Source organism: Ottowia sp. (genome assembly GCF_047975795.1).
Taxonomy (GTDB): Bacteria; Pseudomonadota; Gammaproteobacteria; order Burkholderiales; family Burkholderiaceae_C; genus Ottowia.
The window spans coordinates 1-56,905 of the sequence record NZ_JBKEEE010000036.1; the positions used below are offsets into that span (position 1 = coordinate 1).

At 60.9% G+C, this 56,905-nt stretch carries 53 protein-coding genes and 1 pseudogene (1 of these 54 cut by a window edge); 37 read left to right on the top strand and 17 right to left on the bottom strand.

Features of this window, described 5'->3' with window-relative positions:
* Positions 1-3,964, top strand: a 3,964-nt coding sequence (locus tag ACK5NW_RS04955; RefSeq protein ID WP_416925661.1) for a DUF3418 domain-containing protein, incomplete at its 5' end; no start/stop codon positions are given.
* A 276-nt stretch (positions 3,965-4,240) separates the two neighbouring features.
* Here ACK5NW_RS04955 and modC read toward each other — a convergent pair.
* From modC to ACK5NW_RS05000, 9 genes are all read right to left on the bottom strand, one after another.
* Positions 4,241-5,389, bottom strand: coding sequence for a molybdenum ABC transporter ATP-binding protein (modC, locus tag ACK5NW_RS04960; protein ID WP_416925663.1), 1,149 nt, complete (start codon positions 5,387-5,389; stop codon positions 4,241-4,243).
* Positions 5,386-6,072: a molybdate ABC transporter permease subunit gene (modB, locus tag ACK5NW_RS04965; protein WP_416925665.1), complete on the bottom strand. Its 687-nt coding sequence runs from the start codon at positions 6,070-6,072 to the stop codon at positions 5,386-5,388. The genes modC and modB overlap by 4 nt, the downstream gene beginning before the upstream one ends.
* Before the next feature lie 128 nt (positions 6,073-6,200).
* Complete coding sequence (gene modA, locus ACK5NW_RS04970; protein ID WP_416925667.1) at positions 6,201-6,959, bottom strand: molybdate ABC transporter substrate-binding protein; 759 nt, start codon at positions 6,957-6,959, stop codon at positions 6,201-6,203.
* A gap of 220 nt (positions 6,960-7,179) precedes the next feature.
* The gene (gene ahpF / locus ACK5NW_RS04975; protein ID WP_416925669.1) at positions 7,180-8,781 is read right to left on the bottom strand and encodes an alkyl hydroperoxide reductase subunit F; all 1,602 of its coding nucleotides are present in this window, start codon (positions 8,779-8,781) and stop codon (positions 7,180-7,182) included.
* Positions 8,782-8,946: 165 nt separating this feature from the next.
* Positions 8,947-9,516 (bottom strand): alkyl hydroperoxide reductase subunit C, encoded by a 570-nt coding sequence (gene ahpC / locus ACK5NW_RS04980; protein WP_416925671.1) that lies wholly within the window; start codon positions 9,514-9,516, stop codon positions 8,947-8,949.
* Between the two features lie 265 nt (positions 9,517-9,781).
* Positions 9,782-10,243 (bottom strand): bactofilin family protein, encoded by a 462-nt coding sequence (locus tag ACK5NW_RS04985; RefSeq protein ID WP_416925673.1) that lies wholly within the window; start codon positions 10,241-10,243, stop codon positions 9,782-9,784.
* Positions 10,244-10,255: 12 nt separating this feature from the next.
* The gene (locus ACK5NW_RS04990) at positions 10,256-11,158 is read right to left on the bottom strand and encodes a M23 family metallopeptidase (protein ID WP_416925675.1); all 903 of its coding nucleotides are present in this window, start codon (positions 11,156-11,158) and stop codon (positions 10,256-10,258) included.
* 249 nt (positions 11,159-11,407) lie between these two features.
* Entirely contained in the window at positions 11,408-14,362 is a 2,955-nt protein-coding gene (locus ACK5NW_RS04995; protein WP_416925677.1) for an Rne/Rng family ribonuclease, read from the bottom strand.
* 171 nt (positions 14,363-14,533) lie between these two features.
* A complete protein-coding gene (locus tag ACK5NW_RS05000; protein ID WP_416925679.1) occupies positions 14,534-14,701 on the bottom strand; it encodes a hypothetical protein in 168 nt (55 codons plus the stop codon).
* Positions 14,702-14,983: 282 nt separating this feature from the next.
* Here ACK5NW_RS05000 and ACK5NW_RS05005 point away from each other — a divergent pair, with 282 nt between their 5' ends.
* The 4 genes from ACK5NW_RS05005 to ACK5NW_RS05020 all read left to right on the top strand — a co-directional run bounded on the left by ACK5NW_RS05005 (position 14,984) and on the right by ACK5NW_RS05020 (position 18,144).
* Positions 14,984-16,009, top strand: coding sequence for an RluA family pseudouridine synthase (locus ACK5NW_RS05005; RefSeq protein WP_416925681.1), 1,026 nt, complete (start codon positions 14,984-14,986; stop codon positions 16,007-16,009).
* Positions 16,006-16,668, top strand: a complete 663-nt coding sequence (locus ACK5NW_RS05010; protein WP_416925683.1) for an HAD family hydrolase — start codon at positions 16,006-16,008, stop codon at positions 16,666-16,668. Before ACK5NW_RS05005 ends, ACK5NW_RS05010 begins: the two co-directional genes overlap by 4 nt.
* Before the next feature lie 28 nt (positions 16,669-16,696).
* On the top strand, positions 16,697-17,074 hold the full coding sequence (locus ACK5NW_RS05015) for a Rieske (2Fe-2S) protein (RefSeq protein WP_416925685.1): 378 nt from the start codon (positions 16,697-16,699) through the stop codon (positions 17,072-17,074).
* 74 nt (positions 17,075-17,148) lie between these two features.
* Positions 17,149-18,144, top strand: coding sequence for a S49 family peptidase (locus ACK5NW_RS05020; protein ID WP_416925687.1), 996 nt, complete (start codon positions 17,149-17,151; stop codon positions 18,142-18,144).
* A 139-nt stretch (positions 18,145-18,283) separates the two neighbouring features.
* Here ACK5NW_RS05020 and ACK5NW_RS05025 read toward each other — a convergent pair whose 3' ends face one another.
* Positions 18,284-20,350, bottom strand: a complete 2,067-nt coding sequence (locus ACK5NW_RS05025; RefSeq protein WP_416925689.1) for a tetratricopeptide repeat protein — start codon at positions 20,348-20,350, stop codon at positions 18,284-18,286.
* On the opposite strand from ACK5NW_RS05025, the gene ACK5NW_RS05030 reads away from it, so the two are divergent.
* Complete coding sequence (locus ACK5NW_RS05030; RefSeq protein WP_416925691.1) at positions 20,349-20,624, top strand: hypothetical protein; 276 nt, start codon at positions 20,349-20,351, stop codon at positions 20,622-20,624. The genes ACK5NW_RS05025 and ACK5NW_RS05030 overlap by 2 nt on opposite strands.
* Positions 20,625-20,648: 24 nt before the next feature.
* On the opposite strand, the gene ACK5NW_RS05035 is transcribed toward ACK5NW_RS05030, so the two are convergent.
* Both ACK5NW_RS05035 and ACK5NW_RS05040 read right to left on the bottom strand, forming a co-directional pair.
* Positions 20,649-21,446, bottom strand: a complete 798-nt coding sequence (locus ACK5NW_RS05035; RefSeq protein WP_416925693.1) for an SAM-dependent methyltransferase — start codon at positions 21,444-21,446, stop codon at positions 20,649-20,651.
* A complete protein-coding gene (locus tag ACK5NW_RS05040) occupies positions 21,443-22,051 on the bottom strand; it encodes a Maf family protein (protein ID WP_416925695.1) in 609 nt (202 codons plus the stop codon). The genes ACK5NW_RS05035 and ACK5NW_RS05040 overlap by 4 nt, the downstream gene beginning before the upstream one ends.
* Positions 22,052-22,209: 158 nt before the next feature.
* On the opposite strand from ACK5NW_RS05040, the gene ACK5NW_RS05045 reads away from it, so the two are divergent.
* The 13 genes from ACK5NW_RS05045 to ACK5NW_RS05105 all read left to right on the top strand — a co-directional run bounded on the left by ACK5NW_RS05045 (position 22,210) and on the right by ACK5NW_RS05105 (position 33,275).
* Complete coding sequence (locus ACK5NW_RS05045; protein ID WP_416925697.1) at positions 22,210-22,638, top strand: YceD family protein; 429 nt, start codon at positions 22,210-22,212, stop codon at positions 22,636-22,638.
* A 198-nt stretch (positions 22,639-22,836) separates the two neighbouring features.
* Positions 22,837-23,019, top strand: a complete 183-nt coding sequence (gene rpmF, locus ACK5NW_RS05050) for a 50S ribosomal protein L32 (protein WP_416925699.1) — start codon at positions 22,837-22,839, stop codon at positions 23,017-23,019.
* Between the two features lie 204 nt (positions 23,020-23,223).
* Complete coding sequence (gene plsX / locus ACK5NW_RS05055; RefSeq protein WP_416925967.1) at positions 23,224-24,261, top strand: phosphate acyltransferase PlsX; 1,038 nt, start codon at positions 23,224-23,226, stop codon at positions 24,259-24,261.
* 45 nt (positions 24,262-24,306) lie between these two features.
* A complete protein-coding gene (locus tag ACK5NW_RS05060; protein ID WP_416925701.1) occupies positions 24,307-25,317 on the top strand; it encodes a beta-ketoacyl-ACP synthase III in 1,011 nt (336 codons plus the stop codon).
* A gap of 62 nt (positions 25,318-25,379) precedes the next feature.
* Positions 25,380-26,330: an ACP S-malonyltransferase gene (fabD, locus tag ACK5NW_RS05065; RefSeq protein ID WP_416925703.1), complete on the top strand. Its 951-nt coding sequence runs from the start codon at positions 25,380-25,382 to the stop codon at positions 26,328-26,330.
* Positions 26,331-26,364: 34 nt separating this feature from the next.
* Positions 26,365-27,108: a 3-oxoacyl-ACP reductase FabG gene (fabG, locus tag ACK5NW_RS05070; protein WP_416925969.1), complete on the top strand. Its 744-nt coding sequence runs from the start codon at positions 26,365-26,367 to the stop codon at positions 27,106-27,108.
* Between the two features lie 93 nt (positions 27,109-27,201).
* Positions 27,202-27,438 carry an acyl carrier protein gene (gene acpP, locus ACK5NW_RS05075; RefSeq protein ID WP_416925705.1) on the top strand — a complete coding sequence of 79 codons (237 nt, stop codon included), beginning with the start codon at positions 27,202-27,204 and terminating at the stop codon, positions 27,436-27,438.
* A gap of 6 nt (positions 27,439-27,444) precedes the next feature.
* Complete coding sequence (gene fabF, locus ACK5NW_RS05080; RefSeq protein WP_416925707.1) at positions 27,445-28,689, top strand: beta-ketoacyl-ACP synthase II; 1,245 nt, start codon at positions 27,445-27,447, stop codon at positions 28,687-28,689.
* Positions 28,690-28,767: 78 nt separating this feature from the next.
* A complete protein-coding gene (locus ACK5NW_RS05085; RefSeq protein ID WP_416925709.1) occupies positions 28,768-29,211 on the top strand; it encodes a hypothetical protein in 444 nt (147 codons plus the stop codon).
* 90 nt (positions 29,212-29,301) lie between these two features.
* Complete coding sequence (gene rpoE / locus ACK5NW_RS05090) at positions 29,302-29,931, top strand: RNA polymerase sigma factor RpoE (protein WP_416925711.1); 630 nt, start codon at positions 29,302-29,304, stop codon at positions 29,929-29,931.
* Positions 29,932-29,967: 36 nt separating this feature from the next.
* Complete coding sequence (locus tag ACK5NW_RS05095) at positions 29,968-30,609, top strand: sigma-E factor negative regulatory protein (protein ID WP_416925713.1); 642 nt, start codon at positions 29,968-29,970, stop codon at positions 30,607-30,609.
* A gap of 116 nt (positions 30,610-30,725) precedes the next feature.
* The gene (locus ACK5NW_RS05100) at positions 30,726-31,727 is read left to right on the top strand and encodes a MucB/RseB C-terminal domain-containing protein (RefSeq protein ID WP_416925715.1); all 1,002 of its coding nucleotides are present in this window, start codon (positions 30,726-30,728) and stop codon (positions 31,725-31,727) included.
* A gap of 42 nt (positions 31,728-31,769) precedes the next feature.
* Positions 31,770-33,275, top strand: a complete 1,506-nt coding sequence (locus ACK5NW_RS05105; RefSeq protein WP_416925717.1) for a DegQ family serine endoprotease — start codon at positions 31,770-31,772, stop codon at positions 33,273-33,275.
* 206 nt (positions 33,276-33,481) lie between these two features.
* Here ACK5NW_RS05105 and ACK5NW_RS05110 read toward each other — a convergent pair whose 3' ends face one another.
* Positions 33,482-33,709 (bottom strand): hypothetical protein, encoded by a 228-nt coding sequence (locus tag ACK5NW_RS05110; protein WP_416925719.1) that lies wholly within the window; start codon positions 33,707-33,709, stop codon positions 33,482-33,484.
* Between the two features lie 41 nt (positions 33,710-33,750).
* On the opposite strand from ACK5NW_RS05110, the gene lepA reads away from it, so the two are divergent.
* Genes lepA through era form a run of 5 tightly spaced genes read left to right on the top strand, consistent with a single transcriptional unit; the run spans position 33,751 to position 38,661 of the window.
* Complete coding sequence (gene lepA / locus ACK5NW_RS05115; protein ID WP_416925721.1) at positions 33,751-35,559, top strand: translation elongation factor 4; 1,809 nt, start codon at positions 33,751-33,753, stop codon at positions 35,557-35,559.
* Complete coding sequence (gene lepB, locus ACK5NW_RS05120) at positions 35,559-36,536, top strand: signal peptidase I (RefSeq protein WP_416925723.1); 978 nt, start codon at positions 35,559-35,561, stop codon at positions 36,534-36,536. Before lepA ends, lepB begins: the two co-directional genes overlap by 1 nt.
* A gap of 31 nt (positions 36,537-36,567) precedes the next feature.
* The gene (locus ACK5NW_RS05125) at positions 36,568-36,939 is read left to right on the top strand and encodes a DUF4845 domain-containing protein (protein WP_416925725.1); all 372 of its coding nucleotides are present in this window, start codon (positions 36,568-36,570) and stop codon (positions 36,937-36,939) included.
* Positions 36,940-36,973: 34 nt separating this feature from the next.
* On the top strand, positions 36,974-37,666 hold the full coding sequence (rnc, locus tag ACK5NW_RS05130) for a ribonuclease III (protein WP_416925727.1): 693 nt from the start codon (positions 36,974-36,976) through the stop codon (positions 37,664-37,666).
* The gene (era, locus tag ACK5NW_RS05135; protein ID WP_416925729.1) at positions 37,663-38,661 is read left to right on the top strand and encodes a GTPase Era; all 999 of its coding nucleotides are present in this window, start codon (positions 37,663-37,665) and stop codon (positions 38,659-38,661) included. Before rnc ends, era begins: the two co-directional genes overlap by 4 nt.
* 57 nt (positions 38,662-38,718) lie before the next feature.
* Here era and galU read toward each other — a convergent pair whose 3' ends face one another.
* On the bottom strand, positions 38,719-39,606 hold the full coding sequence (gene galU / locus ACK5NW_RS05140; RefSeq protein ID WP_416925731.1) for a UTP--glucose-1-phosphate uridylyltransferase GalU: 888 nt from the start codon (positions 39,604-39,606) through the stop codon (positions 38,719-38,721).
* Positions 39,607-39,741: 135 nt separating this feature from the next.
* On the opposite strand from galU, the gene ACK5NW_RS05145 reads away from it, so the two are divergent.
* Positions 39,742-40,713 (top strand): NAD(P)-dependent oxidoreductase, encoded by a 972-nt coding sequence (locus ACK5NW_RS05145; protein ID WP_416925733.1) that lies wholly within the window; start codon positions 39,742-39,744, stop codon positions 40,711-40,713.
* Here the strand turns inward: ACK5NW_RS05145 and ACK5NW_RS05150 are convergent.
* On the bottom strand, positions 40,710-43,559 hold the full coding sequence (locus tag ACK5NW_RS05150) for a valine--tRNA ligase (protein WP_416925735.1): 2,850 nt from the start codon (positions 43,557-43,559) through the stop codon (positions 40,710-40,712). The two genes, ACK5NW_RS05145 and ACK5NW_RS05150, sit on opposite strands and share 4 nt — an antisense overlap.
* A gap of 274 nt (positions 43,560-43,833) precedes the next feature.
* Between ACK5NW_RS05150 and ACK5NW_RS05155 the strand changes: the two genes are divergently transcribed.
* Complete coding sequence (locus ACK5NW_RS05155; protein ID WP_416925737.1) at positions 43,834-44,637, top strand: ankyrin repeat domain-containing protein; 804 nt, start codon at positions 43,834-43,836, stop codon at positions 44,635-44,637.
* Here ACK5NW_RS05155 and ACK5NW_RS05160 read toward each other — a convergent pair.
* Positions 44,580-44,969 carry a DUF4870 domain-containing protein gene (locus tag ACK5NW_RS05160; RefSeq protein ID WP_416925739.1) on the bottom strand — a complete coding sequence of 130 codons (390 nt, stop codon included), beginning with the start codon at positions 44,967-44,969 and terminating at the stop codon, positions 44,580-44,582. The two genes, ACK5NW_RS05155 and ACK5NW_RS05160, sit on opposite strands and share 58 nt — an antisense overlap.
* A 258-nt stretch (positions 44,970-45,227) precedes the next feature.
* On the opposite strand from ACK5NW_RS05160, the gene lgt reads away from it, so the two are divergent.
* From lgt to ACK5NW_RS05185, 5 genes are all read left to right on the top strand, one after another.
* Complete coding sequence (lgt, locus tag ACK5NW_RS05165) at positions 45,228-46,052, top strand: prolipoprotein diacylglyceryl transferase (RefSeq protein ID WP_416925741.1); 825 nt, start codon at positions 45,228-45,230, stop codon at positions 46,050-46,052.
* 45 nt (positions 46,053-46,097) lie between these two features.
* Entirely contained in the window at positions 46,098-47,498 is a 1,401-nt protein-coding gene (locus ACK5NW_RS05170; protein ID WP_416925743.1) for a malonyl-CoA decarboxylase, read from the top strand.
* Between the two features lie 86 nt (positions 47,499-47,584).
* Positions 47,585-48,460, top strand: a complete 876-nt coding sequence (locus ACK5NW_RS05175) for an enoyl-CoA hydratase/isomerase family protein (RefSeq protein WP_416925745.1) — start codon at positions 47,585-47,587, stop codon at positions 48,458-48,460.
* 5 nt (positions 48,461-48,465) lie between these two features.
* Positions 48,466-50,043: a malonate--CoA ligase gene (locus ACK5NW_RS05180; RefSeq protein WP_416925747.1), complete on the top strand. Its 1,578-nt coding sequence runs from the start codon at positions 48,466-48,468 to the stop codon at positions 50,041-50,043.
* Positions 50,044-50,172: 129 nt separating this feature from the next.
* A complete protein-coding gene (locus ACK5NW_RS05185) occupies positions 50,173-50,793 on the top strand; it encodes a LapA family protein (RefSeq protein ID WP_416925749.1) in 621 nt (206 codons plus the stop codon).
* Positions 50,794-50,852: 59 nt separating this feature from the next.
* Here ACK5NW_RS05185 and ACK5NW_RS05190 read toward each other — a convergent pair whose 3' ends face one another.
* Positions 50,853-51,296 (bottom strand): universal stress protein, encoded by a 444-nt coding sequence (locus ACK5NW_RS05190; protein ID WP_416925751.1) that lies wholly within the window; start codon positions 51,294-51,296, stop codon positions 50,853-50,855.
* 223 nt (positions 51,297-51,519) lie between these two features.
* On the opposite strand from ACK5NW_RS05190, the gene ACK5NW_RS05195 reads away from it, so the two are divergent.
* The 6 genes and pseudogenes from ACK5NW_RS05195 to ccoP all read left to right on the top strand — a co-directional run.
* Entirely contained in the window at positions 51,520-53,784 is a 2,265-nt protein-coding gene (locus ACK5NW_RS05195; RefSeq protein ID WP_416925753.1) for a heavy metal translocating P-type ATPase, read from the top strand.
* A 7-nt stretch (positions 53,785-53,791) separates the two neighbouring features.
* Entirely contained in the window at positions 53,792-53,929 is a 138-nt protein-coding gene (ccoS, locus tag ACK5NW_RS05200) for a cbb3-type cytochrome oxidase assembly protein CcoS (RefSeq protein ID WP_416925755.1), read from the top strand.
* 67 nt (positions 53,930-53,996) lie between these two features.
* On the top strand, positions 53,997-55,436 hold the full coding sequence (gene ccoN, locus ACK5NW_RS05205; protein ID WP_416925757.1) for a cytochrome-c oxidase, cbb3-type subunit I: 1,440 nt from the start codon (positions 53,997-53,999) through the stop codon (positions 55,434-55,436).
* 21 nt (positions 55,437-55,457) lie between these two features.
* Complete coding sequence (ccoO, locus tag ACK5NW_RS05210) at positions 55,458-56,075, top strand: cytochrome-c oxidase, cbb3-type subunit II (protein ID WP_416925759.1); 618 nt, start codon at positions 55,458-55,460, stop codon at positions 56,073-56,075.
* Positions 56,076-56,092: 17 nt separating this feature from the next.
* Positions 56,093-56,230, top strand: a complete 138-nt coding sequence (locus ACK5NW_RS05215; RefSeq protein ID WP_416925761.1) for a cbb3-type cytochrome oxidase subunit 3 — start codon at positions 56,093-56,095, stop codon at positions 56,228-56,230.
* A gap of 45 nt (positions 56,231-56,275) precedes the next feature.
* Positions 56,276-56,905: pseudogene (gene ccoP / locus ACK5NW_RS05220) on the top strand (cytochrome-c oxidase, cbb3-type subunit III); its annotated part runs 258 nt beyond the window's last position; the annotation flags it as partial.

A 56,905-nucleotide genomic window follows, 5' to 3' on the forward strand; every position in this document is an offset into this window, starting at 1 on the left:
GCGCATTGCCGAGGAGCTGAAAACGCCGCTGGGCGAGGTGGTGGGCTACAAGGTGCGCTTCAATGACCGGCTGTCCAAAAACGCCTCCGTCAAGCTCATGACCGACGGCATCCTGCTGGCCGAAACGCAGACCGACCCGCTGCTCAAAGCCTACGACACGCTCATCATCGACGAGGCGCACGAGCGCAGCCTGAACATCGACTTTCTGCTCGGCTACCTCAGGCAGATCCTGCCCCGGCGGCCTGATCTGAAGGTGATCGTCACCTCGGCCACCATCGACGCCGATCGCTTTGCGCAGCACTTTGCGGAGGTCAAAGGCAGCCCGGTGCCGGGCCGTCCCAAGCCGGGCACGGCCCCCTCTGGGGGCAGCGCACCACACGAAGTGGGGGAGCGTGGGGGCACTACCGTTCCCGCTCCGGTGCTGATGGTTTCGGGCCGCACCTTTCCGGTGGAAGTGCGCTACCGGCCGTTTGAAGAATCGCGCGAGTTCGATCTGAACGCCGCCATTGCCCAGGCGGTGGACGAGCTGTGGGTTGGCAGGCCGGGCGGAGATGTCCTCGTCTTCCTGCCCGGCGAGCGCGAGATCCGCGAGGCCGCCGACCACCTGCGCAAGCACCTGGCACACGGCACGCTGACCCGCAGCGCTGAGGTGCTGCCGCTGTTTGCGCGCCTGAGCCAGGCCGAGCAAGAGCGCGTGTTCGCCCCGCACGGCGCGCCGCGCATCGTGCTGGCCACCAACGTGGCCGAGACCTCGCTCACCGTGCCCGGCATCAAATACGTGGTGGACGCAGGCACGGCGCGCGTCAAGCGCTACAGTTACCGAAGCAAGGTGGAGCAGTTGCTGGTGGAGCCGGTGAGCCAGGCTGCGGCCAACCAGCGCTTGGGGCGCTGCGGGCGGGTGTCTGACGGCATCGCCATCCGGCTGTACGACGAGCAGGACTTCACCGGTCGCCCGCGCTTTACCGACCCCGAAATCCTGCGCTCCTCGCTCGCCTCCGTCATTCTGCGCATGAAAAACCTGCACTTGGGCGGCGAGGGCGGCCGGGTGGAGGACTTCCCGTTTCTCGATGCCCCTTCAGGCCGCGCCGTGGCCGACGGCTACCAGTTGCTGGGCGAGCTGGGTGCGGTGGACGAGGCGCAGCAGCTCACCCGCTTGGGGGCCGAGCTGGCGCGCCTGCCGCTCGACCCGCGCGTGGGCCGCATGATTGTGGAGGCGCGCGAGCGCGGTGCTCTGCGCGAGGTGCTGGTCATCGCCGCCGCCCTGAGCGTGCAGGACGTGCGCGACCGCCCGCTGGAGCGACAGGCGCAGGCCGATCAGGCGCACGCCAAGTTCGACGACGAAAAAAGCGAGTTCAGCGGCTACCTGCGGCTGTGGAAGTGGCTGCACGACGCGCGTGGTGGCCAAGTCGTGGCGACCACGCGGGCGCAGATGCGCGGCGCCGAACAACCCGCAGGGCAGGGCGCCCGCCCGCGCAGCCTGGCCGCGCTGCCGCCCGCGCAGCGCGCCGCGCTGGCCTTGGCGCAGGCGCGCCAGAAGCTATCAAACAAAGAGCATACTACGCAGACTGGAAAAGCGTCAGAAGCTAATTTGACTGCCAATTTCCACCCTGCCAGCAGCCACAAACTCAGCAACCGCCAGTGGGAAAACCTGCTGCGCCAGAACTTCATCAACATCCGCCGCGTGCGCGAGTGGCGCGACATCCATACCCAGCTGCACACCGTGGTGGCCGAGCACCAGTGGAAAGACAATGCACAGCCAGCGGGGTACGAGGCGGTGCATAAAAGCCTGCTGGCGGGCCTGCTGGGCAACGTCGGCTGCAAGCTGGAAACCGACGACGCGCAAAGCGGCGAATACCTGGGCGCGCGCGGCATCAAGTTCTTCCGCCATCCCGGCGCGCACCTGAGCAAGCGGCCCGGCAAGTGGATCGTCTGCGCCGAGCTGGTGGAAACCGCGCGCCTGTTTGGCCGCGGCATTGCCGCCATCGAGCCGCAGTGGCTGGAAGAGCTGGGCGGCCACCTGCTCAAGAAACAACTGCTGGAGCCGCACTGGGAGAAAAAAGCCGCCGACGTGGTGGCGCAAGAGCGCGCCACGCTCTACGGCTTGGTGGTCTACAACGGCCGCCGCAAAAGTTTCGGCAAGGTGGACGCGCCCGCCGCGCGCGAAATTTTCATCCGCGAAGCGCTGGTGGCGCAAAACTGGCCCGACGACTGGCCGCGCCGCCTGCCGTTTCTGGCCGCCAACGCCAAGACCATTGCCCAGGTGGAGGCGCTGGAGCACAAAAGCCGCCGCCAGGACGTGCTGGTGGACGAAGAGCTGATCGTCGCCTTCTACGACCAGCACCTGCCCGCAGACATCAGCAGCGGGCGCGACTTTGAGCGCTGGTGGCAGGGCGCCAGCGCCGCTAACCCGAACCTGCTGCGCCTCAAGCGCGAGGAGCTGATGCGGCACGAAGCCGCTGGCATCACCACCAGCGCCTTTCCCAAGATGCTGCGCCTGGGCGGCGTGGACTGCGTTGCCACTTACCTGCACCAGCCCGGCGACGCGCGCGACGGCCTCACGGTGACGGTGCCGCTGTTCGTGCTCAACCAGGTCAGCGAAGCGCGCTGCGAATGGCTGGTGCCCGGCATGCTGAAGGACAAGGTGCAGGCCCTGCTCAAAAGCCTGCCGCAAAAGCCGCGCAGCCGCTTCGTGCCGCTGCCCGCCAGTGCTGCGCGCCTGACCGAGGTGCTGGCCGCGTCCGATGTATTCGGTTTGGGCAGCCTGACCGATGTTCTGCTGAAAACTGTGCGCGACGAAACCAGCCTGGATGTCAAGCACACCGATTTCAAGCTCGACATGCTGCCCACGCATCTGTTCATGAACTTCCGCGTGGTCGATGAACACGGCCGCCAGCGCGGTCAGGGCCGCAGCCTGCCGGCGCTGAAGGCCGAGTTGGGCGGCGAGGCGCGCGGCGCCTTCCAGGCGCTGGCCGGCCTCAAGACCGCCAAGGCCGACATCGCCGCGCCTGCCGCTGAAACTTCAGAGAAAGATCAAGGTGCGGCGCAAGCACCACAAGTGCAACAAGCTGCAAAAATAGAAGCAAACGCCGCCCAAACCGAAGACCGCCGCCACACCGGCTGGGACTTTGGTGAGCTGCCCGAGCTGCTGGAAGTGCGGCGCAAGGGCCAGGTGCTGATCGGCTTTCCGGCTCTGGTTCAGGATGGCGACGCCGTGCGAATCGAAGTGTTTGACGAGCCGGAGGTGGCCGCCGCTCGCCACCGCACCGGCCTGCGCCGCCTGGTGGCGCTGCAAATCAAGGACGCGCTTAAGTACCTTGAAAAGAACATTCCCGATTTGCAGAAAATGGCCGTGGCGTTCATGCCCCTGGGAACGTCCGACGAACTGCGCGGCCAGATCATCGATCTGTCCATCGACCGCGCCTTTCTGCAAGAACCGCTGCCGCAAGATGCTGCCGCCTTCGACACCCGCGTGGCCGAAGGCCGGGGTCGCCTGACCCTGATCGCCAACGAAATCGCGCGGCAGGCGGGCGTGATCCTGACCGAGTACGCCGCTGCCGCCCGGAAGATCAAAGACACCAAGGCCGCGCAGGGAAGCACCAAAGACGCCACCCAAGACGCCGCCGAACAACTACAACGCCTGATCGGCAAGCGCTTTTTGCACGACGTACCCTGGGTCTCATTGCAACACCTGCCCAGGTACCTGAAAGCCATCCAGCTGCGCCTGGACAAACTGCGCACCGACCCCACCCGCGACGCCCAGCGCATGGCCGAGGCGAGAGCGCAGGAGCAGCGCTTTAAGCGCCTAGTGGCCGAGCGCAAAGGCCAGCAAGATGCCCGCCTGCAAGAGCTGCGCTGGCTGCTGGAAGAGCTGCGCGTGAGCTTCTTCGCCCAAGAGCTGCGCACCCCGCAACCCGTCAGCGTCAAGCGGCTGGAGAAGGTTTGGCAGCAGGTGGGGAGGCCGTAAAAAGAAGGTCTACTGCGATCTGATCGAGCCCGAGGTTGTCAATTGAAAAGTGCAGGTCAATGCCAGGCTGCACCAACTGACGGTTGATCTGCAAACGCTCTGGTTATGAAAATTAAGAAGGAGCGGAATCAAATCTGAAGTGCAACACCTGCTCACCGATAAGGTCAACAGATGCCAAGCACTTCGGAAGCATGCCGCCAAGTCCAGTCCGAAGGCCGCTTGGGATCGGCCTTCGGACGGCTGGGGGTGTGAGGGAAAACCGTGAGAAGACGGCTGTCAGTCCAGCACTGCCACGCCCTTGATTTGCGCATACACCGGTTGCCCTGGTGCCAGCGCCAGGGCATTGACGGATTTGCGGGTGATGCGCGCGAGCAGGGGGGTGCCGTTGAGGTTGAGTGCGACCAGCGCCAATGCGTGGCCGTCGCTTGTCACTGATTGCACGGTGGCGGGCAGCACGTTCAGGATGCTGCTGTGCGGCGGGGCGCTCAGCGCCAGGCTGACATCGCGCGCCAGCACACGCAGGCGCACGTGCTGGCCGGGTGCTATGCCGGGTGTGGCGTCAGGTGCTGCGCGGTGGGTGGGGAGCATGCATTCGATGGTGCCGCCGCCAAAACGCACTTGCATCAGGCCGTAGTGGGCATCCACGGTGGCCACGGTGCCCTCGATCAACGCGCTGGCGGCGTCGCCGTGTTGTTGGGCCATGTCCAGGCGGGTGAGCAGGTCGGCGGTGCGGCCCTGGGCCTGGACGCGGCCTTGCGCCAGCAGCAGGACGTGGTTAGCCAGGCGGGCCACTTCGTCCAGTGCGTGGGTGACGTACAGCACGGGCAGGGCCAATTCGCGCGAGAGGCGGTCAAAGTAGGGCAGCAACTCGGCCTTGCGCGCGCCGTCCAGCGAGGCCAGGGGTTCGTCCATCAGCAGCAGGTGCGGGCTGGTGGCCAGGGCGCGGGCGATGGCCACGCGCTGGCGTTCGCCACCTGAAAGCTGTGCGGGTCTGCGTGCCAGCAAAGGCCCAATGCCCAGCAGTTCGACCGCTTGCGGCAGGCTGATGCGGCGCTGGCTGGCGGGCACGCGGCGCAGACCGAAGTCCAGGTTGCCCTGCACGCTCAGATGATCGAACAGGCTGGCTTCTTGAAACACCACGCCCAGCGGCCGCTGGTGGGTGGGCCGCCAGATGCGGGCGTGATCGTCTTGCCAGACATCACCGTTGACGACGATGTGGCCAGAGGTGGGGCGCGTTAACCCCGCCACGGCGCGCAGCAAGGTGGTTTTGCCGCAGCCTGAGGGGCCAAACACGGCGGTGATGCCGCGGCCGGGCAGGTGGGTGTCGACATCCAGCATGAAGTTGTCGCCCAGCCGCACCTGCGCGCGCAGGGCAATGTCCTGATCGGTGTCGTCTTGACGGCTGTTGCTGGTGCCCTGCGTCATGCCGCTGCCTTGCGCGCCTGGGCCAAGTGCAGCGCCAGCAGCACACCAAAGCTGAACAGCAGCATGCCGCCCGCCAGCCAGTGTGCCTGGGTGTATTCCAGCGCTTCGACGTGGTCGTAGATTTGCACCGAGATGACGCGGGTTTGGCCCGGAATGTTGCCGCCAATCATCAGCACCACGCCAAATTCGCCCAGTGTGTGGGCAAAGCCCATGACCGCGCCAGTCAGGTAGCCGGGCCGCGCCAGCGGTAGGGCCACGTGCCAGAAGGCATCCAGCGGGCCAGCGCGCAGTGTGGCGGCCGCTTCCAGCGGGCGCTGGCCCAGCGATTCAAAGGCGTTGATCAGCGGTTGCACCACAAATGGCAATGAATACACCACTGAGCCAAGCAGCAACCCCCAGAAAGTGAAGGCCAGTGTGCCCCAACCCAGTGCCTGCGTCAGCCGCCCCAGCGGGCCGTTTGGCCCCAGGGCCACCAGCAAATAAAACCCCAGCACCGACGGCGGCAGCACCAGCGGCAGCGCCACCAGTGACCGCACCGGCGTGCGCAGCCAAGCCAGTCGACCCGCTCTGCCACGCGCCAGCCACCAGGCCAGTGGTGTGCCCAGCAGCAGCAAAATGAAGGTGGTGGCCAGCGCCAGCTCAATCGACAGGCGAACGGCGGCTAGGCTGTTGGCGTCAAGCATTCAGTGAACCAGGGCCAAGCATGTGACCGCAGTTATCAGCGCATTTTTGATGGCTTTCAAGGCTTGTGAATCAAGCGCTATATCCGGATTTTGTACGCAAACATGCAGCAGGCCTGCTGCATGGCGCATTACTTCACACTGTAGCCGTAGCCGCGAATCAACTCTTTGGCTTTGGGCGATTGCAAAAGATCCACCCAGGCTTTGGCCGCCGGGTTGTGGGCAGCGCGCTTGAGGATCACCGCCTCTTGCACGATAGGGGCGTGTAAATCATCAGGCACCACCCAGGCCGAGCCGTTTTGAATGCGGCCCGCTTCCTGGATTTGCGCCAGCGCCACAAAGCCGATGTCGGCATTGCCGCTGCGCACAAAGTTGAACGTCTGGCCAATGCTTTGGCCCTGTACCAGTTTGGGCTCCAGCGCCTGGTACAGGCCCAGTTTGGTCATGGTTTGCACGGCGGCTTCGCCGTAAGGGGCCAGCTTGGGGTTGGCAATGGCCAGCTTGTTGAACTGACCAGACTTCAACACTGCGCCTTGCGCATCCACCACGCCCGGCTTGGGCGACCACAGCGCCAACTGGCCCACGGCGTAGACAAAGCGCGTGCCCGGCACGGTGTCGCCTTCTTGCTCCAGCTTGGTGGGGCGCGGGGCATCGGCGGCGATGAACACATCAAATGGCGCGCCGTTTTTGATCTGGGTGTAAAACGCGCCCGTTGCGCCGTACGACAGCTTGGCCGTGTGTCCTGTGGTCTTGTTGAAAATCGCCTCCAGCACCTTGGCCGGGGCGGTGAAGTTGGCCGCTACGGCCACCTGCACCTCGTCGGCATGTGCGGCCACAGAAAATGCCAGTGCAAACGCAGTCGACAGCAAAGAGCGAATAAATGGTCGCATGGTGGGGTTCTCCTTTTCACGGTGGACTTGAACAGCGTCAGCCCCATGTGGCTGACAAAGGCCGCAGCGAAAGCAGCGACACGCTATTCAAATAAAGAATAACGATTGTAACCATGACGAAGAACGCTGTGATGCGGGCGGGATGCGCAGAATTTTCTGTCGCGATAAGCCACAAAGCCCGCTGGGATTGAGCGGGCTTCGTTTTTTGGAAGGCAGAGGTTCAGATTGCGGCGGTTTTTTTGGCCGCTGCCTCGGTGCTGGCAGGCGCTGGCGTGCGGATCAGGTAATCAAACGCACTGAGCGCTGCCGTGCTGCCCGCACCGGCGGCCACCACGATTTGCTTGTAGGGCGCGGTGGTGCAGTCGCCCGCAGCAAACACGCCGGGCACGTTGGTGCTGCCTTTGGCGTCGATCACGATTTCACCGAACTTGGTGCGCTCCACGGTGGTGCCCAGCCATTCGGTGTTGGGCACCAGGCCGATTTGCACGAACACGCCTTCCAGCGGCACCTGGGTCAGATCGCCTTTGTCGCGGCACTTGAAGTCCAGGCCGCTGACTTTGCCGCCTTCGCCGCGGATTTCGGTGGTTTGCTGGTTGGTGTGTACCGTCACGTTGGGCAGGCTGTGCAGCTTGCTGACGAGCACGGCATCGGCCTTCAACTCGGGCATGAACTCGACCACGTGCACGTGTTTGACCACGCCCGCCAGGTCAATGGCGGCTTCGATGCCGGAGTTGCCGCCGCCGATGACGGCCACGTCTTTGCCCTTGAACAGCGGGCCGTCGCAGTGCGGGCAGTAAGCCACACCTTTGGTTTTGTATTCGTCTTCGCCGGGCACGTTCACATTGCGCCAGCGCGCGCCGGTTGACAGGATGACGGTGCGGCTTTGCAGCGTGCCGCCGTTATCGAGCTTGACGGTTACCAACCCCCCTTTTTCGGCCGCGGGCATCAGCTCGGTCACGCGCTGGGCGGTGATGATGTCGACCTCGTAGCCCCGCACGTGCTGCTCCAGCGCAGCGGCATATTGCGGCCCGGTGGTTTCGGGCACGCCGGGGTAGTTGGCGATGTCCATGGTGTCGTTGACCTGGCCGCCAAAGCGCTCGGCCACCACGCCGGTGCGGATGCCTTTGCGGGCGGCGTAAATCGCTGCTGCGGCCCCAGCGGGGCCACCGCCGACGATGAGCACTTCAAACGGGGCTTTGGCACTGAGCTTGGCGGCGTCGCGTTGGGCGGCACCCGTGTCCACTTTTTTGAGAATGTCTTCCAGCGAAGTGCGACCGCTGTGGAACAGTTGGCCGCCTTCGTACAGCGCGGGCACGCCCATGATGTCGCGCGCTTGCACCTCTTGCTGGAACATGCCGCCGTCGATGATGGTGGCTTTGACGCCGGGGTTGAAGATGGCCATGAGGCTGGCCGCCTGCACCACGTCGGGGCAGTTGTGGCACGACAGGCTCATGTAGACCTCGAAGTCCAGCGTGACGTCTAGCGCCTTGATTTGCGCCAGTACGTCGCCTTCCACCTTGGGCGGGTGGCCGCCCATCCACAGCAGCGCGAGCACGAGCGAGGTGAACTCGTGGCCGAGCGGAATGGCAGCGAAGCGCAGGCGTGGTGTTTGGCCGGGTTGTTGCAGTGCGAAAGAGGGCACGCGGGCGTCTTGCCCGTCGGTGCGCAGGGTGATCTTGTCGCTCATGCCAGCGATCAGCTCCAGCAGCTCGTGCATCTCTTTGGATTTGTCGTCTTGGCCCAGAGTGGCCACCAGCTCGAACGGCTCTTTCACGCGCTCAAGGTAAGCGGCCAGTTGTTGCTTAAGGTCGTCGTCGAGCATGGTGTTAACTCCTGATTTGATAGTTTCAAACGCTTTATTTATAAGCGTTATAAGCGAATTTTGTTCATAAAAAAGCCGGACGGCAGGGGCGGTGCGCCCTGTCGCTGTCCGGCTGGGGATGCAAAGCCGTGCGCAGTGCGTGCGGCTTGCATGTGTGGCGGCGGCTTAAATCTTGCCGACCAGATCCAGCGAGGGCTTGAGGGTTTTTTCGCCTTCTTTCCATTTGGCGGGGCACACTTCATCAGGGTGCTCGGCGGTGTAGCGGGCGGCCTTGAGTTTGCGCACGGTTTCGGTCACGTCGCGGGCGATTTCGTTGGAATGCACTTCCATGGTTTTGATCACGCCTTGCGGGTTGATGACGAACGTGCCGCGCAACGCCAGACCTTCTTCAGCAATGTGCACGTCAAATGCGTTGGTCAACTGGTGCGTAGGGTCGCCCACCAAGAAGAACTTGGCCTTGCCCACGGCGGCCGATGTTTCGTGCCATACCTTGTGGCTGAAGTGCGTGTCGGTGGTGACGATGTAGACCTCAGCACCTTGCTTTTGCAGCTCGGCATAGTTGTCGGCAGCGTCTTCGATCTCGGTCGGGCAATTGAAGGTGAAGGCGGCGGGCATGAAAATCACGACCGACCAGTTTTTGCCGTTGGACAGGTTTTTCTCGGTGACTTCCTCAAACTTGCCGTTGTGAAAAGCCTGGGCCTTGAAGGGTTGAACTTGCGTGTTGATCAATGACATGGGTAATGGCTCCTTGGGGGCTGATGAAAACTAGGTATGGGTTGAAGTATAGGTGTCAACTATGAATATGCGTATTCATTTTGACAAAACTATCAATAGATGCTGACTATCAAACGTCCGCGCGGCAGGCATCGCCAAGCCTGCGCCATAAAAGCTTACCGCAGATCGGCGGCGCAAGCATGGGTGAAGCAGGCGCAATGGCTCCACCGCAACTGAGAGTCTTCAGGTGATGGTGCTGGGCGTGGCTGCCCAGAAGCCGCAACCATCAAGCCGCTGAAGCGGCTGAGGATGAACGCGGGCGCTGTGCGGGTGTGCCGCCGTGGCCTTCTGGTTGAGCCGCAGATGGTGCGGCGGAAGCCTGCTCGCGCATGGTGACGGTGCCGCTGTAGCGCGCGCCCGGATCGACTTGGAGTGAGCGGGTTTCGATGTTGCCGATGATTTGGGCGCTGGCGTGCAGGTGCAGGTTTTCGGCATGCACATTGCCTTCCAGTCTGCCAATGACCAGCAGATCAGCGCTGTGCACGTCGCCTTTGATCAAGCCCGATTCGCCCACGATGGCCCGCCCTTGGCAGCGCAGGCTGCCGTTGATGGTGCCATCGACCTTGATGGAGTTTTGCGTGGACAAGTCGCCATCCAGCGTGCAATGCTGGGCAATCACCGTGTCGATCTGGCGATTGGCCGTGGCCGAGAGAGATTTGTCTTTGCTGTTGCTGCTGTTGCCAAACATGGGTGTAAGCGATCAGTGTTTGGGTGCCTCGGCAGGCGTCAGGTTGAGAAACGTGGCGGGGTCGAGCCGTTCGCCATGGCGGGTGACTTCATAGTGCAGGTGGGGGCCGGTGGAGCGTCCGGTAGACCCCAGCGTGCCCACCGCATCGCCGGCTTTGAGCCGCTGGCCTGGCTTGACCAGAATGCGCGACAGATGCGCGTAAGCCGTGGCATAGCCGTTGGCGTGCTGCACCTGCACCAGATTGCCATAGCCGCCTTGTCGTTTGGCTGAAATGACGCGACCCTGTGCGGTGACGGTAACGGTTTCGCCCGTGTCGCCTTTGAAGTCCAGGCCCGCATGTGTTTCAGAACCCCGGCCTGTGAACGGGTTGGCGCGTTGGCCAAAGTCTGAGGAGAGCGGGCCGGGGTGCGGCGCGCCCAGTGGGGTGGCTTGCAGGGTTTGCAGCAGGGTTTTGGTGTCAGAGGCAAAGCGTCCAGACAAGTGTGCAGCGGGTTTGGCGGACTTTGGCGGCACGCCACCGGCTGCCGGGTTGGGCTGTCCATTGCGCGGCTCGACCGATACCGGCTTGACATCCACACCCCGCGATTGCAGGTACTGCACCACATCGGCGACGGTTTTCTCGGATTGGCGCAGCGCGGCCAGACGGGTGTTGACTTCTTCCAGCTTGGCGTTGAGTTCTTGCGAGGTGGTGTTGCCCAGATCAGAGAGTTGCTGTTGCAGCGCGCTGACTTGCTGGGTATGTTGCGTGCGTTCGGTGTGCCAGTGAAAAGCCAGCGCGGCCAACCCGGCGGTCAGGCCCAGTGTGCTGAGCGTCAGACCCGTCAGCGTGGGCTTGAGCCAGCGCAGCCACGCGGTGCTGACTTCGACAGAGCGGGTTTGCTCAGGGGTGATGATGAGGACGGTGGACCGTGTCATGACAATGGGCCAGATTGAATCGGTTTACATAGCGTGTGAACGGGATGAAAGAAGCGCCGCACGGGACATACAGCAGACGTTGAAACTTGTTGATACTAACTGAAGTAGGGTGAAACGCCTGTTGCGCTGCGTCAACGGCGCGACAGGCGGTTTTGCCTGATTGCCCAAGGTGGCCTGGAGCGGGCTGGCAAGTGTTTGCCTCAGTAAATGCCTGCTCCAGACAGCGCGCAGCGTTAGTGGGTGGCTAATTCAAACGCTGGTTTCAAACGCCAGTGGCACCTGGCTCAGGTCTTTGCGCGTTTCCACCAGCACCAGCGGGCCTTCGTCCAGCACCACGGCGGGCGGCCGCTCGCGTGGTACGTGGATGGGGGCTGGCTCGGCAGCGATGGCGGCCTGCACGGTGGCCACCTTGTCGGCGTCGGAGTTGACCCATTGCAAGCCCGCAGCATCCGCAATGTGTTGCAGCTCGCCCAGCGGCAGGGCGAAGGCGGTGACTTTGGGCATGCCGATACGCGGCGCTGTGGGCGCAGACGTGGCGGCAGGAGCTGGTGCAGCGGCAGCGGCAGGTGGTGCAGCTTCTTTGGCCTCCCTGCTGATAACTGTTTTCGCTGATGCAGATGGCGTCGCAGCTTCATTGGATGCTGAATCAGCACGGTTTTCTGGCGCGGCCACAGGTTCATCCGTTGGGGCGGCGCTGCGTGCGAAGTACGAGCGGGGCGCTGCACCGTCGTCGGATGCGTTGACCACCGTGGGTTGGGCATCGGGTTGGGCATCGGCGCGGGTGGCAGCATCGTCTGCGGGCCATGTGTTGGCGTCGCTTTGCTGGTCGTCGTCTTCAAGGCGTTCAGCGCGCTCGCGGCGGTTGCGTCCAGCATGTCGTTCACCCCGCTCGCCTCGTTCACGGGGGCGACGCTCGCGGCGCTCGTCGTTGCTGTGGGAGGCGGCGCTGCCGCTCGCGTCCGCAGCAACGTTCATGGCAGTGCTGGCCTCGTCGGCGATGTTGTCTGTGGTGCGTTCGCGGCGGCCATCACCACGGTTGCGGCGGCCGTCGTTGTGTTCACTCCGCTCGTTCCGCTCCCCGCGTGGCGAGCGGGTTTGCTGGCCGTTGTCGGCACTGTTTTGGTCGGTTGGTGTGTTTTCGCGGTTGTCGCGACGGGCATTGCCCCGGTCGTTACCCCGGCGGTTGCCATCGCGTTGACCGTCGTGTTGGCCTTCGCTACCACGGCGGGTGTCGCTGCGGCCATCGCTGCGGTTTTCTCCGCGCGTGTCGGTGTCGCTGTTATTGCGATCACTGTTTCGACCGCTTTGGCGATTGCCGCGGCCACCACGGCTGCCGCGGCCATTGCGACGTTCACTATCACGGCGCTCGCCATCACGGCGTTCACCATCGCGGGGCGTGCGGCCTTCTTTTTTGGCCTCAACTGGCGTGATGATGGGTGCCGGTGCGGGCGACTGGGGTGCGCCGAACAGCCCTTTCAGCCAACCCATCAAGCCGCCCGATGCCGCATGCAGACCGGCAGGGCTGAGGGCGGCTGTGGGTTGTTGGGTGGCTTGCGGGGCAGGTGCTGCGGGGGCCGGGCGTGCCTCGACCTGTGGCGCGGGGGTGTCGCGCAGCACGCCTTTGATGACTGGCTGCTGGCGATTGGTTGGCTCCTGGCTGCGGCGGGTGACGGTGGTGGGGTCTTCAAACTCCTCGGCCAGTTTGTAGCTGGTGTCGATGTCGTCCAGGCGCGGATCGTCGTGTTTCAGGCGTTCCAGCTTGTAGTGCGGTGTTTCCAGCGTTTTGTTGGGCACCATGGTGACGTTGACGCGCTGCTTGAGTTCGATCTTGGCGATCTCGGGGCGCTTTTCGTTCAGCAAAAAGCTGGCCACTTCCACCGGTACCTGTACGTGCACGGCGGCGGTGTTGTCCTTCATGGACTCTTCCTGGATGATGCGCAGAATTTGCAGCGCGCTGCTTTCCGTGTCGCGCACGTGGCCAGAACCACCGCAGCGCGGACAGGGGATGGAAGCGCCCTCAGACAGCGCGGGCTTCAGGCGCTGGCGGCTCATCTCCAGCAGGCCGAACTTGCTGATCGAGCCGAACTGCACGCGCGCGCGGTCCTGGCGCAGCGCTTCGCGCAGGCGGTTTTCCACCTCGCGGCGGTTACGGGCCTCTTCCATGTCGATGAAGTCGATCACGATCAGACCGCCCAGATCGCGCAGGCGCATCTGGCGCGCCACTTCGTCGGCGGCTTCCAGGTTGGTGCGGGTGGCGGTTTCTTCGATGTCGCCGCCCTTGATGGCGCGCGCTGAGTTGACGTCGATGGCCACCAGTGCTTCGGCGTGATCGATCACGATGGCACCGCCCGAGGGCAGGGTGACGGTGCGGCTGTAGGCGCTTTCGATCTGCTGCTCGATCTGAAAGCGCGAGAACAGCGGCGCGTTGTCGCGGTAGCGTTTGACGCGATGCGCCTGCTCGGGCATCACGTGGCTCATGAACTGGTGGGCCTGATCGTAAATATCGTCGGTGTCGATCAGGATGTCGCCAATGTCGCTGTTGAAGTAGTCGCGGATGGCGCGGATCACCAGATTGCTTTCCTGATAGATCAGGAACGCGCCTTTGGCCCCCTTGGCCGCGCCATCGATGGCATCCCATAGCTTGAGCAGGTAGTTCAAGTCCCACTGCAACTCGGGCGCACTGCGGCCAATGCCTGCGGTGCGCGCGATGATGGACATGCCCTTGGGGTAGTCGAGCTGGTCCATCGCCTCTTTCAGCTCGGCGCGGTCTTCGCCTTCGATGCGGCGGCTGACGCCACCGCCGCGCGGGTTGTTGGGCATCAGCACGACATAGCGGCCGGCCAGGCTGACAAAGGTGGTCAGCGCCGCGCCTTTGTTGCCGCGCTCTTCTTTTTCCACCTGAACCAGCAGCTCCTGGCCCTCCTTGATCACGTCGTTGATCTTGGCCTGGCTGAGCGAAACACCTTCGGGAAAATATTGGCGCGAGATTTCTTTGAACGGCAAAAAGCCGTGGCGGTCTTCACCGTAATCGACAAAGCAGGCTTCCAGCGACGGCTCGACCCGTGTGACCACCGCCTTGTAGATGTTGCCCTTGCGCTGTTCGCGCCCTTCGATCTCGATTTCGTAATCGAGCAGTTTTTGTCCGTCCACGATCGCCAGGCGGCGTTCTTCGGCCTGTGTGGCGTTGATCAGCATCCGTTTCATGATGCAATTCCTTCTTTAGTCAAAAGCAGTCACGGCACCCACAAAGGGGCGCCCCAGATGCCTGGGACGGCGCGTTGAAACGTCAGGGAATTGCCAGAAATCGCTTGATGAGAAGACGCAGCGCGCCCACATCAAGGGCTGCCGCGTTGTGATGCTGCACCCAAGGTGGGTTCAGCGTCTTTCGTCAGGCGGGGGCGCGTGGATGGGCGCGAGCCAGGGCACGGGCAGGGCAGGCACGATCAGGTGTCTGCGTGGCGCTGGCCGAGGGCGGCAGATGGTTTGCACAGGCCGCACCACCGCCAGCCGCAGCCAGCGTTGAAAAGCCAGGTTCAAAATCATCAGTACCACTTGCTGTAACTCGCTTCGATCCAACTCGCAGGCCATGCATCAAAGGCATCGCCTGCCAGTCAAAGGTATTCCGTATGCAGTGTTTCATTGCGTCGGCCATGTCTGGGCTGTGGAGCGCGGCGGCCACTGTGGCAGGCAGCGCATCTTGAACAGCCCGGACGCGGGCATCGACTTGGTTTACTGGCGGCGACTTTGCAGGGGCCTAGACTACACTCGCCGTGTGTACGGAGAGCCACTTTTATTTCAAATTCAAGCACTTACGGTCGTAAGCCAGTGAACCGGATTATAGGGCGCAACGCTAGCCCGCCTGCGGCAGGGGGTCAACCCGACAGATGCCCCGACATGCGCCCCGAGGCGCGCTTTCTGGGGGTGGATGAGGACAGCGCAGGCCAGCGTCTCGATAACTTTTTGTTGCGCCATCTGAAAGGCGTACCAAAAACGCACGTGTACCGCATCATCCGCAGCGGCGAAGTGCGGGTGAACAAAGGACGCGCCGCCGCCGATACGCGGGTGCAGGCAGGTGACCAGGTGCGCCTGCCGCCAGTGCGCCTTCCCAAGCGGCTGACAACCCCGGCAACGCCCGTGTCCGCGCGCCAGTTTCCGGTGCTGCTGGAAGACGACCATGTTCTGGCGCTGGACAAACCCGCTGGCGTGGCAGTCCACGGCGGCTCGGGCGTGAGTTTTGGGGTGATTGAGCAGTTGCGCCAGGCCCGGCCCGAAGCACGTTTTCTGGAGCTGGTGCACCGGCTCGACCGTGAAACCAGCGGCATTTTGCTGGTGGCCAAGCGGCGCAGCGCGCTGAACCACTTGCAAGACCAGTTCCGGGCGCGTGACACCGGCAAAACCTATTTGGCACTGGTGCTGGGCGAATGGCCAGACAAGCTGAAGGTGCTGGATGCGCCGCTGCGCAAATATTTGTTGCCGGGCGGTGAGCGGCGCGTCAAGGTCACGCACAAAGACGACCCGCAAGGCATGCGCGCAATCACGCTGGTCAAGGTGCAGCAGCGTCTGCCGGGCCTGACGCTGCTGGCGGTGACCATCAAGACCGGGCGCACGCACCAGATCCGGGTGCACCTGGCGGCACAAGGCCACCCGATTGCAGGCGATGACAAATACGGCGACTTCAAGCGCAACAAAGCCTTGCACAAGCAAGGATTGAAGCGCATGTTTTTGCACGCCTGGCGCTTGCAGTTCAATCACCCTGCCACTGGTGAGCGTGTGCAATTGCAGGCCCCTTTGCCGCCGGATTTGCAGCTTGGCACGCCATGGCCGGATTTGCGGCACGATACGCTCTTATGACCCGACCACGCCGCTTTGACTTGATTTGCTTTGACTGGGATGGCACCTTGTTCGATTCCACCGCCGTCATCACACGCTGCATTCAGCAGGCTGTGGTGGACGTGGGTGGAGCGCGGCCCAGTGATGCGGTGGCGGCCTATGTGATTGGCATGGCCTTGTCGCCCGCGCTGGCCAAGGCCGCGCCCGATGTGCCGCCTGAACGCTACCCCGAACTGGCCGCCGCCTACCGTCGCTACTACCTGGCGCACCAGCACGACATCTGCCTGTTTGACGGTACGTTGCCCATGCTGGCCGACTTGCGCCAGCGCCACCACTGGCTGGCCGTGGCCACCGGCAAAAGCCGCCGGGGGCTGGATGAAGTGCTGGCCTCGCGCCAGTTGTACGGCGTGTTTGATGGTTCCCGCACCGCCGACGAAACCGCAGGCAAGCCCGATCCGCTGATGCTGCATCAGTTGATGCGCGAATTTGGCACCGAACCTGCGCGCACCTTGATGATTGGCGACACCACGCACGATTTGCAAATGGCGCTGAATGCCGGGTGTGCCAGTGTGGGCGTGAGCTACGGTGCCCACGAGCCGGATGAGTTTGCCGCCTTGCAGCCTTTGCACATTGCCCACTCGACGCATGCGCTGCGCCAGTGGCTGGATACGTCAGCATAAGCTGCCAACCCTAGAAAAGGAGTGCCTGATGGGTTTTGATAACCAAGGAGTCATTGCCTTGTGCAACAGCGCTGATTTGCAAGAGGGCAGCCTGGCCGTGCCGTTTGACGTGATCTGCGACGGCCAAAGCTGCCGCGCCTTTGCCGTGCGCTTTGAAGGGCAGGTGCACGCCTATCTGAACCGTTGCACCCACGTGGCCATGGAGCTGGATTACCAGCCCGACCGCTTTTTTGACGACACCGGTCGCTGGCTGCTGTGCGCCACCCACGGCGCAGCCTATGCGCCAGACACGGGCGAGTGTGCAGGCGGGCCGTGTCGGGGTGGTTTGATCAAAGTCACCCTGTCGGAAAGCGACGGTGTGGTGTACTGGCACCCTGATGCGCAATTGCAGCCACTGGCTTTTTGATCCGGTTCTGCACGCGCGGTTGATTTTAAATGCCATTTTGGTCTCTATCGCCCGTTGTAAAAGCGTAATAAGCTATGAATATTGAAGCAAATAATACCGTCAATCCAGAAGTCAAAGTGGGTGGACAAACCCTGCGCTGGGAGCGCCAGACCATCGAAAAACTGCTGTTGGCCAACGTGCGCGAACAACGCGCTGCGCGGCGCTGGCGCATGTTCAAAACCCTGCTGTGGATGGCCTTGCTGGCGGCGCTGGTGTGGGCGCTGGTGGCGCAACCCACGTTGCCGAAAACGCCGCACAGCACAGGCATTGGCGCAGGCCATACCGCCATGGTCAGCATCAAGGGTGTGATTGCCGATGATGGTGAAAGCAGCGCCGAATACATCTTGCCCGCCTTGCGCTCGGCGCTGGAAGACAGTGATTCCAAAGCCTTGATCTTGCTGATCAACTCCCCCGGCGGCAGCCCGGTGCAGGCGGGGTTGATCAATGACGAAATCCGCCGTCTGCGCCAAAAGCACGACAAACCCATCTACGCCGTGGTCGAAGAAACCTGCGCGTCAGCGGCGTACTACATCGCCTCAGCCGCCGATCAGATTTATGTCGACAAGGCCAGCATCGTCGGCAGCATTGGCGTGCTGATGGACGGCTTTGGCTTTGTCGACACGCTGGACAAACTGGGCGTAGAGCGCCGCCTGATGACCGCCGGAGCCAACAAGGGCTTTTTAGACCCGTTCAGCCCGCAAACCGAAGAGCAGCGTCAGTTTGCGCAGGTGATGCTGGATCAGATCCACCAGCAGTTCATCAGCGTGGTCAAGCAGGGCCGGGGCGAGCGGCTGAAAGAAACCCCCGAAATGTTCAGCGGCCTGTTCTGGACCGGCGAGCAGTCGCTGCAACTGGGACTGGCCGACGCCTACGGCAGCGTCGATTCGGTGGCTCGCGACGTGGTCAAGGCCGAAAATCTGGTGGATTACAGCACCGAAGAAAATATTGCCGAGCGCCTGGCCAAGCGCTTTGGTGCGGCTGTGGGTGCGGGTGCGGTGAATGCGCTGCGCAGTCTGCCGCCGTTGCGTTAAGAGCGTGTTTAAAGTCTCTGCGCGGGTGTGTGGACGCGGCCCCGTGCGGTTTGCGCCTTGCAGCCCATCCCGATCCGCATCCCACTCCCCTCACGCTCAGACTTTAAACACGCTCTTAGCGTGTTGACGGCCGTGGCCGTCAGTCCATGGGCGGCACGTCGAAGGCTGCGGGCGGCAGCCCCTGCCGCTGGCGCGCCGCCATCGTTTCAAAGGCACTCTCCAGATGGCGCGTGAAGCGCTGGGTGTTGAACAGCGGCGCGGTGGGGATGTTGTCGGCCAGCCGCTGGCGCAAGCTGTTGAGCAGGCCCGGCTCGGTGGCCAATTTCAGCGCCAGCGCCTCATAATCCTGGGCGGAGCGGGTAATCAGCTCAGGCAGCCCCACGGCATCCAGCAAGCTGGCCGCCATGCGCCCGGCAAACGTGTGTCCCAGTTGCGTCAGCACCGGCAACCCGGCCCACAGCGCGTCGCTGGCGGTGGTGCCCGCGTTGAACGGCAGCGTGTCCAAAAACAGATCGGCCTGACGGTACTGGGCCAGATAGTTTTCGTAGGGCAGACGCTGGGCAAACACCAGGCGGTCTGGGGCAATGCCACGCGCCTTGGCCTCGGCGCGCAGGTTGCGCTGGGCCACATCGCTTTCGCCCAGCAGCCACAGCACCGAGCCGGGCACCTGCGCCAGCAGGCGCATCCAGATGTCGAACATCAGCGGCGTGATTTTGTAGGTGTTGTTCAGGCAGCAGAACACAAAGCCTGAACCGCCCTCAGGTTCTGGCAGGCCGAGCGATGCCCGTGAAGGCGTTTGCGGGGCAATGCGCCGCTGATCGTCGTTGCATTGAAACGATTCGGGCAAGCGCACGATTTGTTCTGAAAACTCAGCCGCGCATTCGGCTGGGGTGACCCAGCGATCGCCCAGGATGTAGTCCACCTCGGCCATGCCGGTGGTGGCCGGATACCCCAGGTAGGCCACTTGAACAGGCGCGAGGCGGTAAGCCAGCAGGCCGGAGCGGCTGTGGGTGGTGTAACCGTTGAGGTCGATCAGGATGTCCAGTTGCAAAGTTTGGATTCGGGCTGCGGCGTCGGCATCTTTTTGTTCCTGTATCTCGACGAAGTGCTCAAACGCTTTTGCGAGACGCGCGCGCATGGACGATACGGATGGCTGAGGGCCGATCGACAGCGCATAGGTTTCAAACCGCGCTTTGTCGTGCGATTCAAAAAGACCGGCTGCCAGAAAAGCCACGGGGTGCTCGCGCAAATCTGAAGAGAGGTAGCCGATGCGCAAGCGCTGGCTGGCGGCGGGCTTGGTGGGCGCTACAGGCTTTGCGGTGTCTTGAAATTTGCAGATGTCGCCAGCAAAGACGGTGCCAGCACGCAAAAGATCGGTGGCGCTGGCCTGCGCAATGACCATCAAACTCAAAGGCGAGTGCCGCCATTTTTCAGCCTGCACCAACTGCATCACTTGGCGCTCAAGCGTTTGTAACCCGCTCCATTGCGCCAGATGTTGCAGGCATTCGAGCAGGTGGCCCGTGGTCAGGTCGTTGTCTGGGTTGATGGTGGCGGCGCGCTGGAGCGATTGCAGCGCTTGTGGCCGCAGCCCTTGGCGAAGCAAGGCAGAGCCATGTTGCACCCAGGCGAGTTCGTGGTTGGGGTCGAGTTGCAGGGCCTGGTCGTAGTGGGCCAGAGCCTGCTCGTAATGCGCGTAGTGCGCCAGCACGTCGCCCAGCCCCACCCAGGCATTGGTCAGCCGACTGTCCAGGCTGAGCGCTTTTTTGTGGCAAGCCGATGCATCCTGAAAGCGGCGCACGGCGTACAGCGCATCACCCAACGACCGCCATAGATCGGGGTGCCCGGGCGACACGTCAATGCCGTGTTCATAGCTTGAAATTGCTTCATGCGGGCGTTCAAGCTTGCGCAGCGTATTGCCACGATTGAGCCACGTGTCAGCATGGCTGGGAGCAAGCTCCAAGGCACGGTCAAAGCTTTGCAGCGCCAGCGCGTAGTGATCCAGAGTGAACAAAGTGCTTCCCCGGTCGTACCAGACGTTGGCCTGGTTGGGGGCAAGGGCTACCGCGCGATCCAGATAGGCCATGGCTTCGGCTTTCTGGCTCAGGCGTGCGCAGGCCAGCGCCAGGAGACACTGGGTTTGCACGTTCCTGCCATCGAGCTGGGCGGACGTCTGCAACGCGGGCAAAGCCTGCTTCGGTTGATTCATGACCAGCCGCGCCATGCCCAGCAAGCGCCATGCATCCGCGTGTTTCGGTTGGCTGGACACGATTTTTTGGCACAGTGATTCGGCCTGCGCCGTTTGCCCTTGCGAAAACAGCTGTTTGGCTTGTGAAAAAAGCGATGGTTTGCCAAAAGCAAGTGAAGAAACGCGTGCCGACGATTTTTTGGGTGATCCCTTTTTGTTGGTCATGTGCAATTTGAAAGTGGTTGTTGGATTTGGCAATCTGGAGCAGCAAGTACCAACAGAGCGCGGATGCTGAGGGCCTGTGACCGTGTAGCGACGTTCAACGCCCCAGTGCAAAGACGGTGGGCAGTCTGGTGTGCAGCGCGGGGTCGTCCGGGCGGTGGCACCATTGCTGCACCGTGCGGGTGATGGCGCTGGCCTGGGGCATGGTGATGCCGCTGCACACCGCCAGCCGTGTGGTGGGTGCCAGATGGGCGAGCAGGGTGCGTACCAGCGCCGGGTTGCGGTAAGGCGTTTCGATGAACAACTGGGCCTGGCCGGTTTTCAGTGCGGTGGCTTCCAGGTGCTGGAGCTGTCGGGCGCGCTCGGATTCTTCTTGCGGCAAATAGCCCACGAAGGCAAAGTGCTGCCCGTTCAGGCCACTGGCGGCCAATGCCAATAGCAGCGACACCGGCCCCACCAGCGGCACCACGCGGATGTTCAGATCGTGCGCGGCACGCACGACCGAGCTGCCAGGGTCGGCCACGGCGGGTATGCCTGCTTCGCTGACCAGGCCCACATCGTGGCCTTGCACCGCAGGTGCCAGCAGGGCGCGGGCATCAAAGCCGGGTGGGGTGCCGTTGTGATCGCCCTTTTTGTGTACAGCGCGTGGCAGCTCGGTGATGGACAGTGCTTGCAGCGGCTGCGCCAGTGGGGCGACGGCGTCAACCCGCTTTAAAAAAGCGCGGGTGGATTTGGCGTTTTCGCTCACCCAGTGCGTCAGCCGCGCGGCCACTTGCAGCGTGCCTTGCGGCAGCGCGTCGGTGATGGGTGCAGGCGTGTCGCAGCCGTGGTCGAGCGGCGTGGGCACCAGGTACAGGATGCCTGGATGTATGGCGTGCTCACCTGACGTACTCATGGCAGCACGATCCCGGCCGCGCGCAGCAGGCGGGCGGTGCGAATCAGCGGCAGGCCGATCAGGGCGGTAGGGTCGTCGCTGTCAATGGCATCCAGCAGGGTAATACCCAGCCCTTCGCTTTTCGCGCTGCCTGCGCAGTCGTAGGGTTGTTCGGCATGCAGGTAGCGCTCGATTTCGTCGGTGGTCAATGCGCGAAAGCGCACCTGCACCGGAGCCAGATCGCACTGCACAAAGCCAGCTTCGGCGCATACCACGGCCACGGCGGTGTGAAATTGAACGGTTTGCCCGCTCATGTGCTGCAACTGGGCGACTGCGCGCTCATGGGTGCCGGGCTTGCCCAGTGGCGTACCTGCCAGATCGGCCACCTGGTCGGAGCCAATGACGATGGCTTTGGGGTGCCGGCGGGCCACATCCTTGGCTTTGGCCAGCGCCAGACGGCGTGCTAAATCGGGGGGGGCCTCGCCTGGCAGTGGGGTTTCGTCCACCTGCGGGGCCGTGGCCTCGAATGGCAGGCGCAGGCGCGCCAGCAATTCGCGCCGATACGGCGATGTGGAACCCAGCACCAGCGGCCGAGCGTCAAGCGGACAAGAAACAAAATCGCGCATGCACCCGATTCTCTTACACTGGCTCAATGAGCAACACGTTTCAAACTGGCCGACTCGACATAGAAGCCTTTGCACGGTCAAAAGGCGTCTTGTCAGGGCTTGATACGCTTCAAAAATATGAGCGACTGAAGCAAGATTTAAAAGCGCCAAGTCCAGATTTGACGATTCAATGGCGAGCGCAGGGCGAGCTGCGGGCGTCGGCAGGCGGCACGCGCCGTCCTGGGCTGCATTTGCAGGTGCACGCCGATTTGCCCTTGGCCTGTCAGCGCTGTATGGGCGAGATGGTTTGCCCAGTCGATGTGGACAGCTACTTTCAGTTTGCGCCAGATGAAGCGCAGGCCGCTGCGCTGGACGAAGGCTCAGATGACGACATGCTGGTGCTGACGCCCGATTTCGACCTGCATGCCTTGATCGAAGATGAACTGCTGATGGCCATGCCGCTGGTGCCGCGGCACGACACATGTCCAGAGCAGGTGCCGCTGGAGGTTAAAGACGCGGGATTTGACGCCGCCCACAGCGATCAACCCCATCCCTTTGCCGCGCTGGCTGCGCTGAAAGGTCAAGGGCCGTCAGGCAAGTCCAGCTGACTGCTCGCCTTGCCAAGTCCAAAAAGCTCCTTCAGGCTATAATCATGGGCTAACCTTGATGCGCACCCACATGGGGAGATTCAGGTGCACAAGAGATAACGAGAGGATAACGAGAGCTTGCGAGCTACTCCTTATGTTTTCAATCACGCTTGGAGTCTGGTGGGCTTTGAGCGCCAACTCAGCTTTAAAGGAGCCATCATGGCTGTTCAGCAAAACAAAAAGTCGCCTTCCAAGCGCGGCATGCACCGTTCGCACAATGCCCTGAAGGTGCCCGGCATTGCCGTGGAACCCACCACGGGTGAAACGCACCTGCGCCACCACATCAGCCCCAACGGGTTTTACCGTGGCCGCCAGGTGATCAAGGCCAAATCCGAGGCTTAAAAGTCTGCGGCTCTTTCTTCCGCCGCGATTGCAGGACGCGCTGGCGGTTAACTGACTGGTAGCTGACAGAGTCCTATACTTGCCGGGCCCGACGCTGCTTTGATTGCAGTCTCGGGCCTTTTGTGCGTTTGGAAGGGGCATTCGCTTGTATTTTTTTCTTATAGGTTTCGCTGCGCCGTGTCATGACCACGGGACGTGTCTGGCATGACGGTGCTGGCGGTTGACTGCATGGGGGGCGATCATGGCCCCAGTGTCACACTGGTGGCGTGCCGTGCGTTTTTGGACGCACACCCTGATGCCCAATTACTGCTGGTGGGTCGCGTTGAGGCTTTGAGTGGCTTTGAACACTCCAGGGCGCGTGTGGTGCCTGCCACCGAAGTGGTGGGCATGGACGATGCGGTGGAAGTGGCCTTGCGCAAGAAAAAGGATTCGTCCATGCGCGTGGCCATTGCGCAGGTCAAAGATGGCGCGGCGCAGGCGGCGGTGTCGGCGGGCAATACCGGTGCGCTGATGGCGATTGCGCGTTACCTGCTCAAAACCCTGGACGGCATCGAGCGCCCGGCCATTGCCACGGCTTTGCCCAACAAGGTGGGCGGTGCCACCACCATGCTGGACTTAGGTGCCAACGTGGATTGCACGGCGCAGCACCTGCTTCAGTTTGCGGTGATGGGGTCGGCCCTGGTGTCGGCGCTGGGCGGGGGCGATCAGCCCCGTGTGGGGCTGCTCAATATCGGGGAAGAGCTGATCAAGGGCAATGAACTGAGCAAAAGCGCGGGAGACTTGCTGCGCGCTGCCGGTGCAGCCGGGGACTTGAACTTTGTCGGCAACGTTGAAGGCGACGATATTTTCAAAGGCAGCGCAGACATCGTGGTGTGCGATGGTTTTTCGGGCAATGTGGCGCTGAAAACCGCTGAGGGTCTGGCGGCCATGATTGCGCAGTTTCTGCGTGAAGAGTTTGGCCGCAACCTGCTGACCAAGGCGGCTGCTTTGGTGGCGTATCCGGTGTTGTCGGCGCTCAAGCGGCGCATGGATCACCGGCGTTACAACGGCGCAGCGCTGCTGGGCTTGCGCGGGCTGGTGTTCAAAAGCCACGGCTCGGCCGACGCAGTGGGTTTTGAGCATGCCCTGGCCCGCGCGTATGATGCGGCGCGCAACCAGTTGGTCGCGCGCGTGCAAGAACGCGTGGCGCATGCAGCGCCGCTGCTGACGCCGCCCGCTGCGGCTGCGGCGGATGCTGGTTAATCCGGCCACAAGGCCGAGGCTTTTCAGAAGAGTACTGATCGTGTGATGACCCAACGTTTTTCCCGTATCGCCGGCACCGGCAGCTACCTTCCCCCGCGCCGCGTGACCAACCAGGACATGGTGGCCGAGTTGGCGGCGCGTGGCATTGAAACTTCTGACGAGTGGATCGTTGAACGCACCGGCATTCAGGCGCGCCATTTTGCGTTGCCAAATGTCACGGCCAGCGACTTGGCCGTACCCGCAGCCTGTGCAGCTTTGAAAGCGGCGGGCGTGACCGCTGCCGATATCGACCTGGTCATCGTGGCCACGTCCACGCCGGACATGGTGTTCCCGTCCACGGCCACCATCGTGCAGCACAAGCTGTCTCAGAAGGCGCTGGCCGAAGGCGGTGTGGGCATGGCGGGGTGCCCGGCGTTCGACGTGCAGGCCGTGTGCAGCGGCTTTATTTACGCATTGACGGTGGCCGATGCCATGATTGCGCGTGGCGCGGCCAACCGGGCGCTGGTGATTGGGGCGGAGGTGTTCAGCCGCATCATTGATTTCAATGACCGCACCACCTGCGTGTTGTTTGGCGATGGCGCGGGTGCGGTGGTGCTGGAGGCCAGCGACCAGCCCGGCGTACTGGCCACTGATTTGCATGCCGATGGTCAATATGTGGACATTCTCTGCGTGCCCGGTCATGTGTCGGGCGGGCAGATATTGGGTGATCCTTTGCTCAAGATGGACGGTCAGGCGGTGTTCAAACTGGCCATCAACGTGCTGGAAAAATCGGCCCGCACCGTGCTGAAAAAAGCGGGTAAGCAAGAATCGGATATCGACTGGCTGATTCCGCACCAAGCCAACATCCGCATCATGCAAGGCACAGCGCGCAAATTGCGCCTGCCGATGGAAAAAATGGTGGTGACGGTGCAAGACCACGGCAACACTTCGGCTGCGTCGATCCCGCTGGCGCTCGACCACGGTGTGCGCAACGGTCAGGTCAAGTCGGGACAACTGGTGCTGCTTGAAGGCGTGGGCGGAGGCTTTACCTGGGGGTCTGTGCTCTTTAATTTATAGCTTTTGGTGCTTGATGGTATTGCGTTGTCGCTGAATTTGGTTTTTTATTTAAATCGATCTACATGAAACCTTTTGCATTTGTTTTTCCAGGCCAGGGGTCGCAGTCGGTTGGCATGCTGGACGCCTGGGGGGCGCATTCGGCGGTGCGACAGACGGTGGCCGAGGCATCGGACGCTTTGGGTGAAGACATTGGGGCGCTGATCGCTACCGGCCCCAAGGAGGCGCTGGCCCTGACCACCAACACCCAGCCGGTGATGCTGGTGGCGGGGGTGGCCTGCTGGCGCGCATGGCTGGCCGAAGGCGGTGCTGTGCCTGCTGCGGTGGCAGGCCATTCGTTGGGCGAATACGCCGCCTTGGTGGCGGCCCAGTCGTTGACGCTGGCGCAGGCCGTGCCGCTGGTGCGCTTGCGCGCGGCGGCCATGCAAGAAGCCGTGCCCGTGGGCGCTGGTGCCATGGCCGCCATTTTGGGCTTGGCCGCAGACAAAGTGGTGGCTGGCTGCGCGCAGGTCACGGCCGAGATGGGGCAGGGCGGTAAAGAGGTGGTTGAGGCCGTCAACTTCAACGACCCGGTGCAAACCGTGATTGCGGGCACCAAAGCCGCCGTAGACAAGGCGTGCGAGGTGCTCAAGGGTTTGGGGGCCAAGCGCGCGTTGCCCTTGCCGGTGTCGGCACCGTTTCATTCCAGCCTGATGAAGCCTGCGGCCGAGCGGCTGAAAGCCGCGCTGGCGCAGGTGCAAGTGAAAGCGCCGCAAATTCCGGTGGTTAACAACGTGGATGTGGCGCAGGAAACCGATCCGGAACGTATTCGCGATGCGCTGTATCGCCAGGCGTTCGGCCCGGTGCGCTGGGTGGAGTGCGTGCAAAAGATACATTCCCTTGGCACCGAAGCGGTGGTTGAATGCGGTCCCGGCAAGGTGCTGGCGGGCATGACCAAGCGCATTGATGCAGGCCTGAACGGTCTGAGTCTGTACGATCCTGCCACGCTGGCTGAGGTGAAGACACAACTGGCCTGATACGCTAATTCAAAGAGACCCAACAGTTATGGCAATGATCGAATACACGGGGCAGGTGGCCCTGGTGACTGGCGCAACGCGCGGCATTGGTGCCGCCATTGCGCAAGAGCTGGCCCAGCGTGGTGTGAAAGTGGTGGGCACCGCCACCACCGACGCGGGTGCGACCAAGATCACCGAGGCGCTGTCGGCCCACGCCGACTGTCGCGGTGTACGGCTGGACGTGACCGATGCCGCTGCTTCAGATGCGCTGATTGACGCGCTGGTCAAAGAGCACGGCGCGCTGCACATTCTGGTCAACAACGCCGGTATTACGCGCGACCAACTGGCCATGCGCATGAAAGATGGTGACTGGGACGCGGTGCTGGACACCAACCTGAAAGCCGTGTTCCGCCTGTGCCGCGCCGTCATGCGCCCGATGATGAAGCAGCGCTATGGCCGCATCGTGAATGTGACCAGCGTGGTGGGCGCTTCGGGCAATGCGGGGCAGGCCAACTATGCCGCCGCCAAGGCCGGTGTGGCGGGCATGACGCGGGCGCTGGCGCGAGAGCTGGGCAGCCGGGGCATCACGGTCAACTGCGTGGCTCCCGGCTTTATCGCCACCGACATGACGGCCGCGCTGGGCGAAGATCAGCACAAGGCGCTGGCGGGCCAGATTCCGCTGGGCCGCCTAGGCGAGCCTGCCGATATTGCCCATGCGGTGGTCTATCTGGCCAGCCCGCAGGCGGGTTATGTCAGTGGCGAGCAACTGCATGTCAACGGTGGCATGTACATGGCCTGATGGCCTTGATCCGGTGGTCGAATGCAGGGCGCGCGCAGTATGTGCCCAAGCGCGGCTAGAATTCCTACTTTTCATCACCCTCAGAGGGAACCCATGAGCGATATCGAAGCACGTGTCAAAAAAATCATTGCCGAACAACTCGGCGTGGAAGAATCTCAAGTCACCAACGAAAAAGCCTTTGTGGCGGACTTGGGTGCCGACTCCCTGGACACGGTCGAGCTGGTGATGGCACTGGAAGACGAGTTCAGCATCGAGATTCCGGACGAGGACGCCGAGAAAATCACCACGGTGCAAGCCGCCATTGATTACGCCAACAGCAAGAAAGCCTGACACACGATGACCCGACGCCGCGTTGTTGTTACCGGTCTAGGCTGCGTGAGCCCCGTGGGCAACACGGTGGCACAGAGCTGGGCCAATGCGCTGGCCGGTCGGTCAGGCATTGATCTGATCACGCGCTTTGATGCCAGCCTGTTCGCCGCCAAAATTGCGGGCGAGGTACGGGGGCTGGATATTTCGCCGTACATCTCGGCGAAAGAAGCGCGCACCATGGACGCCTTTATCCATTACGGCATCGTGGCTTCGGCCGAGGCGGTGCAGGATGCGGGCTTGCTCACAGGCGAGGCGCTGGATGAAGAAGCTGCTGCGCGCATTGGCTGTGTGATCGGCTCTGGCATCGGTGGCTTGCCGATGATCGAGGACACGCACGGAGAATGGGCTGCGCGCGGCCCGCGCCGTATTTCGCCGTTTTTCGTGCCCGCGTCGATTGTCAACATGGCGGCGGGTCATGTGTCGATCAAGTTTGGTTTCAAAGGCCCCAACCTGGCCATTGCCACCGCTTGCACCACCGGGCTGCATTGCATTGGTGAGGCGGCGCGCGTCATCATGTACGGCGATGCCGATGTGATGGTCGCAGGCGGTACAGAAGCCACGGTGTCGCCGCTGGGCGTGGGTGGTTTTGCGTCCATGCGAGCGCTGTCCACTCGCAATGACGATCCCAAGACCGCGTCTCGTCCTTGGGACAAAGACCGCGACGGCTTCGTGCTGGGCGAAGGCGCGGGCATTGTGGTGCTGGAAGAGTATGAGCACGCCAAGCGCCGCGGTGCCAAGATTTACGCTGAGGTGGCGGGTTTTGCCATGAGCGCGGACGCAGGCCACATGACGGCACCGAACATGGACGGCCCACGCCGCGCCATGGTCGCAGCCCTGCGTGATGCGGGCGTGAACGCCGATCAGATCAATTACGTCAATGCCCACGGCACATCGACCCCGTTGGGGGACATCAACGAGTCCAATGCCGTCAAGGCGGCGTTGGGCGATCACGCCAAGTCCACCGTGGTCAGCTCCACCAAGTCGATGACGGGGCATTTGCTGGGCGGTGCAGGCGGGGTGGAAAGCGTATTCACCATTTTGGCGGTGCGCGACCAAAAAGCGCCACCCACCATCAATATCTTCAACCAGGATCCGGAGTGCGATCTGGATTACTGCGCCAATACTGCGCGTGATTTGAAGATTGATTTTGCGCTGAAGAACAATTTTGGCTTTGGCGGCACCAACGGCTCGTTGGTGTTCAAGAAAATCTGACTGCCTTGCACACCTGTAGCAGCCGACTGGTTTTGACCTGGTCGGTTTCTTTTTTCGCTATGCCGTATCTCGGCTGCCATGTCTTTTGACCATGCGCCTTCAGTGGTGTATCCCGTGGGCCAATCGCCATGCCTGGCGAAGTGGCTACGCACAGGCTGCTTGTTCGCAGCGGGGGTGCTGGCGCTGGCGGCTTGGTCTGATATTGCCGCCGCCAATCATCATGCGCGTTTGCTTGTTTATGTGGCGTGCATGGGCGCGGTTGCTGGTGCATGCTTGCTTTTCTGGCGGCAGCAGCGAGCGCAAACCCTGGTTTGGGACGGTGAGCGCTGGGGTTTGCAACGTTTGAAAGAAGGTGCGGAAATCGACCATGTAAAGGTCATGGTTGGTCTGGATGCGCAACGTGTATTGCTTTTGCAATTAGAGCAAGTATCCATGCGGCGCTCACTTTGGATCTGGGCTGACGCTACGCACGACGACGCGCGCTGGCATTTGCTCAGGTGTGCGCTATATTCGCCCGGGTAGTCTGAAAGGCCGCCTGCCGCACTGGGAATTGACGGTTTAAGGTGATCGTCGCCAAACTGTTTTTCACGCCCGCTATTTTTTGCATTTTTTGTGTCAGAGCCTACGCCTTTAAACACGCCTGCCAACAGTGATGCACTGCTGGTAGAGCGCGCCGCCGCCGGAGATCACCGGGCGTATGAATTGTTGGTGCTTAAGTATCAGAGACGAATTGAGCGCCTGATTGGCCGCATGGTGCGCGATGTGGATCTGGTGCCAGACATCGCCCAGGAAACTTTTATTCGCGCTTGGCGCGCCCTGCACCAGTTCAGAGGCGACGCGCAGTTTTATACCTGGCTGTACCGTATTGCGGTCAATACGGCCAAAAAAGCGCTGATGGACCTCAAGCGCGATCCCATCATGACCGAGGCCGCCTTGCAATCATCTGACGATGACGATGAAACTTACCGGCGCGAAAACGAACTAACCTCTGAATCCACACCCGAAACTGAGCTGGCAGCCCGTGAAATTGCCGAGGCGGTGAATCAGGCGATGGAGGCACTGCCAGAAGATTTGCGGCAGGCCGTGACTTTGCGGGAAATTGAAGGCTTGAGTTACGAAGAAATTGCCGAGGCGATGGATTGTCCGATTGGAACGGTGCGGTCGAGGATTTTCAGGGCACGCGAGGCCATTTCTGCCAAGGTCAAGCCGTTGCTCAGCCATCAGGCGGGCAAGCGCTGGTGATAGATAAGCGAAATATGAAATGCAATGGTGATGAATATGCCAACCAAAGCTGTGGAATATAAAGAGTCGATATCGGCCTTGATGGACGGCCAACTGCAAGCCGCAGAGCAGGCTTCGGTGTGGCACGCCATGGATGGCGAAGAAGCGCGCGATTGCTGGGCCATGTATCACTTGATTGGCGATGTGTTGAGATCGCCCGACCTGGCGCATGGCCAGCAGGATCGAGATTTGGCCGCCCGCGTGTGCCACTATCTCCAAGCTGAATCGGTACCTAAGGTCGCGGTGGACGCGCAAACGGTGGTGATGACCAAAACGGATCATCATGCGGCCAATGATGGTGTGTTTCGCTGGAAGATGCTGGCCGGTGTGGCCTCGGTAGCGGCTGTGACTGCCATAGGCTGGGGCATGTGGGGTGCGACAGTGCCTTTGCAAGACGGTGGGGCGCAACTGGCCCAGGCACCGACAGTCCGCGCATCAGGACAGGTGTTGGCTTTGGCGGCAGCGCCGCAAGTGGATGCCAGTCAACCAGTATCACCCAACAACATGCCGCCCATGATGCTGCGCGACCAGCGGCTGGATGAGTTGTTGGCCGCCCACCGCTCTGTCACAGGCGCTTCGACGCTGGGCGGGGCATCAGGATTTTTGCGCAACGCCACTTTTGAAGGAGCTGGGCGTTGAGTGGCTGGGCACTGACGTGGGGGCTGTCTGCACCTGCGGTATCTGAGCCGGTTGCTTGGGCAAAGTCGCTGCGCCGGTTCCTCGTGATCTGGTGCTGCACGGCTGCAGGAGCCGTGATGGCGCAGCAAATGGGTTCATTCGGTGGCGGTGGCGGCGCACTGGTCGGCCCGCCCGAGCGAACCATCAGCGAGTGGTTGCTGCGTCTTCAACAGGCCTCCAGTGTGCCTTCGTATTCCGGCACTTTTGTGGTGACCTCGGCCACAGGGGCAATGTCAAGCGCGCGCATCGTGCATGTATGCGAAGCAGGCGTGCAGTGGGAGCGCGTGGATGCCTTGTCGGGCCAGCAGAGGTCGACCTTTCGCCGCAATAACGCGGTGGTGACTTTTTTCCCGAAGTCGCGCACCATGCAGGCAGAGCGCAGCGTCGCCCCCAGCCAGTTGCCCAATTTGTTTGCCATTGATGCGCATGGATCGACGGCAGATTTTTATACCGCCCGCCAAACGGGATCGGGCCGTGTGGCCGGATTTGATGCGGATATCGTTTATTTCTTTCCGCGCGATGCGCTGCGTTTTGGCTACCGCGTCTGGAGCGAAAAGCGCACCGGCCTGGTGATCAAGGCGCAAACACTCGACCACGCGCTGAAGGTGCTGGAGCAGTCGGCGTTTTCAGAACTCCAGTTCGATGTGCCCATCAAGGCGTCGGCGTTGCAGCGCATGATGAGCCGCACAGAAGGCTATCGCGCCAAACAGGTCGGCCGTGTCCGCACCCAGGCTGAGGAAGAAGGCTGGCAGTTGAAAGCGCCAGTGCCAGGGTTTAAAGAGCAAGATTGCTATCGGCAGACATCTGCCACGAGCGGCGCGGTGATTCAGTGGATATTCTCGGACGGCCTGGCCACGGTGTCACTGTTCATCGAGCCTTTTGATGCGCAGCGCCACGCCCAAAGTGCGACTGCTGCTATGGGCGCAACGCATGCGTTGGGCCGCAAATTGTCCTTCGCAGGAAGCCAGTGGTGGGTCACCGCCGTAGGCGAAGTGCCTGCTGTCACGCTGACCACGTTTGTGGATCAACTGGCATGGCGCGAGCCTGTCAAACCAGCATCTGCCGCGCCCGTCAACTAAGTGCCGGTTGTGCCCTCATTTCAATTTCTGTTTTTGAATGTCATGAAGAAATCAATTACTGTTTCAACCACTGCGGCGCTGGCGGCGTCGGTGTTGAGCGTATGGCTGCTGGCAGCTTGGCCACAGGCAGCGCAGGCGCAGGCCGTACAGACACAGGCGGCTCAATCTTCTGAGCCGAGGCTGGTGCGCGGCTTGCCAGACTTCACCGATCTGGTCGAGCAGGTGGGGCCGTCAGTGGTCAATATCCGCACCGTGGAGCGTGTTCGCTCGGGCAGCTTTGAGGGATCGATGGATGAGGAGGCGCAAGAGTTTTTCCGAAGGTTTTTCGGTGTTCCTCTACCCGATATGCCCCGCCAGTCACCCCGGCAAAGTCGCCCTCAGGGGACGGAGCGTGAAGTGCCGCGCGGCGTGGGTTCTGGCTTTGTATTGTCAGCCGATGGCTATGTGATGACCAATGCCCATGTGGTCGATGGGGCAGATGAAGTCATCGTCACACTGACCGACAAACGCGAGTTCAAGGCCCGCATCATTGGGGCCGACAAGCGCACCGACGTGGCGGTGGTAAAAATTGAGGCCACAGGCTTGCCTGCGGTCCGCATTGGCGACATTAACCGCCTGCGAGTCGGCGAATGGGTGATGGCGATTGGCTCGCCTTTTGGTCTGGACAACACCGTCACGGCAGGCATTGTCAGCGCCAAGCAGCGTGATACGGGCGACTATCTGCCCTTTATCCAGACCGATGTGGCGGTCAACCCCGGCAATTCAGGCGGGCCGCTGATCAATATGCGCGGCGAAGTGGTGGGCATCAACAGCCAGATCTACTCCCGCTCGGGCGGCTTCATGGGTATTTCGTTTGCCATCCCGATTGATGAGGCCATCCAGGTCAGCGATCAGTTGCGGACATCGGGCCGGGTCACGCGTGGGCGAATCGGGGTGCAGATTGCAGAGGTCACGCGCGAAGTGGCCGAGTCCATTGGTTTGGGCAAAGCGCAAGGAGCGTTGGTGCGCAACGTCGAAGCGGGCGCGCCAGCGGACAAGGCGGGCGTTGAAGCGGGTGACATCATCACCCGGTTTGATGGGCATGCCATCGATAAGGCATCTGATTTACCCAGGCTGGTGGGCGGCACCAAACCCGGCACGCGCAGTGTTGTTACGGTGTTTCGCCGTGGCAAAAACCGTGATTTGAGCATCACCATTGCAGAGCTGGAGCCGTCTGAGCGGTCTGCGGCGCGCAAGCCTGCTGCGCAGGATGCTGAGGCCAGCAAAGCCACCGCACAGGTGTTGGGCCTGACGGTGAGCGAATTGACCGATGTGCAAAAAAAAGAACTCAAAACCAAACGCGGCGTGCGCGTCGATGCCGCTACTGGTGCGGGCGGGCGTGCGGGCCTGCGCGAAGGGGATGTGATTCTTTCGGTGTCCAACACCGAGATAGCCAACGTGCGAGAGTTTGAGGCAGCCATTGCCAAGGCCGATCGCAGCCGCGCGATCAACATGTTGGTGCAGCGCGGAGAGCTGGTTCAATTCATCCTGGTACGCCCTGGCCGCTAAAGTCGTTGCGACGCTTTAAAAACCTTTCGGCATGCTCAAGTATGGTGTGCTGGTCACATTTTGTTCAACATGAACAAAAGCACTAAAGCACTTTGTTCGGTGGTCGAACACGGCTACATGCTTGTTTCGATAGAATTCAAAGGTATTGATGCGGTTTGATCGTATAAGAACAAGCCAAAGAGTTCACGATATGAGAGCGCTTCAATTTATCCATAGAAAACCCACAACGTATCCACAAAATCATCGATCAGCTTGATGGGTGATTTGTGTATAACCTGTTGATGATTTTTCGTTGCCACATTGCAACGCATAGAAAATTTGTGCGCCACCACTTTCGTGCCGCCCTTTTTACCTACAATGAAGCTCCAACTATCGCAGTTGCCAAAGATTGTTGGTTGAGGGCGCGTCATGACTCCGACGCGCCCTTTTTTCATGCGCACTTCTCTAAAAAACAACCACTTGCTTGTTTTCGTTGATGGAACACATCAGAAATTTTTCGATCATTGCCCACATTGACCACGGCAAATCGACGCTGGCTGATCGGCTGATTCAGCGTTGCGGAGGGCTGACTGAGCGCGAGATGCAGGCGCAGGTGCTGGACTCGATGGACATCGAAAAAGAACGGGGGATAACTATCAAGGCGCAGACGGCTGCCTTGCAGTACAAAGCGCGCAATGGTCAGTTCTACAACCTGAATTTGATCGATACGCCGGGGCACGTGGACTTCTCCTACGAAGTATCGCGTTCGCTATCGGCCTGCGAGGGTGCGCTGTTAGTGGTCGATGCATCGCAAGGTGTGGAGGCGCAAACCGTGGCCAACTGCTACACGGCGTTGGACTTGGGTGTTGAAGTGTTGCCGGTGCTGAACAAGATGGATTTGCCGCAGGCTGATCCTGACAACGCCAAGGCAGAGATCGAAGATGTGATCGGTATCGACGCTGGCGAAGCCATCGCCATTTCGGCCAAGACAGGCATGGGCATTGACGACGTGCTGGAACAGATCGTGGCCAAGGTGCCTGCGCCCAAAGGCCAGGTGAATGCGCCGTTGCGCGCGATGATCATTGACTCCTGGTTTGACAGCTACGTCGGTGTGGTGATGCTGGTGCGCGTGGTCGATGGCCGTTTGCAAAAGGGCGAGCGCATCAAACTGATGGCCACTGGGGCGGCTTACGAGGCGGGCAACCTGGGGGTGTTCACGCCGTCGCAACAGCCGCGCGACAGCCTGGAAGCGGGCGAGGTGGGCTATATCATTGCGGGCATCAAAGAGTTGAAAGCGGCCAAGGTGGGCGACACCGTCACGCTAGAGAAAAAGCTGCCGAACAATCTGGGGCCGTCAGACAAGGCGTTGCCGGGCTTTAAGGAAATTCAGCCGCAAGTGTTTGCTGGTTTGTACCCGACCGAGGCCAACCAGTACGACGCGCTGCGCGACAGTCTCGAGAAATTGCAGCTCAACGATGCCTCATTGCACTTTGAGCCTGAAGTCAGTCAGGCATTGGGCTTTGGCTTCAGGTGCGGTTTTTTGGGTCTGCTGCACATGGAAATCGTGCAGGAGCGCCTGGAGCGCGAGTTTGACCAAGATCTGATTACCACGGCACCCAGCGTGGTGTACGAAGTTGAAAAGGCCGATGGCGAGGTGGCGTTGGTCGAGAACCCCTCCAAAATGCCTGAGCCGGGCCGCATCAACGAGATCCGTGAACCCATCGTGGTGGTGTATTTGTACATGCCGCAGGATTACGTCGGTCCGGTGATGACGCTGTGCAACCAAAAGCGTGGTGTGCAGTTGAACATGGCTTACCACGGCCGTCAGGTGATGTTGACGTATGAGTTGCCGCTGGGCGAGATCGTGCTTGACTTCTTTGACAAGCTCAAATCGGTATCGCGCGGGTATGCGTCGATGGACTACGAGTTCAAGGAATACCGCCCGTCTGACGTGGTGAAGGTCGATATCTTGCTCAATGGCGAAAAAGTCGATGCGCTGTCCATCATCGTGCACCGCAGTCAGTCGCAATACCGTGGCCGCGCGGTGGTGGCCAAGATGCGCGAGATCATCTCGCGCCAGCAGTTTGATGTGGCCATCCAGGCTGCCATTGGTGCCAACATCATCGCGCGCGAGAACATCAAGGCGCTGCGCAAGAACGTGCTGGCAAAATGCTACGGTGGCGATATTACGCGCAAACGCAAACTTCTGGAAAAGCAAAAAGCAGGCAAAAAACGCATGAAGCAGATTGGATCGGTCGAGGTGCCCCAAGAGGCGTTTTTGGCCATTTTGCAGGTGGAAGACTGATGCGTGTGATGCCCGTATTAACCGCGCTGATTTTGGCCGCCTTCGCCGCCTATGGCTTGGCCTGGTACCGTGGCGTAGTGGAAGGTGATTTTGCCGTGCTGCTGTTTGTGGCGGTAGTGGTCACGGGCGTGTATTGGCTGGCCGAGCGGTGGGTGTTTTTACCGCAGCGCCGCCGCGCTGCCCAACAGGCGGCAGATGCCGCACGCGCGCGGCGCGAAGAGCTGGCACGTCAAGGCATCGAGCAGGTCGACACCAGCTTTGAAGAAACTGAGCGCCAGCGCCACTTGGTGCAACCTTGGTGGCTGGATTGGACGGCGGGTTTATTCCCAGTGATCTTGATGGTGTTTTTGTTGCGTTCGTTTGTATTTGAGCCGTTCAAGATCCCTTCAGGCTCCATGATTCCTACTTTGCTGGTGGGCGATTTGATTTTGGTGAACAAGTACACCTACGGCCTGAAGCTGCCTGTGGTCGATGCCCGCCTCACCAAAGGCAATCCTGTGCAGCGCGGCGATGTGGTGGTGTTTCGCTACCCGCCCAAACCCAGCCTGGACTACATCAAGCGTGTGGTGGGCGTGCCCGGTGATGAGGTGGCCTACATCAACAAAAAACTCACTGTGAATGGACAGCCTGTGCCGCAAACGGTGGTATCTGATTTTTTTGATGAACCACGAATGCGCTATTTCAAGCAGTTTGAAGAAGATGCAGGTGTGAAAAAACACCGGATCATCATCGACGACAGCCGCCCGCCCTTCGTAGCTGGAGTGGAAGAGTTTAAATTCAAAGAAAATTGCGTCTACAGCGTCGAAGGTGTGACCTGCAAGGTGCCTGAAGGGCATTACTTCATGATGGGTGACAACCGCGACGACTCCATGGATTCACGCTACTGGGGCTTCGTGCCCGATACCAACGTGGTTGGTAAGGCGTTTTTTGTCTGGATGAACTTTGGCGACTTCAAGCGCATTGGTTCTTTCGATTAACTTGCAACTCATGTGACGTACTGGAGCAGTCATGATCACCACAGGTAAAAAATCTCAACGGGGCATTTCATTTTTTGGACTGTTGTTTTTGGGCGTGATTCTGGCGTTGCTGGCCATTGTGGGCGCGCGCGTGGTACCCACCGTAACCGAATACATGGCGATTCAAAAAACGGTCAAGAGAGTGGCGGCAGATGGTGGTGATACGGTGCTTCATATTCGCAGAACATTTGATTTGGCTGCTGCTGCGGACTATATTGATTCAATCAAGGGCACGGACTTGGATGTCACAAAACAGGGAGATAAAGTGGTAATCAGCTTTGCCTATGACAAAGAGATTCCGTTGGCTGGCCCTGCCTATCTGGTGATCAAGTACCGCGGATCGTCCGATGGTGTGAGTCGTTGATTGCGTGCAGCCTTGTCATTCACCATCGAGGCAGGTGACTGAAAAAAGCCTTCTAACCGCACTGCAATTGCGCCTGGAGCATCGTTTTACCCAGATGGGGTTGCTTCAGCAGGCGCTGACCCATCGCAGCTTTTCGGTTGACCACAACGAGCGCCTGGAGTTTCTGGGCGATGCGGTGCTGAATCTGGCGGTGGCGCACATGTTGTATGAAGCGCTGGGAGCCTTGCCAGAGGGCGATTTGTCGCGCATTCGGGCGCAACTGGTGCGGCAAGACAGCTTGCACAAATTGGCGCTTGGGCTGGATTTATCGGCTTTGATTCGTTTGGGTGAAGGTGAAATGCGCTCAGGTGGGCCGCGTCGTCCTTCTATCTTGGCCGATGCCCTGGAAGCGATCATTGGTGCGGTGTATTTGGATGCCGGGTTTGATGCCGCCAATGCACTGGTACGTCGCCTGTTTGAACAGGTCGAAATTTCACCCGCCATGTCGGCGGCAGCCAAGGATGCCAAAACCGCCTTGCAGGAGTGGTTGCAGGGGCGCAAGATGCAATTGCCGCAGTATGAAGTGGTGCAGGTGCTGGGTGCGGCCCATCAGCAGACCTTTGAAGTGGCTTGCACTGTGGTAGAAAAAGGTTTGCGTGTATTGGGACAGGGCGCTTCGCGTCGGGCGGGCGAACAGGCCGCCGCCACCGCCATGCTGCGCATGCTACAGCCTTCTTCTGCGTCATGAATACTCCTGAAAATATAGCGCATAGTACTGATTCAGGAAGCGCTAATGGATCATTTGGTTCAAGTGCAACGGAGCCAAACTCAGGGCAGTCACGCTGCGGTTTGATTGCCATTGTGGGACGGCCCAATGTGGGTAAGTCCACCTTGCTCAACGCCTTGGTGGGACAAAAAATCAGCATCACTTCGCGCAAGGCGCAGACCACGCGCCATCGCATTACCGGCATCCGCACGCTGGCCGATAGCGCGGGCGGCGGTGCGCAGTTGGTGTTTGTCGACACGCCGGGCTTTCAAACACGCCACAGTACGGCGTTGAACAAATCGCTCAACAAAACCGTGTTGGGTGCCATCGACGGCGTAGATTTGGTGCTGTTTGTGGTCGAAGCGGGTCACTTCACCTTGGGCGATGCCAAGGTGCTATCGCTGCTCAAAGACGACACGCCGACGTTGCTGGTGGCCAACAAGCTTGATACCGTGCACCGCCGGGCCGAGCTGGCCCACTGGCTGCGCGACATGCAAGAGCGCCACGCCTTTGCTGAATACGTGCCCATGTCAGCCAAGAACCCGCGCGAGGTGCGCCACCTGCTGGATATCTGCGCCCGCTACCTGCCCGTGCAGCCCTGGTGGTACAGCGAGGATGAGCTGACTGACCGAAGCGAGAAATTCCTGGCCAGCGAGGTGGTGCGCGAAAAGCTGTTTCGCCTGACCGGCGATGAGCTGCCCTATACCTCCACCGTCGTCATCGACCGTTTTGATGAGGAGAAAAGCAAGGCTCACAGTCGCATGGTGCGCATGGCTGCCACCATCGTGGTCGAGCGCGACGGCCACAAGGCCATGATCATCGGTCAGCGGGGCGAGCGACTCAAACGTATCGGCACCGAAGCGCGGCAAGAGTTGGAAAAGCTGCTCGATGCCAAGGTATTCATCGAGCTGTGGGTCAAAGTGCGCTCTGGCTGGGCCGATGATGAAGCGCGGGTTCGGTCATTTGGGTACGAATAAATAAACCACGCCATCAAACAAACCATGCCATGCATCGCGAGATGCTGGCATGCGCAATCAGAGCGTGAGAGATTTCAGGTATTCGCGGAACGATGCGCCCATCTGCGGATGTTGCAAAGCCAGATCCACCGTGGCTTCTAAAAAACCTTCTTTACTGCCGCAGTCGTAGCGCTTGCCTTCATATTGATAGGCGTACACGCGCTCCGATTGCATCAGCCGTGCGATGGCATCGGTGAGCTGGATTTCGCCACCAGCACCCGGTGTCTGGTTGCGGATTTCATCAAAAATACGCGGCGTCAGGATGTAGCGGCCTGCCACCCCCATGCGCGATGGCGCGGCTTCTGGCGCGGGCTTTTCAACGATGCGCTCAATGCCAATCAGGCGCTCACCCGCCGGGGTGCCAGCGACGATGCCGTAGCGCCGCACCTGGTCTTGCGGCACTTCTTGCACCGCCAGCACTGAGCGGCCCAGGGCAGCGTAGGCACCGACCATCTGCGCCAGTACCGGCTGTCCACCGGCTGGCCCGACCATCAGGTCGTCAGCCAACAACACGGCAAAGGGGTGGTCGCCCACAATGTGCGCGGCGCACAGCACCGCATGTCCCAGGCCCAGTGAACGGGGCTGGCGCACATAAGTGCAATCCATGTCGTCTGGTTGCACGGCGCGCACAGCGGCCAGCAGCTCGTGCTTGCCAGTGGCTTGCAATTCGCTCTCCAGCTCGTAGGCGGTGTCAAAGTGGTCTTCAATGGCCCGCTTGCTACGGCCAGTCACAAAAACCATGTGCCGCACACCGGCGGCATAGGCTTCCTCTACGGCATACTGTATGAGCGGTTTGTCGACGATGGGCAGCATTTCCTTGGGGCTGGCCTTGGTGGCAGGCAAGAAGCGGGTGCCCAGTCCAGCGACAGGGAAAACAGCGGTATGCACCAGAGATGAAGAGGTCATAAGCTAAGTTTTGTGGGCAAAAATAAAAAATGGCGAAGATTGATTGATGACTAATGTATTAGTTTGAGTGACGGTTCACATACAATGCCAGCCGTTTGACGCAGAACCAGCAGTCACCGTAATTAAGGGTACAACTTGGAAATCGTCCTATTGGAAGACTTGGCGGCCGACGCGCTGTTGTGGTTGCGCGCGCGCCATCAAGTTGATTATCTGCCAGAGCTGGCGGACGATTTGTCTGCGCTGCACCGTCGCATTTACAAAACGGCGGCGCTGCTGGTGCCGCCGCGCTTGATGGTCAACAGCCAGTTGCTCGATTTTGCGCCCAAGCTGAAGGTGGTGGCGCGGGTGCACGACAGCACCGACAACATTGATTTTGAAGCCTGCCAGCGGCGTGGCATTCGGGTGGTGCAGGCGTCCAGCGCCACAGTGCGTGCCAGCGCCGAATACCTGTTGTCCACCTTGCTGCAAATTTACCGCCAAGGCGTGCGCACCCGGCGCGAGCCGGGCCAACCCGTTGAGCCGCGCGTGCCAGGGCGCGAGATCAACGACAGCGTGGTCGGTTTATTGGGCATGTCGCCCCCGGCGCATTTGCTGGCCACCATGCTGGTGGCGCTGGGCGCGCGCGTGGTGGGGTACGACCCGGCCATTCACCGCAGTGCGGACTTGTGGCGCCGTCTGGGAGTGCAGCCACTCAGCCTGCCCGAGCTATTGGGCAGCGCTGATGCCGTGTCTTTGCAGATGATTTACGCCACCCGTTATCAGGGCTTGCTGAATGAGCATGCCCTGATCCACTGCAAACCTGGGCAGGTGTGGACCACCATCAGCCGCCCGGCGCTGTTTGATCTGAAAGCGCTGGCCGATGCCTTGCGCGCGGGCCGCATCCGGGGCGTGATGATGGACAGCGATGACGCTGCATTGCGCAGCCCAGAATCGCCTTTGAACGGTTTAAACCATCTGCGCATCACGCCCCGGCTGGCCCCGTTCACTGAAGAGTCGCGCCTGCGCGCCAGTTGGTACCTGGTCGACCGCATGCATGAAACACTGATGCTGAGCGAGTTTGAGGCCAGCCACGATCCCGAAGACAGCCAGCCCTTGTCTATGTTCTAATTCAGCCGCGCCAGTTGCTGGCGCAGCTTTTCCAGCGCTGCGCTGAAGTCGGCCAGCCGGGTTTTTTCTTGCTCGATCACGGCTGGTGGTGCCTTGGCCACGAACGCCTCGTTGCCCAGCTTGGCTTGGGCTTTGGTAATTTCGCGCTCCAGTCGTTCGGCTTCTTTGCCCAGTCGGGCTTTTTCAGCGGCGATGTCGATTTCCATGAACAGCGCCAGTCGTGCATCACCCACCACCGCTACCGGTGCCGCTCCAGCCGCCTGTGCCCACGCAGATTCGGTATCGAATACCTTGACCTCGGCCAGCTTGGCCAGGGCCTTCAGCACGTCGGCCTGCTCGCCGATGAAGTCGCTGTCGCCCAGCGCGTACAGCGGCAGGCGCTGCGCGGGCGAGACGTTCATCTCGCCGCGCAGGTTGCGGCAGGCGTCGACCAGAGCTTTCAGGCGCGCGATTTGGCTTTCAGCCGTTTCGTCGATGTTTTCGGCTTGTGCGGCGGGGTAGGGTGCGACGGCAATGCTGTCGCCCGTCTTGCCAGCGACGGGTGCCACCGCCTGCCACAGCGCCTCGGTCACGAACGGGATGATCGGGTGCGCCAGCCGCAAAATGGCTTCCAGCACGCGCACCAGCGTGCGGCGCGTGGCGCGCTGCTGGGCGGCGTTGCCGGTCTGGATCTGCACCTTGGCGATTTCCAGGTACCAGTCGCAGAACTCGTTCCAGACGAAGTCGTACAGCGTGTTGGCGACGTTGTCGAGACGGTAATCGGCGAAGCCCTTGGCCACGGCGGCCTCGGCCCGTTGCAGGCGGCTGACGATCCAGCGGTCGGCGGCGCTGCGCTCGGGGGCCGTATCCCCTTCCAGCCCACAGTCATGGCCTTCGCAGTTCATCAAGACGAAGCGGCTGGCGTTCCACAGCTTGTTGCAGAAGTTGCGGTAGCCCTCGCAGCGCTTGCTGTCGAAGTTGACGGTGCGCCCCAGCGTGGCCATGGCGGCAAAGGTAAAGCGCAGCGCGTCGGCGCCGTAGCCAGGGATGCCGTCGGGGAACTCTTTTTTTGTGTTCTCGCGCACCTTGGGCGCGGTCTCGGGCTTGCGCAGGCCGGTGGTGCGCTTTTGCAGCAGCGGCTCCAGGGCAATGCCGTCGATCAGGTCGACCGGGTCGAGCACGTTGCCTTCGCTCTTGCTCATCTTCTTGCCGTGCGCGTCCAGCACCAGGCCGTGGATGTACACGTCCTTGAACGGCACCTGGCCGATAAAGTGGGTCGTCATCATGATCATGCGCGCGACCCAGAAGAAGATGATGTCGTGGCCGGTCACCAGCACGCTGCTGGGCAGGTAAAGCGACAAATCTTCTGTTTTTTCGGGCCAGCCCAGGCTGCTGAACGGCACCATGGCTGAGGAGTACCAGGTGTCGAGCACGTCCGGGTCGCGCGCCAACTGGCCGGAATAACCCGCTTTGGTGGCCTTTGCGCGCGCCTCGTCTTCATCGCGTGCTACAAAAATTGAACCATCCTCGCCATACCAGGCCGGAATCTGGTGCCCCCACCAGAGCTGGCGGCTGAGCGTCCAGTCCTGGATGTTCCCCATCCACTGGTTGTAGGTGTTGACCCAGTTTTCGGGCACAAAACGCACCTGGCCCGACTGCACGGCATCGATGGCTTTTTGCGCAATGCTTTTGCCGGTGGCGTCGGGTTTGCTCATGGCCAGGAACCACTGGTCGGTCAGCATCGGCTCGATGATCTGCCCCGTGCGGGCGCAGCGCGGCACCATCAGCTTGTGCTTCCTGGTTTCGACCAGCAGGCCTTGCGCGTCCAGATCGGCCACCACCTGCTTGCGGGCGGCAAAGCGGTCCAGTCCGCGGTAGGCGGCGGGGGCTTCGTCGTTGATGGTGGCGTCCAGATGCAGCACGCCGATCATTGGAAGCCCATGCCGTTGCCCCACGGCGTAGTCGTTGGCGTCGTGCGCGGGTGTGACCTTGACTACGCCAGTGCCAAAGTCCTTGTCCACGTAATCGTCGGCAATCACCGGGATGGCGCGGCCCACCAGCGGCAGCGTCACCTGCTGGCCGATCAGGTGCTGATACCGATCGTCCTCGGGGTGCACCATCACCGCCACGTCGCCCAGCATGGTTTCGGGGCGGGTGGTGGCCACCACCAGTTTCTGCGCCGGGTCGCCCACCAGCGGGTAGGCGATGTGCCATAGAAAGCCGTCTTCCTCGGCGCTTTCCACCTCCAGGTCGCTGACGGCGCTTTTCAGCTCCGGGTCCCAGTTGACCAGGCGCTTGCCGCGGTAGATCAGGCCCTGCTCGTGCAGACGCACAAAGGTCTCGGTCACCACCTTGGAGAGCTTGTCGTCCATGGTGAAGTACTCGCGGCTCCAGTCCACGCTGTCGCCCATGCGGCGCATCTGCTGCGTGATGGTGTTGCCGGACTGCTGCTTCCACTCCCACACGCGGGCGACGAAGTTCTTGCGCCCCAGCTCGTGCCGGCTCTGGCCCTGGGCCTGCAACTGGCGCTCCACCACGATCTGGGTGGCGATGCCGGCGTGGTCGGTGCCCGGAATCCAGGCCGTGTTGTAGCCCTTCATGCGGTGGTAGCGCGTCAGGCTGTCCATGATGGTCTGGTTGAACGCGTGCCCCATGTGCAGCGTGCCGGTGACGTTGGGCGGCGGCAGCTGGATGGCGAAGTTCTCGCCCTTGGCCGCTGCCTCGGCGTTGGGCTGGCCCGTGCCGCGCCAGCCTGCTTGACCCAGATGGGCCTTTTCCCAGGCCGGTCCCCATTGCGCCTCGATGGCGGCCGGTTCAAACGATTTGGACAGGCTTGCAAGCCCCGGTTGAGAAGGTGTGCTGGACATGGCAGGTGGCGGCTGAAGCCGTGAAGAAGCTGGGAGAGAACTGGATGCGACAGGGCGCTGGCCTGCGCCCGAGCGTCGTGCGCATGAGCATTCAAATGGATAAAAAGCAGATTTTAGGGGTTTGGATACGAGCGCATGGGGTGTCTATGAAAGATCAGGAACTCAAAAGAAATCACCATTGATGCTTTATATATTGTAATTATCAGCTATATAAATAATAGTAAAATAAAACGATTCTGCACCCGAGCAGGTGCCGCAAAAAGACCTGTATCTTATGAATGCAGACAAGCTGTACGGCGCAGCGGTTTTAGGTGATTTCGCGCGTGTGCAGCAATTGCTGGCGCAAGATGCAGCGCTGGTCAATCAAACCGATGAATACGGCTTTACCCCCTTGCATGGCGTGGTGGGTGAGCACCACTTCGACATGGCTGCGCTGTTGATCGACAAGGGGGCGCATGTGGATGCGCGCAACGACGAAGGCATCTCGCCCTTGCATCTGGCGGCGTACCCGGAGATGGTGGATATTCTGATGGCGCATGGCGCAGTCATCGAAGCCCGAGACGTGCGGGGCAACACCCCGCTGCACCTGGCCGCCGAGAGCGCTGAGGGCATCCATGTGGTGGAGCGGTTGCTGATACAGGGCGCTGACATCAACGCCCGCAACCACGAGGGGCTGACCGCGCTGGGCATCGCCATGGTGCGGCAAGACGACGAATTGGCCGCTTTGCTTAAAAACCATGGCGGGCGCGGCAGCCAAGCAGTACCAGCCACAGACACAGGGCAGGCCGCAGAACGGGCCGTGGTTGATGACCCTCTTTCAGACAAACCAGCGCAGAAGCTGCGGTGGTTTGAATACGTGTGGGCGGGCTGGCCCCTGCTTTTGTTCACGGTGGGAGGCGCGCTGGGCGGGTTGTGCGGCGGCGCGGCCATGGGTCTGAACGTCAAGATATTTCTTTCCGCCAAAAGCACCCCGCAGAAATACGGTTTGACGCTGCTGGTGTCCTTGGTCGCAGTGCTTTTTTACGTGGTGACCATCACGGCGCTGGTGTACTTTTTCCCTTCTTTGGCGCGCAGGTAGCCCATGCGCTGTCGGTGCGCGTGTATGGCACCGAAAAGTCCGCTGGCGGCACGGACTGTTTTGCGCGCAAGGTGCCTCGCCAAGGGAGTGATGGCCAGCACCAATGCGACAAGGCCCACGATGGGCAACAGCACAAAGCCGATAAGCACGAAGATAAGCAGCAGGCTGACCAGCAGGGCAAGGGTGACGGTGATCTGGAAGTTCAGTGCTTCTTTGCCCTGATCGTCCACAAACGGCATCTCATTTTTCTTGAGTTGCCACACGATCAGCGGCCCGAGCAGGTTGCCGAAGGGAATGATGAATCCGGCCAGGGCGGACAAGTGCGCAAACATACCCCATTGGTGCTCTTGAACGGATGATGCCTTGTCGGCCGATGGGCTGGACGGCTGCGTGGCGGGCGGTTGGGACGGGGTATCCATGTCGTTCATGTTTATAAGTTCCGGGTGGTCGAGTGTTTTCAGTGGCTCAAAGAAGGCTTGTCTGCTGAATGGAGGCCAGCACACGGGCAGTAGTTTACTGGTGCTCGCCGTCGGCCGGGTGGCTGCCACAGTCCAGCGGGCAACCTGGCCGTCCCGTGCACAATCGGCCCCATGCTGACTTATCCGCAGATTGATCCGGTGGCGATTCGCCTGGGGCCGCTGGCCGTGCACTGGTATGGGCTGACTTACCTGGTGGCCTTTGCGCTGTTTTTCTTTTTGGCCACGCGACGCCTGCGCCACCGGCCGTTTGCCAGTATCCAGCAGCCCGCGCCGTGGACGCGGCAAGACATTGAGGACTTGTTGTTCTGGGGCGTGCTGGGCGTGATTGCGGGCGGACGACTGGGCTATGTGCTGTTTTACAAGCCCGTGTATTACCTGTCTCATCCGCTGGAGGTTTTCGCCATCTGGCAGGGCGGCATGAGTTTTCATGGCGGCATGCTGGGCGTGATTGTGGCGATGGCGCTGTGGGCGCACAAGCGTGGCCGCCCGTGGTTGCAGGTGACGGATTTGGTTGCGCCTTGCGTGCCGCTGGGCTTGGCTTCGGGTCGGGTGGGCAACTTCATCAACGGCGAGTTGTGGGGCCGTGTGGCCGATGCCAGCTTGCCCTGGGCGATGGTGTTTCCGCACGGCGGGCCGCTGCCGCGACACCCGTCGCAGGTGTACCAGTTTTTGTTGGAAGGGGTGTTGCTGTTCGTGTTGCTGTGGCTGTACGCACGCCAGCCGCGCCAGACGGGGCAGGTGAGCGGGGCTTTTTTGGTGGGCTACGGCGTACTCCGCTTTGTGGCTGAATATTTCCGTGAGCCGGATGCCTTTTTGGGCCTGCAAGCGCTGGGCTTGTCGCGCGGGCAATGGTTGTGTGTGCCGATGGTGCTGGCGGGTGTGGCGATGTGGGGATGGGCGAGCCGTCGCAACGCGGCTGCATCGCCCACGGGTTGAGCCGTATTTTGTTATCTTGCGCGGTACGGATAAGGAGATTTGGCTATGAATGATGTAGCAAAAAAACCTGAAACCAGCACCGAAAGCCTGAGCCTGCGCACCATGAGCGAGCGTTTGGGTGACATGCTCTCGCGCGTGCAGGAAGCTTGGCATGGACGCGAGCTGCGCCGCACGCTGGACGAGTTGAAGGCCATCAATGACCCACATTTGAGCGATGTGGAAGGTGGCCGTCTGGCCGCTGGCGTGGCTGCCTGGTATGCCCAGGCCAGCGCTGAATCGCGCCGCAATACCTGGCTGCTGATGAGCGAGCAGTTCGCCCCCGACGTGAGTGCGCTGGAGCAAGCCCGTGCCGACTACGAAGCCGCGCTGCGCACGCCCGAAGAAGCGCGCGCTGAAGTGGCCTTGCGCCGCGCCATCGTCACGCCGCGCACGCGCTTGCTGCAACGCTTTGCGGCGTACCCCGAGGGCATGGCGTTTTTGGTGAATTTGCGTGCCGAAATTCTGCCTGAGCTGAAAAATGACCCGCGCCTGGCCGCGCTGGATGCTGAGTTGGAGCAGTTGTTCTCGACCTGGCTGGACGTGGGCTTTCTGGATTTGCGGCGCATCAATTGGGATTCGCCTGCGCGGCTGGTCGAAAAGTTGATCGAGTACGAGGCAGTACACGACATCACCAGTTGGGCCGACGTGAAAAATCGGCTCGACGATGACCGTCGCTGCTACGGTTTTTTTCACCCCCGCCTGCCCGGCGAGCCGCTGATTTTTGTCGAAGTAGCCCTGTTGCGCGAGCTGGCCGCCGCCATCCCACCGCTGCTGGACGAGCAAGGTGATGCGGCGGATCTGCCCAAAGCCAGCACGGCTATTTTTTACTCCATCAGCAACACGCAAAAAGGGCTGAAGGGCGTGAGCTTTGGCGATTCGCTCATCAAGCGGGTGGTGGCCGAGCTTAAGCGTGAATTTCCGCAACTTAAAACCTTTGCCACGCTCTCGCCCATACCCGGTTTGCGTCACTGGCTCAAAGGGCAGGCCGAAGATCTGATTGTGTCCATGCCCGACAAACAACGCCGCGTGCTGGAGCGCGAACTGGACAGCGAGCCTTTGAGTGTCGAGCAGATATTGACACGCCTGGACGATGCTGATGCGCTGAGGGCATTGCCTGAAAAATCAGCCCTGCGCGCCTGGCTGCTGCGCGCAGGTGCGCGCTATCTGGGGCATGCCACTGACCGGCGCGGGCGGCCGCTGGATGCGGTGGCACGCTTTCACTTGGGCAACGGCGCGCGCGTGGAGCGCATCAACTGGCTGGGCGATCCTTCGGCCAAGGGGCTGAAGCAGTCGTATGGGCTGATGGTCAACTACCTGTACGACCTGGGCAAACTCGACAAACACCGCACGTTGCTGGCCAGCGGGGAAATCCCGGTTTCGGGTGCAGTCCAAAGCCTGCAAGATTAGCGTCCGCGCTGTCGAGGGCTGGTTGCAGCCCTTTTCGGTGGCCCTTTTTTACCTGCACCTTGTTACCCGTTCTACAACCACCGACCATGGCCGATTCGCAAGGACACATCCGCTTCAACCCCAGCGACGGCCCAGGCGGGACGGTGGCCCGCGTGACTTTGAGCAACCCCGGCAAGCTCAACGTCATGACGCGCGCCATGTGGCGCGAGCTGCGCCAGGTGTTTGACGCCGTGGCGCACAACAGCCGCTTGCGTTGCGTGGTGGTCACGGGCGAGGGCGACAGCTTTTGCGCCGGCGGCGACATCAGCGAATACCCGTCGTTCCGGTTTGAGCCAGACAGTCTGCGCGACTTTCATGAGCAAGACGTGTGGGGCGGCCTGTCGGCCATGCTGGCGTGCGAGGTGCCGTTGATCGCCGCTATCGACGGCCATTGCATGGGTGGTGGGCTGGAGATTGTCAGTTGCTGCGACATCCGCGTGGCCGCTGAGCACACCCAGTTTGGCGCGCCCATCGCGCGGCTGGGTTTTCCCATGGCTCCGCGTGAGTTGCAATTGCTGCTGCGCACGGCAGGCGAAGCGACGGTGCGCGAGATGCTGCTGCAAGCGGCCGTGTTGAACGCCGATGAGATGAAGGCGCGGGGCTTTTTGTCGCGCGTGGTGCCGCGCGCCGAATTGCTGGCCGACATCAGCGCACGCACCGACCGCATGGCCCAACTGGCACCCCAGGCCGCACGCATGACCAAGCGCATGCTGCGCCAGATGCTGGATGGCTGCCGGGATGATGAGGCCGCTAAATTTTCAGAGCAAAATCATGCTTCAATGCAGTTAAATCAAGCGAACAGTGCTATTGAATCAGTAGTTGAATCGGCTTACGACTATGCCAGCAGTGTTGAACACCGCGAAGGTGTCCAGGCATTTTTGGGAAAGCGCCCCCCTGACTTTTCGTCCACCTTCAAGGGATGACCAGCATGCCTACCAACCACAACCTGTTTGCCGCACTGCGGGCGGCGTTCCCGTCTGATCTGGACAGCGTGGCCGTCGAGACCGATCACGGCCTGGTTTATAGCTGGCGCGACCTGGACCGCGCCAGCGCCATGATCGCCAACCTGCTGGCGTCGCTGGACATTGCCAAAGACCCGGACGGTATGCCGCCGCGGGTGGCGGTGCAGGTTGATAAATCGGTCGAGGCCATGCTGCTGTACCTAGGTGCGCTGCGGGCAGGCTTCGTGTTTTTGCCGCTGAATACGGCGTACCAGAGTGCGGAGATCGAATACTTCATCGGCAACGCCCAACCTGCGGTGGTGGTGTGCACGGGCCAACATTTTCCGTGGGTGAGCCAACTGGCTTTCAAGGCGGGCACGTGCCACGTGTTCACGCTGAACGATGACCGCACCGGCAGCTTGCTGGAGCGCGCTGCGCATTGCAGCGATCAGCAAACACCTGCACAGCGCCAGCCGGATGCGTTGGCCGCCATTTTGTACACCAGCGGCACCACGGGGCGCAGCAAAGGGGCGATGCTGTCGCACGGCAACCTGCTGTCGAACGCGGTGATGCTGAAAGACTATTGGGGCTGGAGAACGCCACAGCAAGGTGGTGACGTGCTGATCCACGCGCTGCCCATTTTTCACGTGCATGGCTTGTTCGTGGCCATTCACGGCGCGCTGCTCAATGGCAGCAAGATGCTGTGGCATGGCAAGTTTGATCCGAAGGCGGTGATTGCCGACATGCCACGTGCCACGGTGTTCATGGGGGTGCCCACGCTGTATGTGCGCATGCTGGGCGAGGCGGCGCTTACGCGGGCGCAAGCAGCGCACATGCGGCTGTTCATCAGCGGCTCGGCTCCGCTGCTGATCGAGACCTTTAACGACTGGCAAACACGCACTGGCCATACCATTTTGGAGCGTTACGGCATGAGCGAGACCATCATGCTGACCAGCAATCCGTATCAGGCTGACGCGCGTTATGCGGGGCAGGCCAAGCGGCGCGGTGGCACGGTGGGCTTTCCGTTGCCGGGCGTGGGCCTGCGAGTGCAAGGCGAGGACGGGCAAACGCTGGGTGCAGGCGAGATTGGCGGCATTCAGGTCAAAGGGCCGAACGTGTTCGCAGGCTATTGGCAAATGCCGGAAAAGACGGCCGAAGAGTTCACCGCCGACGGCTTTTTCAAGACCGGCGACGTGGGCCAGCAAGATGCCAGCGGTTACGTGACCATCGTCGGGCGCAGCAAAGACTTGATCATCAGTGGTGGCTACAACGTCTATCCGGCTGAGATTGAAGGCACTTTGAACGACATGCCCGGCGTGGCTGAAAGCGCCATCGTGGGCGTGCCACACCCTGATTTTGGGGAGGTCGGTGTGGCCGTGGTGATCGCCAAACCCGGTGTGGTGCTGGATGCCGAGGCGCTGCTGGCAGCGCTGAAGGCCCAACTGGCCAACTTCAAAATTCCTAAGCGCTGCTTTTTGGCCGCCGAATTGCCGCGCAATACCATGGGCAAGGTGCAGAAAAATCTGCTGCGTCAAAAGTACCAAGACCTGTTTGCCTCGTCCTGATACGCAAGACAACATGCGAGGAAATTGCAAACCGGTACCGCAATTCGCACGGGGCGGCTAAACTTGGCCCATGACCAGTTGCATCATGCAGCGACGGTTTTTTGCTTGAATTAGAAAGGAGGTCACCACGTGTCCTTGAGAGCCATTCTTTTGCTGTTGGTGGGCGGAGCCATCGCGGCCTTCGTGGGCGTCAACTGGGCCGAGATGACGCGCCTGACCACTTTGTCGCTGGTGTTTACTGAGGTGCAGGCACCCCTGGGGCTGATTTTGGTGGGCATGATGGCTTTTCTGTCGGTGCTGTTTGTCGGCTTGGTGGCCTACCAGCAAGGCGTGGTGCTGGCCGAAACCCGCCGCCACGCCAAAGAGCTGACGGCACAGCGCGAGCTGGCCGACAAGGCCGAGGCGTCGCGCTTTACCGAGCTGCGTGCGCATCTGGATCAGGAAGTGGCCAAGCTGAACGAGTCGGTCAACAGCAGTTCGCGCGAGACCCTGGCGCGCGTGGATCGCGCCGAGATGGGCTTGCGCGACCGGCCGGTGGATGCCGACGTGGCACGCCTGGTGCAGGCCGTGGAAAGCCACAACCGGGATCTGCATTCCCGCGTGGATCGTCTGGAAATGGGCTTGCGCGAAGGCTTGGCCAGCTATGTGCCGCCAGCGCTGACGTCAGTGCGCCACGTTAGTCTGCCGCCCGATGTGGCCCCTACCGACGATGACGGCCAGGATCCGATCGGCAACGCGGTACCGCGCTGAAGTCAGAGGGGCTGCCGGTTGATCGGTACGCCTCAATAACGCGGCGCAGGCTAAAGGTTTTAGCGCAGCACCAGCACCGGAATTTCAGAATGCGTGAGCACCTGCTGGGTTTCGCTGCCCAGCAGCAGGCGCTTGACGCCTTTGCGGCCGTGCGAGGCCATGACGATCAAGTCCGCTTTGTGTTTTTTGGCCGCAGCAATCAGTGCTTCAGACACCACATCTGATTTGGCGATGATGGCCTTGACTTTGACGCCCTTGGCTTCGCCTGCGGTTTTCACGGCATCCACCACCTCGTGTCCCAACGCGGCCCAGCGGTCTTCGACGCGGGCGGCTTCGTCAGCGCTCAAGGTTTCGGCCCCTTCCAGATAGCTTTGGGGATAGCGGGGCACCACTTTCAGCGCAATCAGCTCTGCGCCTAAGCTGGCGGCCAGCGCGATGGCGTTGTTGACGGCCTTGTTGGACAGTTTGGAGCCATCGGTGGCGACAAGAATACGTTGGTACATATGGGGGTTCTCCTCAAAACACTGATCAGTATCCGCAAGGCGGCGCAAGCTGCCGGATACCTTGTTAGGGTAACGCCAAGGTCGATTTATGGCTTGACACCTGTCAATTCCAGTTCAGCCAAAACCGCTACAGTCACCGTATATGCAAACGTCTGGCATTCTCGCTGCAACGCCTCCTTCCGCAGCGAAGGCGATGCCGGTGCATGGAGCCACAGGGGCTGCCATGGTGCCGAGTTTTGCGCTGCTGGATGAACGCGACGAGTGGATGGAATTCAGCAGACCGTTGGATGGCGCACCGACGGATCAGGCGCAGCGCTGGGAATCCACGGTGGTATTTGGCGGCATGCACTGCGCGGCGTGCGCGGTGACCATCGAAGAAGCCTTGCGCACCACGCCCGGCGTGCTGGAGGCCGATGTCAACGCTGCCAGCCATCGGGGGCGCGTGGTGTGGGACGAGGCGGTGGTCAAGCCGTCCGGCTGGATGCAGGCGGCGCAGGGCGTGGGCTATGCGCCATTGCCCGCCAACAATGCACTGGCCAGCAGCCAGCGGCAGGCCGAAACGCGCAAGATGGCCTGGCGTCTGGGTGTGGCCGGTCTGTGCATGATGCAGGTGATGATGTACGCCACGCCGTCGTATTTCACCGCGCCTGGCGAGATTGAAGACAACATCATCCATCTGCTGCGTTGGGCGCAGTGGGTGCTGTCGGTTCCGGTGATTTTGTTTTCGTGCCAGCCCTTTTTTGGCAACGCCTTGCGGGACTTGCGCTTGCGCCGCGTCAGCATGGATTTGCCGGTGGCGCTGGGGATGGCGATTGCCTTTGTGGTCAGCTCGCTGGGTACCTTTGAGCCGGAAGGGGTATTTGGGCATGAGGTGTACTTTGACTCGCTGACCATGTTCGTTTTCTTCCTGCTGGCAGGCCGTTGGCTGGAGCTGCGTTTGCGTGATCGCACCGCCGGTGCGCTGGAAGCCTTGATGCACCGCCTGCCCGACAGCGTTGAGCGGCGCACGTCTGATGGGCGCTGGGAACGTGTGGCGGCGCGCCGTGTGCGTGTGGGCGACGTGGTGCGTGTGCGCCCGGGTGAGTCGTTCCCTGCGGACGGGACGCTGGTGTCAGGGGGCACCTCGGTGGATGAGGCATTGCTGACCGGTGAGTCAACGCCTTTGGCTCGGGGTGTGGGCGCGCAGGTCATTGCAGGCAGTCATAACCTGACGTCGACGGTGGAAGTACAGGTCAACCAGGTGGGCAGCCAAACCCGTTATGCGCAGATTGTGGCGCTGATGGCACAAGCTGCGACCAGTCGCCCGCAGATGGCGCAACTGGCAGACCGACTGGCCAAGCCGTTTTTGCTTCTGGTGCTGCTGGCTGCGGGGCTGGCGTGTGCCTGGTGGTGGCACACTGATCCCGAGCGTGCGCTGATGATCGCGGTGGCGATTTTGGTGGTCACATGTCCATGCGCACTTTCTCTGGCCACGCCAGCAGCCATGCTCGCCAGCGCGGGCACTTTGGCAAGACAAGGAGTGTTAGTGCGCCGTTTACAGGCGCTGGAAACCTTGGCCAGCGTGGATGAAGTGATTTTTGACAAAACCGGCACGCTGACGCGCGATGCATTTGTGCTCAAGCAGGTGGTGTGGCGCGAAGACATGACGCGCGACGATGTACTGGGTTTGGCGGCTGCCGTGGCGGGCGCGAGTTTGCACCCGGTATCGCGCGCTGTGGTGCATGCTGCGGCAGAACAAGGGCTGCCTGTCGAGCAGATGGCCGTGCAGCATGCAGAGGAAGTGGCCGGGCAAGGCGTGGCTGCGCAAGTCATTGACGTGGCGGGTAAGCAGCTGGCGTTGCGCTTGGGGTCAGCCGCATTCTGCGGCGTAACGGTGCCTGTGCAAGACGGGCTGGGCACGCATTTGAGTGATGCGCGGGGTTGGCTGGCCAGCTTTTACCTGCATGAAGAAGTCAGAGGCGATGCGCGTGCGACGATCAATGCCTTTGAGCGAGCGAAGGTGCATGTTCGTCTTTTGTCCGGTGACGGGCCTGAGGCGGTGGCCCGTGTTGGGCAGCAATTGGGGGTCAAGCAGGCGCTGGGGGGGTGCTCGCCCAGCGATAAGCTGTCTGTCATTCATGACGTGCAACGTGCGGGTGGGCAAGTGGCCATGGTGGGCGATGGGCTGAACGATGGCCCCGTGTTGGCAGGAGCCAACGTGTCCTTTGCCTTTGGGCGCGCGGTGCCTTTGACGCAGGCACAGGCGGATGTGGTGGTCTTGAGCGAGAATTTGAGCGCTATAGTTACCACTTACCGAAAAGCAGGTAAAACCATGCAAGTGGTGCGCCAAAATTTACTTTGGGCAGGCATCTATAACGCCGTAGGCGTCCCATTGGCTGTGATGGGATGGATGCCTGCGTGGGCCGCTGGCTTGGGCATGGCAGGCAGCTCTTTGGTGGTGGTGCTCAACGCACTGCGGCTGTCGAAAGACGATACGCTTAGCACTTAGATTGGCGATGGATATTCTTTATTTGCTCATCCCCTTGTCAGTGGTGCTGGTGTTCATCATTCTGGGTGCGCTGTGGTGGGCGATTGACCGTGGCCAATTTGACGATTTGGACCGCGAAGGGGAGCGCATTCTGAGAAATGATTGATAAACATCAATCATGACCATACTGGGTTTCTGGATACTATGAAAGCTTACTTTAGGAAGAGGTGGAAATGACGTTCGCCAACACTCAATCCACGGTATACAACGACAAGGTCGTCAGACAGTTCGCCATCATGACGGTGGTCTGGGGCGTTGTCGGTATGCTGGTGGGGGTCATCATTGCGGCACAACTGGCATGGCCTGAACTTAATTTTGGTATTCCGTGGCTCAGTTATGGCCGCTTGCGGCCACTGCACACCAACGCGGTGATTTTTGCGTTTGGTGGTTCGGCCCTGTTTGCAACGGCTTATTACGTGGTGCAGCGCACCTGCCAGGTGCGGTTGTTCGGCGACAAGCTGGCGGCGTTTACGTTCTGGGGCTGGCAGTTGGTGATTGTGGCGGCGGCTATTTCGCTGCCGTTGGGTTACACCACCAGCAAGGAATATGCCGAGCTGGAGTGGCCTATCGACGTTCTGATCACGCTGGTGTGGGTGTCTTTCGCGATCGTATTTTTTGGTACGGTGGGCACACGCAAGGTCAAACACATCTACGTGGCCAACTGGTTTTATGGCGGTTTCATTTTGGCCGTGGCTTTGCTGCATGTGGTCAACAGTGCAGCATTGCCAGTGGGGCCGATGAAGTCCTATTCAGCTTACGCGGGTGTGCAAGATGCCATGGTGCAGTGGTGGTATGGCCATAACGCGGTGGGCTTTTTCTTGACGGCGGGTTTCCTGGGCATGATGTATTACTTCATCCCCAAGCAGGCCGAGCGTCCGGTGTACAGCTATCGCCTGTCCATCGTTCACTTCTGGGCGCTGATCTTCACTTACATGTGGGCCGGCCCGCACCATTTGCATTACACGGCGTTACCGGACTGGGCGCAGTCGGTGGGTATGGTGTTCTCGCTGATTTTGCTGGCTCCCAGTTGGGGCGGCATGATCAACGGCATCATGACGCTGTCGGGTGCCTGGCACAAGCTGCGTGACGATCCCATCCTGCGCTTTTTGATCGTGTCGCTGTCGTTCTACGGCATGTCCACCTTTGAAGGGCCGATGATGTCCATCAAGACGGTCAATGCACTGTCGCACTACACCGACTGGACGGTCGGCCACGTGCACTCGGGTGCGCTGGGCTGGGTGGGTTTGATCACCATGGGATCCATGTATTACCTGATCCCGCGCCTGTTTGGTCGCAAGCAGATGTTCAGTACTCGCGCGATTGAGGTGCACTTCTGGGTGGCCACCATCGGTATCGTGGTGTACATCGCTGCGATGTGGATTGCTGGGGTGATGCAGGGGCTGATGTGGCGTGCCGTTAACGCCGATGGCACCTTGACCTATACCTTCGTTGAATCGGTAAAGGCCACTTATCCGTTCTACGTGCTGCGCCTTCTGGGTGGTTTGCTGTATCTCAGTGGCATGGTCATCATGCTGTGGAACACGGTGAAAACTGCCACGGCTGGACGCGTTGTGCCGGTGCAGATTCCTGGTGTGGCCGCAGCGCACGCCTGATGTGAGGAGGTAAAAATCATCATGGCTCAAGAACATATTTCAGGGCACGCCAGGGTCGAGACCAGCAACTTTCTGATGATTGTGCTGATTTTGCTGGTGGTCGCGGTGGGCGGATTGGTTGAAATCGTGCCGCTGTTTTTCCAGAAATCGACCACCCAGCCGGTGGAAGGTCTTAAGCCTTACACCGCCTTACAGGTGGTGGGGCGCGACGTGTATGTCCGGGAAGGCTGCTACAACTGCCATTCGCAAATGATTCGGCCGTTTCGTGCCGAGGCGCTGCGCTATGGCCCTTACTCGGTGGCAGGCGAATTTGTGTACGACCGTCCGTTCCAGTGGGGCAGCAAGCGCACCGGCCCTGATTTGGCGCGCGTGGGTGGCCGCTATAGCGATGATTGGCATCGTGCGCACCTGAATAATCCACGCGATGTGGTGCCTGAATCCAATATGCCAGCCTATCCCTGGCTGGAGCGCAATGCAGCGAATGCCAGCACCGTGCAGGCGCACATGCGTGGCCTGCGCACCTTGGGGGCACCTTATACCGACGAAGAAATTGCGCAAGCACCCGAGGAAGTCAAAGGCAAGACGGAGCTCGACGCGGTGATTTCCTATTTGCAGGTGCTGGGTGTCCACCGCAAATAAACAAGGAGATGAATGTCATGGACATCAATATGCTGCGCAGCATTGTGACGGTGGTGGCATTCATCGTCTTTGTTGGCATTGTGATCTGGGCTTGGTCCCGAAAAAACCAGTCGCGCTTTGAGGAAGCAGCGCGACTGCCGTTTGAACAAGATTGAAGATTGGTCGAATCCAGTACCTCTGTAGTCAGGTAAGGAACGAAAATGAGCGACTTTACAAGTAACTTCTGGTCGGTGTACATCGCTGGCATTACCTTGGTGGGCATCGTGGGATGCTTGGTGTTGCTGTGGATCAGCGGTCAAACCAAGGCTATGACCGATTCGGACAACACCACGGGTCACGTTTGGGATGGCGATTTGCGTGAAATGAATAATCCACTGCCTCGTTGGTGGGTGGGTTTATTTATTATTACGTGTGTGTTTGGATTTGCTTATTTGTATTTATATCCAGGGCTGGGGTCTTATGGCGGCTCGCTCAAATGGACACAAGTTGAGCAGTTGAATAAAGAGATTGAGCGAGGTAATGCGCAAGTCGCCCCGATCTACGCCGCATTCGCTGATAAAGGTGTTGAAGACTTGTCCAAAGATACGCAGGCGATGGCCATTGGGGATCGTCTGTTCTTGAACAATTGCGCCCAGTGCCACGGCTCTGATGCGCGCGGAGGGCCGGGCTTTCCTAACCTGACGGACAAGCAATGGAGCTGGGGCGGAACGCCGGAGGCCATTCAGACATCGATCACCAGTGGCCGCACGGGCATCATGACGCCGATGGCGGCGGCGGTTGGCTCAGCCGATGATGTGCGCAATCTGGCCAACTACGTACTGAGCTTGTCC

Coding starts and splice junctions, on each gene's coding strand:
- modC (WP_416925663.1), bottom strand. CDS start 5,389: ATGACGCAGGGCACCAGCAACAGCCGTCAAGACGACACCGATCAGGAC.
- modB (WP_416925665.1), bottom strand. CDS start 6,072: ATGCTTGACGCCAACAGCCTAGCCGCCGTTCGCCTGTCGATTGAGCTG.
- modA (WP_416925667.1), bottom strand. CDS start 6,959: ATGCGACCATTTATTCGCTCTTTGCTGTCGACTGCGTTTGCACTGGCA.
- ahpF (WP_416925669.1), bottom strand. CDS start 8,781: ATGCTCGACGACGACCTTAAGCAACAACTGGCCGCTTACCTTGAGCGC.
- ahpC (WP_416925671.1), bottom strand. CDS start 9,516: ATGTCATTGATCAACACGCAAGTTCAACCCTTCAAGGCCCAGGCTTTT.
- ACK5NW_RS04985 (WP_416925673.1), bottom strand. CDS start 10,243: ATGTTTGGCAACAGCAGCAACAGCAAAGACAAATCTCTCTCGGCCACG.
- ACK5NW_RS04990 (WP_416925675.1), bottom strand. CDS start 11,158: ATGACACGGTCCACCGTCCTCATCATCACCCCTGAGCAAACCCGCTCT.
- ACK5NW_RS04995 (WP_416925677.1), bottom strand. CDS start 14,362: ATGAAACGGATGCTGATCAACGCCACACAGGCCGAAGAACGCCGCCTG.
- ACK5NW_RS05000 (WP_416925679.1), bottom strand. CDS start 14,701: ATGATTTTGAACCTGGCTTTTCAACGCTGGCTGCGGCTGGCGGTGGTG.
- ACK5NW_RS05010 (WP_416925683.1), top strand. CDS start 16,006: ATGACCCGACCACGCCGCTTTGACTTGATTTGCTTTGACTGGGATGGC.
- ACK5NW_RS05015 (WP_416925685.1), top strand. CDS start 16,697: ATGGGTTTTGATAACCAAGGAGTCATTGCCTTGTGCAACAGCGCTGAT.
- ACK5NW_RS05020 (WP_416925687.1), top strand. CDS start 17,149: ATGAATATTGAAGCAAATAATACCGTCAATCCAGAAGTCAAAGTGGGT.
- ACK5NW_RS05030 (WP_416925691.1), top strand. CDS start 20,349: ATGACCAGCCGCGCCATGCCCAGCAAGCGCCATGCATCCGCGTGTTTC.
- ACK5NW_RS05025 (WP_416925689.1), bottom strand. CDS start 20,350: ATGAATCAACCGAAGCAGGCTTTGCCCGCGTTGCAGACGTCCGCCCAG.
- ACK5NW_RS05035 (WP_416925693.1), bottom strand. CDS start 21,446: ATGAGTACGTCAGGTGAGCACGCCATACATCCAGGCATCCTGTACCTG.
- ACK5NW_RS05040 (WP_416925695.1), bottom strand. CDS start 22,051: ATGCGCGATTTTGTTTCTTGTCCGCTTGACGCTCGGCCGCTGGTGCTG.
- rpmF (WP_416925699.1), top strand. CDS start 22,837: ATGGCTGTTCAGCAAAACAAAAAGTCGCCTTCCAAGCGCGGCATGCAC.
- plsX (WP_416925967.1), top strand. CDS start 23,224: ATGACGGTGCTGGCGGTTGACTGCATGGGGGGCGATCATGGCCCCAGT.
- ACK5NW_RS05060 (WP_416925701.1), top strand. CDS start 24,307: ATGACCCAACGTTTTTCCCGTATCGCCGGCACCGGCAGCTACCTTCCC.
- fabD (WP_416925703.1), top strand. CDS start 25,380: ATGAAACCTTTTGCATTTGTTTTTCCAGGCCAGGGGTCGCAGTCGGTT.
- fabG (WP_416925969.1), top strand. CDS start 26,365: ATGATCGAATACACGGGGCAGGTGGCCCTGGTGACTGGCGCAACGCGC.
- acpP (WP_416925705.1), top strand. CDS start 27,202: ATGAGCGATATCGAAGCACGTGTCAAAAAAATCATTGCCGAACAACTC.
- fabF (WP_416925707.1), top strand. CDS start 27,445: ATGACCCGACGCCGCGTTGTTGTTACCGGTCTAGGCTGCGTGAGCCCC.
- ACK5NW_RS05085 (WP_416925709.1), top strand. CDS start 28,768: ATGTCTTTTGACCATGCGCCTTCAGTGGTGTATCCCGTGGGCCAATCG.
- ACK5NW_RS05095 (WP_416925713.1), top strand. CDS start 29,968: ATGCCAACCAAAGCTGTGGAATATAAAGAGTCGATATCGGCCTTGATG.
- ACK5NW_RS05100 (WP_416925715.1), top strand. CDS start 30,726: ATGGCGCAGCAAATGGGTTCATTCGGTGGCGGTGGCGGCGCACTGGTC.
- ACK5NW_RS05105 (WP_416925717.1), top strand. CDS start 31,770: ATGAAGAAATCAATTACTGTTTCAACCACTGCGGCGCTGGCGGCGTCG.
- ACK5NW_RS05110 (WP_416925719.1), bottom strand. CDS start 33,709: ATGAAAAAAGGGCGCGTCGGAGTCATGACGCGCCCTCAACCAACAATC.
- lepA (WP_416925721.1), top strand. CDS start 33,751: ATGGAACACATCAGAAATTTTTCGATCATTGCCCACATTGACCACGGC.
- lepB (WP_416925723.1), top strand. CDS start 35,559: ATGCGTGTGATGCCCGTATTAACCGCGCTGATTTTGGCCGCCTTCGCC.
- ACK5NW_RS05125 (WP_416925725.1), top strand. CDS start 36,568: ATGATCACCACAGGTAAAAAATCTCAACGGGGCATTTCATTTTTTGGA.
- era (WP_416925729.1), top strand. CDS start 37,663: ATGAATACTCCTGAAAATATAGCGCATAGTACTGATTCAGGAAGCGCT.
- galU (WP_416925731.1), bottom strand. CDS start 39,606: ATGACCTCTTCATCTCTGGTGCATACCGCTGTTTTCCCTGTCGCTGGA.
- ACK5NW_RS05150 (WP_416925735.1), bottom strand. CDS start 43,559: ATGTCCAGCACACCTTCTCAACCGGGGCTTGCAAGCCTGTCCAAATCG.
- ACK5NW_RS05155 (WP_416925737.1), top strand. CDS start 43,834: ATGAATGCAGACAAGCTGTACGGCGCAGCGGTTTTAGGTGATTTCGCG.
- ACK5NW_RS05160 (WP_416925739.1), bottom strand. CDS start 44,969: ATGTTTGCGCACTTGTCCGCCCTGGCCGGATTCATCATTCCCTTCGGC.
- lgt (WP_416925741.1), top strand. CDS start 45,228: ATGCTGACTTATCCGCAGATTGATCCGGTGGCGATTCGCCTGGGGCCG.
- ACK5NW_RS05170 (WP_416925743.1), top strand. CDS start 46,098: ATGAATGATGTAGCAAAAAAACCTGAAACCAGCACCGAAAGCCTGAGC.
- ACK5NW_RS05175 (WP_416925745.1), top strand. CDS start 47,585: ATGGCCGATTCGCAAGGACACATCCGCTTCAACCCCAGCGACGGCCCA.
- ACK5NW_RS05180 (WP_416925747.1), top strand. CDS start 48,466: ATGCCTACCAACCACAACCTGTTTGCCGCACTGCGGGCGGCGTTCCCG.
- ACK5NW_RS05190 (WP_416925751.1), bottom strand. CDS start 51,296: ATGTACCAACGTATTCTTGTCGCCACCGATGGCTCCAAACTGTCCAAC.
- ACK5NW_RS05195 (WP_416925753.1), top strand. CDS start 51,520: ATGGTGCCGAGTTTTGCGCTGCTGGATGAACGCGACGAGTGGATGGAA.
- ccoS (WP_416925755.1), top strand. CDS start 53,792: ATGGATATTCTTTATTTGCTCATCCCCTTGTCAGTGGTGCTGGTGTTC.
- ccoN (WP_416925757.1), top strand. CDS start 53,997: ATGACGTTCGCCAACACTCAATCCACGGTATACAACGACAAGGTCGTC.
- ccoO (WP_416925759.1), top strand. CDS start 55,458: ATGGCTCAAGAACATATTTCAGGGCACGCCAGGGTCGAGACCAGCAAC.
- ACK5NW_RS05215 (WP_416925761.1), top strand. CDS start 56,093: ATGGACATCAATATGCTGCGCAGCATTGTGACGGTGGTGGCATTCATC.